Origin of the sequence: Hymenobacter negativus (assembly GCF_016056375.1) — a bacterium.
Classification (GTDB): Bacteria; Bacteroidota; Bacteroidia; order Cytophagales; family Hymenobacteraceae; genus Hymenobacter; species Hymenobacter negativus_A.
In genome coordinates this window covers 969734-1026465 of sequence record NZ_JAEDAE010000001.1, presented here as the reverse complement: position 1 = coordinate 1026465, position 56732 = coordinate 969734, and the positions used below count along the sequence as shown (strand labels likewise).

At 60.5% G+C, this 56732-nt stretch carries 52 protein-coding genes and 2 tRNA genes (1 of these 54 cut by a window edge); 27 read left to right on the top strand and 27 right to left on the bottom strand.

Annotated features, from left to right (window positions below; all coding sequences use genetic code 11):
• Window positions 1-671, top strand: partial view of a 3' terminal RNA ribose 2'-O-methyltransferase Hen1 gene (locus I7X13_RS04450; RefSeq protein WP_198074497.1) — the 3' portion only. The gene continues 826 nt to the left of window position 1, outside the view; only the last 671 of its 1497 coding nucleotides appear in the window; its start codon lies beyond the left edge, outside the window; its stop codon occupies window positions 669-671.
• Window positions 672-678: 7 nt separating this feature from the next.
• Here I7X13_RS04450 and I7X13_RS04445 read toward each other — a convergent pair whose 3' ends face one another.
• Window positions 679-1242, bottom strand: a complete 564-nt coding sequence (locus tag I7X13_RS04445) for a hypothetical protein (protein WP_198074496.1) — start codon at window positions 1240-1242, stop codon at window positions 679-681.
• Window positions 1243-1282: 40 nt separating this feature from the next.
• The gene (locus tag I7X13_RS04440; RefSeq protein ID WP_198074495.1) at window positions 1283-1837 is read right to left on the bottom strand and encodes a hypothetical protein; all 555 of its coding nucleotides are present in this window, start codon (window positions 1835-1837) and stop codon (window positions 1283-1285) included.
• A gap of 68 nt (window positions 1838-1905) precedes the next feature.
• On the opposite strand from I7X13_RS04440, the gene I7X13_RS04435 reads away from it, so the two are divergent.
• A complete protein-coding gene (locus tag I7X13_RS04435) occupies window positions 1906-4689 on the top strand; it encodes a polynucleotide kinase-phosphatase (protein ID WP_198074494.1) in 2784 nt (927 codons plus the stop codon).
• Window positions 4690-4724: 35 nt separating this feature from the next.
• Window positions 4725-5651 carry a hypothetical protein gene (locus tag I7X13_RS04430; protein WP_198074493.1) on the top strand — a complete coding sequence of 309 codons (927 nt, stop codon included), beginning with the start codon at window positions 4725-4727 and terminating at the stop codon, window positions 5649-5651.
• A gap of 3 nt (window positions 5652-5654) precedes the next feature.
• Here the strand turns inward: I7X13_RS04430 and I7X13_RS04425 are convergent, their stop codons facing one another.
• Together I7X13_RS04425 and I7X13_RS04420 are read right to left on the bottom strand one after the other, a co-directional pair.
• Window positions 5655-6248: a TMEM175 family protein gene (locus I7X13_RS04425; protein WP_198074492.1), complete on the bottom strand. Its 594-nt coding sequence runs from the start codon at window positions 6246-6248 to the stop codon at window positions 5655-5657.
• Between the two features lie 10 nt (window positions 6249-6258).
• Window positions 6259-6828 (bottom strand): hypothetical protein, encoded by a 570-nt coding sequence (locus tag I7X13_RS04420; RefSeq protein ID WP_198074491.1) that lies wholly within the window; start codon window positions 6826-6828, stop codon window positions 6259-6261.
• 30 nt (window positions 6829-6858) lie between these two features.
• Between I7X13_RS04420 and I7X13_RS04415 the strand changes: the two genes are divergently transcribed.
• From I7X13_RS04415 to I7X13_RS04400, 4 genes are all read left to right on the top strand, one after another.
• The gene (locus I7X13_RS04415) at window positions 6859-7629 is read left to right on the top strand and encodes a nucleotidyltransferase domain-containing protein (RefSeq protein WP_198074490.1); all 771 of its coding nucleotides are present in this window, start codon (window positions 6859-6861) and stop codon (window positions 7627-7629) included.
• Window positions 7630-7741: 112 nt separating this feature from the next.
• Window positions 7742-8815, top strand: coding sequence for a DNA polymerase beta superfamily protein (locus tag I7X13_RS04410; RefSeq protein WP_198074489.1), 1074 nt, complete (start codon window positions 7742-7744; stop codon window positions 8813-8815).
• Between the two features lie 77 nt (window positions 8816-8892).
• A complete protein-coding gene (locus I7X13_RS04405) occupies window positions 8893-9867 on the top strand; it encodes an ADP-ribosylglycohydrolase family protein (RefSeq protein WP_198074488.1) in 975 nt (324 codons plus the stop codon).
• A gap of 34 nt (window positions 9868-9901) precedes the next feature.
• The gene (locus I7X13_RS04400; protein WP_198074487.1) at window positions 9902-10462 is read left to right on the top strand and encodes a protein-tyrosine phosphatase family protein; all 561 of its coding nucleotides are present in this window, start codon (window positions 9902-9904) and stop codon (window positions 10460-10462) included.
• 93 nt (window positions 10463-10555) lie between these two features.
• On the opposite strand, the gene I7X13_RS04395 is transcribed toward I7X13_RS04400, so the two are convergent.
• Window positions 10556-11038 carry a hypothetical protein gene (locus I7X13_RS04395; RefSeq protein ID WP_198074486.1) on the bottom strand — a complete coding sequence of 161 codons (483 nt, stop codon included), beginning with the start codon at window positions 11036-11038 and terminating at the stop codon, window positions 10556-10558.
• A 262-nt stretch (window positions 11039-11300) separates the two neighbouring features.
• Here I7X13_RS04395 and I7X13_RS04390 point away from each other — a divergent pair, with 262 nt between their 5' ends.
• The 6 genes from I7X13_RS04390 to I7X13_RS04365 all read left to right on the top strand — a co-directional run bounded on the left by I7X13_RS04390 (window position 11301) and on the right by I7X13_RS04365 (window position 20583).
• Window positions 11301-11531 (top strand): hypothetical protein, encoded by a 231-nt coding sequence (locus I7X13_RS04390; protein WP_198074485.1) that lies wholly within the window; start codon window positions 11301-11303, stop codon window positions 11529-11531.
• A gap of 65 nt (window positions 11532-11596) precedes the next feature.
• Window positions 11597-13786 (top strand): ATP-binding protein, encoded by a 2190-nt coding sequence (locus I7X13_RS04385; RefSeq protein WP_198074484.1) that lies wholly within the window; start codon window positions 11597-11599, stop codon window positions 13784-13786.
• Window positions 13787-13974: 188 nt separating this feature from the next.
• Window positions 13975-14955, top strand: a complete 981-nt coding sequence (locus I7X13_RS04380) for a YitT family protein (RefSeq protein ID WP_211531985.1) — start codon at window positions 13975-13977, stop codon at window positions 14953-14955.
• Between the two features lie 56 nt (window positions 14956-15011).
• Window positions 15012-18215: a cyclic nucleotide-binding domain-containing protein gene (locus tag I7X13_RS04375; protein WP_198074483.1), complete on the top strand. Its 3204-nt coding sequence runs from the start codon at window positions 15012-15014 to the stop codon at window positions 18213-18215.
• A gap of 52 nt (window positions 18216-18267) precedes the next feature.
• Entirely contained in the window at window positions 18268-19611 is a 1344-nt protein-coding gene (locus tag I7X13_RS04370) for a gluconate:H+ symporter (protein ID WP_198074482.1), read from the top strand.
• Between the two features lie 78 nt (window positions 19612-19689).
• Complete coding sequence (locus I7X13_RS04365; RefSeq protein ID WP_198074481.1) at window positions 19690-20583, top strand: sugar phosphate isomerase/epimerase family protein; 894 nt, start codon at window positions 19690-19692, stop codon at window positions 20581-20583.
• A gap of 77 nt (window positions 20584-20660) precedes the next feature.
• Here I7X13_RS04365 and I7X13_RS04360 read toward each other — a convergent pair whose 3' ends face one another.
• The 8 genes from I7X13_RS04360 to I7X13_RS04325 all read right to left on the bottom strand — a co-directional run bounded on the left by I7X13_RS04360 (window position 20661) and on the right by I7X13_RS04325 (window position 28787).
• Window positions 20661-21455 carry a 3-keto-disaccharide hydrolase gene (locus tag I7X13_RS04360; RefSeq protein WP_198074480.1) on the bottom strand — a complete coding sequence of 265 codons (795 nt, stop codon included), beginning with the start codon at window positions 21453-21455 and terminating at the stop codon, window positions 20661-20663.
• Between the two features lie 49 nt (window positions 21456-21504).
• Complete coding sequence (locus tag I7X13_RS04355) at window positions 21505-22392, bottom strand: hydroxypyruvate isomerase family protein (protein ID WP_198074479.1); 888 nt, start codon at window positions 22390-22392, stop codon at window positions 21505-21507.
• A gap of 12 nt (window positions 22393-22404) precedes the next feature.
• Window positions 22405-22878: a c-type cytochrome gene (locus I7X13_RS04350; RefSeq protein ID WP_198074478.1), complete on the bottom strand. Its 474-nt coding sequence runs from the start codon at window positions 22876-22878 to the stop codon at window positions 22405-22407.
• A 12-nt stretch (window positions 22879-22890) separates the two neighbouring features.
• Window positions 22891-23943, bottom strand: coding sequence for a sugar phosphate isomerase/epimerase family protein (locus I7X13_RS04345; protein ID WP_198074477.1), 1053 nt, complete (start codon window positions 23941-23943; stop codon window positions 22891-22893).
• Between the two features lie 7 nt (window positions 23944-23950).
• Window positions 23951-25102, bottom strand: a complete 1152-nt coding sequence (locus I7X13_RS04340) for a Gfo/Idh/MocA family protein (RefSeq protein WP_198074476.1) — start codon at window positions 25100-25102, stop codon at window positions 23951-23953.
• A gap of 43 nt (window positions 25103-25145) precedes the next feature.
• Window positions 25146-26396, bottom strand: coding sequence for a nucleoside permease (locus I7X13_RS04335; RefSeq protein ID WP_198074475.1), 1251 nt, complete (start codon window positions 26394-26396; stop codon window positions 25146-25148).
• Between the two features lie 92 nt (window positions 26397-26488).
• A complete protein-coding gene (locus I7X13_RS04330) occupies window positions 26489-27100 on the bottom strand; it encodes a gluconate 2-dehydrogenase subunit 3 family protein (protein WP_198068679.1) in 612 nt (203 codons plus the stop codon).
• A 10-nt stretch (window positions 27101-27110) separates the two neighbouring features.
• Entirely contained in the window at window positions 27111-28787 is a 1677-nt protein-coding gene (locus I7X13_RS04325; protein ID WP_198068677.1) for a GMC oxidoreductase, read from the bottom strand.
• Window positions 28788-29112: 325 nt separating this feature from the next.
• Between I7X13_RS04325 and I7X13_RS04320 the strand changes: the two genes are divergently transcribed.
• Complete coding sequence (locus tag I7X13_RS04320; protein ID WP_198074474.1) at window positions 29113-30576, top strand: Gfo/Idh/MocA family protein; 1464 nt, start codon at window positions 29113-29115, stop codon at window positions 30574-30576.
• Between the two features lie 12 nt (window positions 30577-30588).
• Here the strand turns inward: I7X13_RS04320 and I7X13_RS04315 are convergent, their stop codons facing one another.
• Window positions 30589-31047, bottom strand: coding sequence for a VOC family protein (locus I7X13_RS04315; protein WP_198074473.1), 459 nt, complete (start codon window positions 31045-31047; stop codon window positions 30589-30591).
• A gap of 266 nt (window positions 31048-31313) precedes the next feature.
• Between I7X13_RS04315 and kduD the strand changes: the two genes are divergently transcribed.
• Genes kduD through xylA form a run of 3 tightly spaced genes read left to right on the top strand, consistent with a single transcriptional unit; the run spans window position 31314 to window position 34999 of the window.
• Window positions 31314-32084 carry a 2-dehydro-3-deoxy-D-gluconate 5-dehydrogenase KduD gene (gene kduD, locus I7X13_RS04310; RefSeq protein ID WP_198074472.1) on the top strand — a complete coding sequence of 257 codons (771 nt, stop codon included), beginning with the start codon at window positions 31314-31316 and terminating at the stop codon, window positions 32082-32084.
• Between the two features lie 36 nt (window positions 32085-32120).
• Entirely contained in the window at window positions 32121-33632 is a 1512-nt protein-coding gene (locus tag I7X13_RS04305; RefSeq protein ID WP_198074471.1) for a xylulokinase, read from the top strand.
• 44 nt (window positions 33633-33676) lie between these two features.
• Window positions 33677-34999 (top strand): xylose isomerase, encoded by a 1323-nt coding sequence (gene xylA, locus I7X13_RS04300; protein WP_198074470.1) that lies wholly within the window; start codon window positions 33677-33679, stop codon window positions 34997-34999.
• Window positions 35000-35085: 86 nt separating this feature from the next.
• Here the strand turns inward: xylA and I7X13_RS04295 are convergent, their stop codons facing one another.
• The 6 genes from I7X13_RS04295 to I7X13_RS04270 form a co-directional block, all read right to left on the bottom strand.
• The gene (locus tag I7X13_RS04295; RefSeq protein WP_198074469.1) at window positions 35086-35943 is read right to left on the bottom strand and encodes a fumarylacetoacetate hydrolase family protein; all 858 of its coding nucleotides are present in this window, start codon (window positions 35941-35943) and stop codon (window positions 35086-35088) included.
• 148 nt (window positions 35944-36091) lie between these two features.
• Complete coding sequence (locus I7X13_RS04290) at window positions 36092-37144, bottom strand: alpha/beta hydrolase (protein WP_198074468.1); 1053 nt, start codon at window positions 37142-37144, stop codon at window positions 36092-36094.
• A gap of 509 nt (window positions 37145-37653) precedes the next feature.
• A complete protein-coding gene (locus tag I7X13_RS04285; RefSeq protein ID WP_198074467.1) occupies window positions 37654-38634 on the bottom strand; it encodes an aldo/keto reductase in 981 nt (326 codons plus the stop codon).
• A 47-nt stretch (window positions 38635-38681) separates the two neighbouring features.
• Window positions 38682-38855 (bottom strand): hypothetical protein, encoded by a 174-nt coding sequence (locus I7X13_RS04280; RefSeq protein ID WP_198074466.1) that lies wholly within the window; start codon window positions 38853-38855, stop codon window positions 38682-38684.
• Window positions 38856-39287: 432 nt separating this feature from the next.
• Window positions 39288-39361 (bottom strand) — tRNA-Asp (locus I7X13_RS04275).
• Between the two features lie 135 nt (window positions 39362-39496).
• Window positions 39497-39570 (bottom strand) — tRNA-Asp (locus I7X13_RS04270).
• 302 nt (window positions 39571-39872) lie between these two features.
• Between I7X13_RS04270 and I7X13_RS04265 the strand changes: the two genes are divergently transcribed.
• From I7X13_RS04265 to I7X13_RS04250, 4 genes are all read left to right on the top strand, one after another.
• Window positions 39873-40820, top strand: coding sequence for an acetyl-CoA carboxylase carboxyltransferase subunit alpha (locus I7X13_RS04265; protein WP_198068657.1), 948 nt, complete (start codon window positions 39873-39875; stop codon window positions 40818-40820).
• A 102-nt stretch (window positions 40821-40922) separates the two neighbouring features.
• Complete coding sequence (locus I7X13_RS04260; RefSeq protein ID WP_198074465.1) at window positions 40923-41771, top strand: MBL fold metallo-hydrolase; 849 nt, start codon at window positions 40923-40925, stop codon at window positions 41769-41771.
• A gap of 63 nt (window positions 41772-41834) precedes the next feature.
• Entirely contained in the window at window positions 41835-42647 is an 813-nt protein-coding gene (locus I7X13_RS04255) for a patatin-like phospholipase family protein (RefSeq protein ID WP_317191520.1), read from the top strand.
• A 171-nt stretch (window positions 42648-42818) separates the two neighbouring features.
• A complete protein-coding gene (locus I7X13_RS04250) occupies window positions 42819-43355 on the top strand; it encodes a 1-acyl-sn-glycerol-3-phosphate acyltransferase (protein ID WP_211531983.1) in 537 nt (178 codons plus the stop codon).
• Between the two features lie 101 nt (window positions 43356-43456).
• Here the strand turns inward: I7X13_RS04250 and I7X13_RS04245 are convergent, their stop codons facing one another.
• The 5 genes from I7X13_RS04245 to I7X13_RS04225 are packed head-to-tail and all read right to left on the bottom strand — an operon-like array spanning window position 43457 to window position 48767.
• Window positions 43457-44704, bottom strand: a complete 1248-nt coding sequence (locus I7X13_RS04245; protein WP_198074464.1) for a sensor histidine kinase — start codon at window positions 44702-44704, stop codon at window positions 43457-43459.
• Window positions 44705-44714: 10 nt separating this feature from the next.
• Window positions 44715-45161, bottom strand: a complete 447-nt coding sequence (locus I7X13_RS04240; RefSeq protein ID WP_198068649.1) for a response regulator — start codon at window positions 45159-45161, stop codon at window positions 44715-44717.
• Between the two features lie 4 nt (window positions 45162-45165).
• The gene (locus I7X13_RS04235) at window positions 45166-47484 is read right to left on the bottom strand and encodes an ATP-binding protein (RefSeq protein WP_198074463.1); all 2319 of its coding nucleotides are present in this window, start codon (window positions 47482-47484) and stop codon (window positions 45166-45168) included.
• Window positions 47466-48050, bottom strand: coding sequence for a biliverdin-producing heme oxygenase (locus tag I7X13_RS04230; RefSeq protein WP_198074462.1), 585 nt, complete (start codon window positions 48048-48050; stop codon window positions 47466-47468). The genes I7X13_RS04235 and I7X13_RS04230 overlap by 19 nt, the downstream gene beginning before the upstream one ends.
• 60 nt (window positions 48051-48110) lie before the next feature.
• Entirely contained in the window at window positions 48111-48767 is a 657-nt protein-coding gene (locus I7X13_RS04225; protein ID WP_198074461.1) for a DUF4159 domain-containing protein, read from the bottom strand.
• A gap of 165 nt (window positions 48768-48932) precedes the next feature.
• Here I7X13_RS04225 and I7X13_RS04220 point away from each other — a divergent pair, with 165 nt between their 5' ends.
• The 4 genes from I7X13_RS04220 to I7X13_RS04205 all read left to right on the top strand — a co-directional run bounded on the left by I7X13_RS04220 (window position 48933) and on the right by I7X13_RS04205 (window position 51744).
• Window positions 48933-49514 (top strand): Crp/Fnr family transcriptional regulator, encoded by a 582-nt coding sequence (locus tag I7X13_RS04220; protein WP_198074460.1) that lies wholly within the window; start codon window positions 48933-48935, stop codon window positions 49512-49514.
• 90 nt (window positions 49515-49604) lie between these two features.
• Window positions 49605-50288 (top strand): hypothetical protein, encoded by a 684-nt coding sequence (locus tag I7X13_RS04215; protein WP_198074459.1) that lies wholly within the window; start codon window positions 49605-49607, stop codon window positions 50286-50288.
• A gap of 84 nt (window positions 50289-50372) precedes the next feature.
• Window positions 50373-50828 carry a hypothetical protein gene (locus I7X13_RS04210; protein WP_198074458.1) on the top strand — a complete coding sequence of 152 codons (456 nt, stop codon included), beginning with the start codon at window positions 50373-50375 and terminating at the stop codon, window positions 50826-50828.
• A gap of 49 nt (window positions 50829-50877) precedes the next feature.
• Window positions 50878-51744, top strand: coding sequence for a cation diffusion facilitator family transporter (locus tag I7X13_RS04205; protein ID WP_198074457.1), 867 nt, complete (start codon window positions 50878-50880; stop codon window positions 51742-51744).
• A 6-nt stretch (window positions 51745-51750) separates the two neighbouring features.
• Here I7X13_RS04205 and I7X13_RS04200 read toward each other — a convergent pair whose 3' ends face one another.
• Window positions 51751-52446: a 16S rRNA (uracil(1498)-N(3))-methyltransferase gene (locus tag I7X13_RS04200; protein ID WP_198074456.1), complete on the bottom strand. Its 696-nt coding sequence runs from the start codon at window positions 52444-52446 to the stop codon at window positions 51751-51753.
• A 356-nt stretch (window positions 52447-52802) separates the two neighbouring features.
• Between I7X13_RS04200 and I7X13_RS04195 the strand changes: the two genes are divergently transcribed.
• On the top strand, window positions 52803-53762 hold the full coding sequence (locus I7X13_RS04195) for an NmrA/HSCARG family protein (RefSeq protein ID WP_198074455.1): 960 nt from the start codon (window positions 52803-52805) through the stop codon (window positions 53760-53762).
• Window positions 53763-53856: 94 nt separating this feature from the next.
• Here the strand turns inward: I7X13_RS04195 and pckA are convergent, their stop codons facing one another.
• Window positions 53857-55482 (bottom strand): phosphoenolpyruvate carboxykinase (ATP), encoded by a 1626-nt coding sequence (pckA, locus tag I7X13_RS04190; RefSeq protein WP_198074454.1) that lies wholly within the window; start codon window positions 55480-55482, stop codon window positions 53857-53859.
• A gap of 240 nt (window positions 55483-55722) precedes the next feature.
• Here pckA and I7X13_RS04185 point away from each other — a divergent pair, with 240 nt between their 5' ends.
• Complete coding sequence (locus I7X13_RS04185; RefSeq protein ID WP_198074453.1) at window positions 55723-56643, top strand: AraC family transcriptional regulator; 921 nt, start codon at window positions 55723-55725, stop codon at window positions 56641-56643.
• Window positions 56644-56732: the final 89 nt, after the last annotated feature.

Here is a 56732-nt window from a genome sequence, read left to right as displayed (position 1 = left end):
CTGGCTCCCCCTCTCCGCGGGAGAGGGGGCCGGGGGGTGAGGTGAACGCGGAGGGTGACCCCAAACTGTCCCTCCACGACCAGCGCCTGCAGCAAGTAGCCCACGAAATCTACCAACTGGCCCCCAAGCGCGTGCTCGACCTGGGCTGCGGCGAAGGCAAGCTACTGCGCCTGCTCCTGCGCCAGCCCAAAATCGAGTACATCCTCGGCATGGACGTGTCGCACCAGGCGCTGGCACGCGCCGCCCAACGCCTGCACCTCGACGAGATGCCCCCGCGCCAGCGCACCCGCATCGACCTCATCCAAGGCTCGCTGCTCTACCGCGACGAGCGTCTCGCCGGCTTCGACGTTGCGGCCTTGGTCGAAGTTATCGAGCACCTGGACGAAAACCGCCTCGCCGCCCTCGAAGCCGTGGTGTTTGGCCAGGCCCGCCCGGCGCACGTCTTCGTCACCAGCCCCAACGCCGACTACAACCAACTCTTCGAGAAGCTCAACGCCGGCGAATTTCGCCACGACGACCACCGCTTCGAATGGTCCCGCGCCGAGTTTGCCGCCTGGGCCGCCGGCGTGGCCGAGCGGCACGGGTATCAGCTGCGGCTGGAGAGCATGGGGGAGGAGGTGGAAGGCGTCGGCGCGCCTTCGCAGATGGCGGTGTTTGGGATGATTGTTTAAAGATTCGCTAAGAGGCGTAAATTTTTATTTGCCACTTGTAATAAGCTTTCACAATTTCCTCGTCGAACCATCTTCCAGTGTCCGCAGGATTAAAATCAATCAGCATTCTATCCTCATCAATATCATTGTAAGAGAATTGTAAAAGAAAATTATAAGTCCGTATAAGATGGTTTTTTGCGATGTTTAACCTCTCTGAACTAGGATTGTAATGATTGATATAAGATAAGATAGTAGAAATTTCTGTTTCCTGCCAACTTGTAGGCAAGTCGGTAATTGGTTGGTCTAGTAATTCTAGTGCTATACCATTAAGGAGCGCCAAACAGCCTTCTTCTACCACTTTCTTATAGCGAATAGATTCAGCCCATTCCTGTTCGAAATCAATTGATAGAAATTTCCAGTAAGGTCTGTTGAACTGGCCCGTAGGCAGAAGGACCGATATATTCTCTCCTATGTTCTCATCAAAGTAGGGTAGGATATCCTTCCTAAGCTCATGAATTTCTTCAAAGCTTACAGGTATTTGCTTGCCATTTAGCTCGATTCTGTAGAAGCTAATAGTTTCGTCAATAGTCATTTGATTCTTAGCCTAACTCGGTAATCTACCGGATGGTTGGTTATTCTTCTAAAATTCTTTGAGTCACAATTTGCTGCTCGGATTTTCTGCCTTGTTTGAACCGCGCAGCTTTTTCTGACTTAAACCAGCTTCGAGTATCAGAACCAAAACCCATTCCTCCGCTACTATAATACGCTAGAGTAGAGCCCTGTTTAGTCATAAGTCCTTTCATGTAGCAAATTTCTTGGCCACACTCGTGCTTTGAGTAAGTGCCAAAATTTCGGTGTTTCAGCTTCTTGCTTTCCAATATTCGCTGCTGATTGTGCCGAATATCTTCCCAAGCCTGGTTCTCATCAGCAACGGTCAGACTTTGGCCCAGCGTGGTAACCGCTAGATAGGTTCGCGGGTCTTTCAATTGCAGAAACTCAAACGCCTTTGCAAACGCCGCAATAGCCACTTTCCGAAGCTCAAGTTTCTCTTCGAGGCTCAGCTTTGTGGTTTCTACGATGGAGCGAAATAGCCCCAGTGTATTGAAATCCGTGAACTTCTTGTGGTTCTCAATCAGGTGCAGGTACTCGCCGTAGGTGAGCGTGTTCAATTGCTTGCCGACTTTCATAATAATACTTCAGTTGTGGGTAGCCGTGCCTAACCTTGTATGCGGAACTCTACGCCTTATCCTTTCCAATGCCCCAAGATACCCTCAAGCTCCCCGAACTCTCCCTCATCCTCCTCATCGGCAGCACGGGCGCGGGCAAGTCCACGTTTGCGCGGCGCTTGTTCAAGCCCACGGAAATCGTGTCCTCCGATGCCTGCCGGGGCCTGGTGGCCGACGATGAAAACGACCAATCGGCCAGCAAAGACGCCTTTGAGCTGCTACACTACTTGGTGGCCAAGCGCCTGAAGCGCGGGCTGCTCACCGTGGTCGATGCCACCAACGTGCAGGCCGAGGGCCGTAAGCCCCTGGTGGCCCTGGCCCGCCAATACCATGTGCTGCCCGTGGCCATTGTGCTCGACGTGCCCGAATCCGTCGCTCAGGAGCGCAACGCCGAGCGCCCTGACCGCCGCCACTTGGGCCGGCACATCATTGCCCGCCACCGCCAGGACCTGCGCCGCAGCCTGCGCAGTCTGAAAGAAGAGGGCTTCCGGCACATCCACCACCTGCGCAACGTGGGCGAAATCGACGCCGTCCAGTCCATCACCCGCGACCGCCTCTACAACAACCGCCAGGAGGAAACCGGCCCCTTCGACATCATCGGCGACGTGCACGGCTGCTACGAGGAGCTGCGCGCGCTGCTGGAGCAGCTGGGATATCAGGTGTTGGAAGAGCCGATTAACGATGTGCGGGATTTGGGCGTGCGGGTAGCCCCACCCCCCGGCCCCCTCCCCGGTGGGGAGGGGGAGCCAAATGGCTCTACCACTGAAAGCACTGAATACCTGTCGGCTGGCACCCCTCCCCACCGGGGAGGGGCAGGGGGTGGGGCTCGCAAAGCCGTCTTCCTCGGCGACCTTGTGGACCGCGGCCCGGCCTCCCCACAAGTGTTGCGCTTGGTGATGAGTATGGTGCGCGACGGCATTGCCCTCTGCGTGCCCGGCAACCACGACATCAAGCTCCTACGCCACCTCAACGGCAAGAAGGTCACCGTCAACCACGGCCTGGCCGAAACCCTGGCCCAGCTCGAAACCGAGCCCGAAGCCTTCAAAAGCGAGGTGCGGCGCTTCCTCGACGGCCTAGTGAGCCACTACGTGCTCGACGGCGGCAAGCTGGTAGTCGCCCACGCCGGCCTGCCCGAAGAGATGCAGGGCCGCGGCTCGGGCGCCGTACGGGCCTTCGCGCTGTTTGGCGAAAGCACCGGCGAGATTGACGAATTCGGCCTGCACGTGCGCTACGAATGGGCCCGCGAGTACCGGGGCCGCGCCATCGTTGCCTTCGGCCACACGCCCGTGCCCGACGCCGAATGGCTCAACAACACCATCGACCTCGACACCGGCTGCGTGTTCGGCGGCCGCCTCACCGCCCTGCGCTACCCCGAGCGCGAGCTCGTGGCCGTGCCCGCCGCGCAGGTCTACTGCGAGCCCGTGCGCCCCCTCAACTACCGTCGCCCTGGCGCGGAAAGTAGCGCGGACTCTGTAGTCCGCGTCCCCGACGGAAACCCGAACGATTTTAACGGCGCGGAGACGCGGACTACAGAGTCCGCTCTACAGTCTGCCCAGCACGAACAAGACGACCTGCTCGACATCCGCGACGTCACCGGCAAGCAATTCATCGAAACCCGGCTGATGCGCGGCGTCGCCATCCGCGAGGAAAACGCCGTGGCCGCCCTGGAGGTGATGTCGCGCTTCGCCCTGCACCCCAAGTGGTTGCTGTACCTGCCGCCCACCATGTCGCCCACCGAAACCTCGGCCCTGCCCGACCTGCTCGAACACCCCGCCGAAGCCTTCGACTACTACAAGCGCCTCGGCGTGGAGCGCGTGGTGTGCGAAGAAAAGCACATGGGCAGCCGCGTGGTCGTGGTGCTGGGCCGCGACGAAGCCGCCATCCAGCGCCGCCTGGGGCTGGTGGGCGAGGGCATCGGCAAGTGCTACACCCGCACCGGCCGTAACTTCTTCACCGACGCGGCCCTCGAAACCGCCTTCCTCGCCCGCCTGCGCGACGCCCTGACTACCGCCAGCTTCTGGGAGAAATTCGACACCGACTGGGTCTGCCTCGATGCCGAGTTGCTGCCGTGGTCGGCCAAAGCCCAGGAGCTGGTGAAAAACCAGTACGCCGCCGTGGCCGCCGCCGCCAACGCCGCCCTGCCCCAGGTCGAAGCCGTGCTCGCCGAAGCCGCCGCCCGCCAGCTCGACGGTGCCGAAGCCCTGCTGGCCCGCACCACCGCCCGCCACCACGCCGCCACCCACTATGCCGACGCCTACCGCCGCTACTGCTGGCCCGTCCTCTCGCTCGACGACCTCAAGCTGGCGCCCTTCCACCTGCTCGCCACCGAAGGCCGCACCTACTTCGACCGCGACCACGCCTGGCACATGGAAACCCTGCGCTCCCTCGCCTTGGCCGACCCCGGCCTGCTCCGCGCCACGCCCTACCGCGTCGTCCCCCTCCAGGATTCTGCCGAAGTAGAAGCCGCCATCCAGTGGTGGACCGACCTCACCACCGCCGGGGGCGAAGGCATGGTGGTCAAGCCCTACGACTTCGTGCCCCAGGGCAAAGGCGGCCTGCTCCAGCCCGCCCTCAAGTGCCGCGGCCGCGAGTACCTGCGCATCATCTACGGCCCCGATTACCTGCTGCCCGGCAACCTCGACCGCCTCCGCCAGCGCAACGTGAAAGCCAAGCGCAACCTCGCCCTGCGCGAGTTCGCCCTCGGCGTGGAGGGCCTGGAACGCTTCGTGGCCCGGCAGCCCCTGCGCCGCGTGCATCAGTGCGTCTTCGGCGTGCTCGCGCTGGAAAGCGAGGCCGTCGACCCGCGGCTGTAGAATAATAATTGGCTGGTTTATAAGTTGATGAACCTATGAAACTACTATGCCTCTGGATAGCGCTATTTTTTGTTAATTGCACTTGCTATGCCCTAAAGGTCAGAGAAGTGCTTATTAAAGACTTGCCGGCTATTCAGACGAAATACGGTTCTGATTCGGTACGAGCATTAATACACGATACGCCTATATGGCGAGCAAATCAGCCGGTAGCATTACAACTCCTTAATGGGCTTCCTGACAAGTTCGCGCAAAGTAGTTGGGGCCGTCGCTATTTAGAAAGTATAGGTATTGCTATCAAGGCACCTGAATTAGCCCGGTTGCTTGAAAAAGTGATGGATGACGATGTTGCCGCCGCAGAACAAGTAAGTGCAGAGCACATGTTTGTGTTCGGTGCCGACGAAGACGTTATCCTAGCGTATTTGCATCAGGAAACCGCCAATGCGGAGGCTGTGTTTGAAAGCCAATTGGAACGCTACCTGTCAGTCAAACACAAATTAGTATCAATGCCCCGAGATAGTTTTTTCAAACGTTTTTTCGAGGGTGACCCGGTGTTGCTGACAAAGAAAACAGTTGATGAAACAATCTACAAGGTGCTTTTGGTACTTAATAAGCTGGACGCTGCTAAGTATCCTCAGCGGCGGCTTGACGAACAGCGCATCCAGTTAGACCCGTGGTATACAGTTAATAATTTAAAGTATTTCCCAGTTGGCAGGGAATGGAATTACAAATCAGAAATTGTCGCCTTTGAGAAGCTGTCAATTGGTGGGATAATAATTCCCAAATTAAGCGTAAGCGAGAATTACAATACTTGCGCAATAACTAAAATAGTTGAGTCCGAACAGCTTTACTTCGTAGAGGAAGCGTGCTACTGCGGGCCTCGATGTGGGAGAGGAAACACTTATATGGTGAAAGTGAATGGAGATTCTGTTGACCTCACTTATGTCAATGGGTGGGTAAGCTGATAGTCAGCGCTTCCCGTCACCCTTCTCCTCAAGCGTGCGCTCAATGCGCCGGTCGGGGATGAGCCACATCAGCGCGATACCCACGTACACGGCCCCTGCCACCCACGGATTCCAGAAGCTGGCGGCGATACCTAGGCAGTAGAGCGGGGGCGAGGACTTGCCCTTTAAGTCGCGCCCAATGGCGCGGGCTAGCGTAGAGTGCGGCCCTTCGATGGCGATAATGCAGTTCTGGAGCACAAAATAGGCCACGCCGGCCATCAGCAGCACCACGCCATACATGACCAAAGTGGCGGGGGCGAAGTGGTTTTCGCCCATCCAGCCCGTCACGAACGGCACCAGCGACAGCCAGAACAGCAGGTGCAGGTTGGCCCACAGCACCCCGCCCGACACCTTGCTCGTGCTGGCCAGCATCATGTGGTGATTGTTCCAGTAAATACCGATGTAGACGAAGCTCAGCACGTAGCTGAGCGTCACGGGCAGCAGCGGTTTCAGGGCTGCAAAATCGGCGCCGTGCGGCACCTTGACTTCCAGCACCATGATGGTGAGGATGATGGCTAGCACACCGTCACTAAAAGCTTCGAGTCGTCCTTTATGCATGAATTAATTATTAATCCGCTGAAACCTGAAAATTAAAATCCGTTTTAAAACTCAACGTCGTATCAACGATACTCTGGTCATCCATTTTAATATGCAGGGTTTTAAGACTAGGGGTTGCGTCAGTGATGGTAGCCGTAATTTTTTCGTTCCCTAAGCATTGACACTTCAATTCTATTTCTCCCAATTTTTTGTCAGTCCACCAACTGCGGTTCTGGTAAAAAATTAGATGATAATAATCTGCTGTTTGTGCTACGGAATAACCGGGCCTTTGAGCCATGCTATAACCGCCTGCTATGCTATAAATACTGGGTGGCGGAGAAACCACCCATAGGCATGCCCACAAAATTGTGCAGCAGATGACTATAAATGATGTAACTACCAGGGTGATTCGCAGAATATCATTGGTAATATTTTTAAGTGCTACTCGCTTTAAATAAAGTGTTAGGCTGACACTAAAAGTGAATACAACAGCTAAAATTGTCAGAATGAGCATAATATAGGTGGCTATTTTTAGTGAATGACAATAGGCAAACATGATTTGTAGGCCAATATGGCGACTGTGAGTCGGAAAGGACGGCATGGCGTACTATTGTCCGAATTAAGTTCTACTATGCAAACCCGCATTGCCACTGCTCTCACCGAGCTCGAAGCCACCCACGGCATCCGAATCCTCTACGCCTGCGAGTCGGGCAGCCGCGCCTGGGGCTTTCCGTCGCCCGATTCAGACTACGATGTGCGCTTCATCTATTGCCACCCCGCCGACTGGTACCTGGCCCTGGACGAAGGCCCCGACACACTCAACTTTCCCGTTGATGACGAACTGGACCTGGCCGGCTGGGAGCTGCGCAAGGCCCTGCGCCTGCTACGCGGCTCCAACGCCTCGGTGTTTGAGTGGCTGCAGTCGCCCATTGTGTACCACGAAGCTCTGGACTTCCGCGCCCGGCTGGCCCCGCTGCTACCGGCCAGTTTCAACCTGAAAGCTGGCCTGCACCACTACCTGGGCCAGTTGCGCCGCGGCGTGGAAGAGGATTTGGCCACCGAAGAGGTGCGCCTGAAACGCCTGTTCTACGCCTTGCGCTCAGCCCTGGCCGCCCGCTGGATTCGGGAGCGCCACACCGTGCCGCCCATGGAATTTGCCCCGTTACGGATGTTGCTCCCCGCTGTTCTGGAAGCCGATGTAACCGCGCTGCTGGCCGCCAAAGCTTCGGCCGATGAAAAAACGACCGCGCCACGTCCGACGGCCTTAGGCGAGTTTTTGCGGGAAGAGTTGGCTGCAGGGCAGGCCGCGCGTGATATTTTGCCCGTGTTGCGTAACACCGGCGCGGTGGGCGAACTGGATGGGTTATTCCGGAGGCTGCTGGCCGAAGTTGGTGCCGCATAGGGCACCGTAGTCCAGACTATTAGTCTGCGAGCGTAAACAGCCCATTTCTGCTGCTCCCACTCGTGTAATCGGCGCATCACGCGCGGACTAAAAGTCCGCGCTACTTTCGTGCATGACCATTGCCGACCTGCGCCGCCAAAACCTTATTCTTTTCGAAGCCATCAGCGGCAGCCGAGCCTACGGCACCAATCTGCCGCATTCCGATACGGATTTAAAAGGTGTATTCATCTTGCCCGAAGCGCATTTTTTTGGCCTCGATTACATCCCACAAATTGCTAACGAAACCAACGACGAAGTTTTTTACGAGCTGCGCCGTTTTGTGGAATTATTGCTGAAAAATAATCCCACCGTGCTCGAATTATTGGGCACGCCGGCCGATTGTGTTATTTATAAACATCCGCTATTTGAGCAGTTTCAAGCCGCTGATTTTTTATCGAAACTCTGCCGTCAAAGCTTCGCCGAATACGCGGTGGCGCAAATTCGCAAAGCCCGCGGTTTGAACAAGAAAATCAACCACCCCGAGCCCCCAGCCCGCAAATCAGTACTCGATTTCTGCTACGTGACGGCCGGCGCGGGTGCGCAGCCCGCCACCGACTGGCTGGCCCGCCAAGGCTATGAAACCGCGCAGTGTGGCTTGGCCAACGTGCCGCATCTCACCGATTTATTCGCCTTATTTATTGATGCCACGCCCGGGCGCACGCTCGGCTACCGCGGGCTGGTGCGCGATGCCGAAACCTCGCAGGATGTCCTGCTTTCGGCCGTGCCAAAAGGGGAGGAACCCGTGGCGTATTTGTCCTTCAATCGCAACGGGTACAGCACGTACTGCCGCGTGTTCCGCGAATATTGGGAGTGGGTGGAAAAGCGCAATGCCGAGCGGTATCAAAACACGGTGCAGCACGGAAAGAATTACGATGCTAAAAATATGCTGCACGTTTTCCGCCTTCTGCAAATGGCCGAGGAAATTGCCGAAACCGGCCAGCTACACGTCCGCCGCCCCAACCGCGAATTCTTGCTGCAAATCCGGCGCGGCGAATTTGAATACGAGCAACTCGTGGCCGATGCCGACCAGCAGGTGACCAAAGTAGAGGTCGCTTTCGCTAATTCGGCACTGCCCGATGCCCCAGATAGATTTGCCGCCGAGCAATTGCTGCGGCAGGTGCGTCGGTCTTTCTATGCGTTGGCTTAGCTTGGTGGTCCATGCTCATCCCGTAGGCCACTTTAGTGCTTTCTTGCTCCCCACAACCTAATTTCTCCCTTCCTACAATGCTTCAAGCTACCACTGAACAAGCCCGCGCCGCCCTCCTGGGCTTGGCCGTGGGCGACGCCCTCGGCGTACCCGTTGAATTCGCGCCCCGTGCGGCCCGCCAGCAAGACCCCGTGACCAGCATGCGCGCCTATGGCACCCACCACCAGCCCGCTGGCACCTGGTCCGATGATTCCTCGCTCACCTTCTGTCTGGCCGAAACCCTGGCCCGGCCCGGCGGCCGCAGCGGCGCGCCCGATTTGGCCGACTTTGCCCGGCGCAGCATTAACTGGCTCTATCAATCATACTGGACTGCTCACGGCGAAACTTTCGATGTGGGAAATGCCACCCGTACTGCCATCGACCGCCTGCAAAGAGGAATAGTGCCAACTAAAGCCGGTCCAAGTTCCGAATTTGACAACGGCAACGGCGCGCTCATGCGCATTCTGCCGCTGGTTTTTCACGATATCTGGCGGGCCGAAACATTGAATTTGAGCGCTGCCTGGTCGCTTACTGAAAACGTGGCCAGCGTAACCCACGGGCACCCGCGCTCTACGCTGGGCTGCTTTCTGTATCTGTTGGTGGCGAGGGGGCTGCTGGCTGGTATGGCTTCGGATAAGGCGTATGCGCAAATGTGCGAATTGGTCAATCCATGGTTGGCTAACGGCAGCATTCCCGCCGTAGTAGAAGACAAGTATTACCAAAAAGTCTTAAGCGGCAACCTGTCAAACCTAGATAAAAGACAAGTTTCCTCGTCCGGTTACGTCGTGCATACGCTCGAAGCAGCCCTGTGGTGCCTGCTGAAGCACGACACCTACGCTGCCACCGTGCTGACCGCCGTGAACCTCGGCGACGACACCGATACCACCGGAGCCGTGGCCGGCGGCCTTGCCGGCTTGGTCTATGGTGAGGCCGGCATCCCGGCCGAGTGGCTGGCCGTGCTGGCCCGTCGGGCCGATATTGAGGACCTGGCCGGGCGGCTGGCGGGCGCGTAGGCAAGGCGTTTCACAACTTTCCGTACCTTCTGCCATGAACACTATTCCCACCCCTCGTCCGCTGCCCAACTCGTATTGGGTCACCCCGTTATTGCTGGCCTCCGAATACCCCGGCGCTAAGCTGGAGGCCGATGCCGCGCACCGCCTCGACCTGCTGCTGGCCGCCGGTATCCGCGACTTTTACGACCTCACTGAAGCCACCGAGCTGCTCGAACCCTACGAGGACCTGCTGCGCGCCCGCGCCGCCCATCTGGGCCTGGCCGCCGAAAGCGTGCGTTTCCGCCGCTTTCCCATTACCGACGTGAGTGTGCCCACGCCCAAGCGCCTGGCCGAGGTACTGGCTGCCATCGAAGACAGTGCCGCCTCTGGCCGCCGGGCCGTGGTGCATTGTTGGGGCGGCGTGGGCCGCACGGGCACGGTAGTGGGCTGCTACCTGCGGCAGCACTTCGGCCTGAGCGGCGACGAGGCCCTGGCTCGCATCGCCGAGGAGTGGAAGGGCATGGAAAAGCGCTACCGCATGCCCCGCTCGCCCGAAACTGCCGAGCAGGCTGCCTTTGTGCGGGCGTTCGAGCCCGTGCCGGCTGCTGCCGAATAAGGGTTTCCTAAAAATGGTCATTCCGACGCAGGAGGAATCTGGAGAAAAATAGTTCTCAGATTCCTCCTGCGTCGGAATGACCATTTTTAGCGCTTAGTTCACAGGCGTGGTCGCCGTCGGCGTTAGCTTCACACCGGTGTACAGGTTCGGATTGCTCACCGAGGCAATTGGCTCGATGCTCAAGCGCTTGTCGTATTTGCTCACGTTGGCCAGCTTAAGCAGCGTGGTATAGTCGGAAGTCAGCCCGCTTTTGGTTTTGATAAAATAGCTGTTGACGTGCAGCGTGGTAGGGTCGTAGCTCACTTCCAGCGCGGTCGTATCGCGCCAGTAGGTGTACAGGGCTTCGGTAGCGCCCGCCGATGATTCGCGCGGCGTGCGGTCGTGGTCGGGGCGGATGGATTGACTAATCAGGGGCCGGGCAATCTGGTCGGCATTCATGCCCAGCAGGGCGGGCACGTCGAAGGCTCGCTGCACAGCGGGCACAGTGGAAACAGTTGGGGTTTCGACCACGGGACGGTCGGTGCTGGCGCAGCTCAGCAGCAATGCCAGCGGCAGGAGGGGGGCGTAGCGCTTCATAAATGAATGGTAATGTGAACAAAACTGCTACGTAAGCGGCTCATTCATGGATGAATCCGGCCGAGGTGTTTTTGGATTAGTAGTCTGATTTGCTGAGAAATTCATCCTGTTTGGGTGGCTTCCGAAAGCTGTTTTCCTCACCTCCTGAAATCAGGATTCAGCATTTTAGCAATAGCGGATTTCTGGATATGGTAGGAAAAATATAATTAATATATTATTTGTTATATTTACAATATTCTGTTCACTGTTAGCCCCTGCGGCCATGAAACCTCACCCCACCATCGAAGAAAAAGTTGTTTCCCAGGATAACTGGAACGAGGCCGTCGAGGCGCACACCCAGCGGCTGGGTACGGACCCCGACTATTCCCAGTACCCGCCGGTGGTCATTTTCCGGACCGTCGACCAGGATTACGAGCTGCATCTCGTCGAAACCAACACCCTCCGCGACAGCGGCGAAGTGGTGGCGGGCGTGATTCACAACCCGAACATCTGAGGAGTTGCCTGGCTGGCTTTCGCACGACTGCACCGGGCAATAATCTGATTTGTGCGCTCATCGGCATGAGATTCTTCGTGATTCTGCTGTGCATGAGCCTGACAGTGTACTTTCTACCGGTGGCTGGGCAGGTGCCCCATTCCCCAGGTCCGCCGCCGGCGCTACCCCGCCCGGCCCGGCCCGATACGGCCCGCGTGCGCCAGCTGCTGCAAGCCGCGCAGCAATGGAGCACCGCCGACATTCCGCAGGCTATCCGGCTAAGCCAACAAGCGTTGGGGCTGGCCCGGCAGCTTCGCGACTCCGTGGGCGTGGGCCAGGCCCTGTTGCGCCTGAGCACCCTGCACCGCCGCCACAACGATTTCGCGCTGGCCCGCCGCCTGGCCCGGCAGGCGCAGGCGCTATTTGTGCGACAACACGACACGGAGGGGCAGGGGCGTGCCTGGCTCCAGCTCAGCCTGATTGACATGCTCCAGGGCAACCCCGTGCCGGCCCTGGCCTCGGGTCTCAAAGGCCTGCGCCTGGCCGAGCAGGCTGGCGACGCGCAGACGAAAATCCGCCTGCAAGCCACGCTGGGCGATATCTACTACAAAATGGGTAGCTACGACGAGGCCCTGCCCGCGCTGCAAATAGCCCTGGCCGGCGGCCAGCGCACCCACGACCAGCAAGTGACTCTGCTGGCGCTGAACGGCTTGGGTAACTCGTTCCAGATGCTGAAAAAATGGCCTCAGGCCATCTATTACTACCAGCAGGCGCTGGCCCTGAGCCAGCAGCTCGGCGATGCCATCGGCGAAACCGGCAGCGAAACCAGCCTAGCCGAAGTGTATGGCCTGCAGGGCAACCAGGCGGCGGCCCTGGCCCACGGCTTGCGCGCCCAGCAGCTGGTGCGCGCCACCCACGACGACTATAACCTGCCTGCCGTGGAGCTGATGCTGGCCCGCGCCTACCTGCTGGCCCACCAGACCGATAGCGCCGTGGCCCTGGCCCGGCATGGCCTGCAGCTCAGCCAGCAGGCGCGCAGCAACGAGAACATCCGCAATGCCAGTGACATTCTGGCCCAGGCCTATGCCCAGCGCCACGATTTTGCGCAGGCTTACTATTTCCGCAACCTGCACCTGGCGTACAACGACACGCTCTCGGGCGAGGACACCCGCCGCCGCACCAGCCGCCTGCGCTACGACTACGAGCTGACCAGCAAGCAAGCCCAGATTGACCTACTCACCAAAACCCGGCAGCTGCAGGCCCAGAAGGCGGCCCGGCAACGCCTTCAGCTCAATGGGCTGCTGGTCGGGCTGGCCGGCGTGCTGCTGGTGGCGGGGCTGCTGTGGCGCAACATCTACCTCAAGCAGCGGGCCAACCGCCACCTGAACGAGATGAATACCCAGATTGCCGCCCACCGCGACCAGCTCAACCGCACCCTCACCGAGCTACAAGCTGCCCAGGCCCAGCTGGTGCAGCGCGAAAAAATGGCCTCGCTGGGCGAAATGACGGCCGGCGTGGCCCACGAAATCCAGAACCCCTTGAATTTCGTGACCAATTTCTCGGACCTGAACGTGGAGCTGCTGGCCGAGCTGCAGGAGGAGTTGGCTGGGGAGCACCTCTCCACCAGCGCCCGGGAAAATATCCAGCAATTGTTGGAAGACCTGACCCTGAACCAGGTCAAGATTCAGGAGCACGGGGCCCGCGCCGACCGCATCGTGAAGCGCATGCTGGAACACTCGCACCCGAGCAGCGGCGCCCGCCAGGCCACCGACCTCAATGCCCTGGCCGAGGACAGCCTGCGCCTAGCCTACCACGGCTGGTGCGCCCGCAATAAGGATTTCAGCGCCACCCTCACCACCGATTTGGACCCCCACCTCCAGCCCGTGCCGGCCGTGGCCCAGGACCTGAGCCGCGTACTCATGAACCTGCTGACCAACGCCTTCTACGCCGTGACCGAAAAAAGCAAGCACGCCCCGGCCACTTACCGCCCCGAAGTGCAGGTGCAAACCCGCCAAACCGACCACGCCGTCGAGATTCGGGTACGCGACAACGGGGCCGGCATCCCGCTGGCGGTGCGGGAGAAAATCTTCCAACCCTTTTTCACCACCAAACCCACCGGCGAAGGCACCGGCCTGGGCCTGTCGCTGAGCTACGACGTTATCACGAAGGGCCACGGCGGGGCTTTGAGCGTGGAAAGCCAAGAAGGTGAATATTGTCAATTCACTATCAGTCTGCCAGTTACCGTCGGGGAGATGGTGGAAAGGGCGGTTATTTGATTTTATATAGTATTTATTGAATATATTTAAATAATTGCTTGTTGTAAACTGAACATTAGCCAACCGCTTAGTGCACATGAAATAAATGCCGCCGAGGAAGCATCGCCGGCTTCGCTTCGCCGCTGAAGAAGCGAAGCCGGCAGGAACTCCGGGAAGCATTACGGTGCCAGAAGATTTTGACAATAGCCATGTTGCTCGAACAACTACCGCCTTCACGTTTCCGAAACCGGAAACTTGCCCGCCAGCCGGCCCCCGCGCCTCTCAAAGTGATGGTGCCGGAGGACACGGGTGGGTTCCGTTTTTTTGCGCAGCACCAGGTGGGGGTGGTGCTCATGCAAGGCTTGTTGCTGGCGGGTGGGGTTTTTTCGGCCGCCCTGGGGCTGAAGGGTTTCCTGCTCCCGAACGGCTTCATCGACGGCGGGGTGACGGGTATCTCGCTGCTGGTGAGCCAGCTGACCGGGGTTTCACTCTCGGCGCTCATTGTGCTCATCAACATTCCGTTTATCGTGCTGGGGTATTACCAAGTGGGACAGAAGTTTGCCCTCAAAACCCTGCTCACCATTCTGGCGCTGGCGGGGGCGCTGCTGGTGGTGTCGTTCCCGCCCCTCACGCAGGACCGGCTGCTGATTGCCGTGTTCGGCGGCTTCTTTTTGGGGGCCGGCGTGGGGCTAGCCATGCGCGGCGGCGGGGTGCTGGACGGTACCGAAATTCTGGCCCTCTACCTCACGCGCCGGCTACCTGCCTCCATTGGCGACATTGTGCTCATTATCAATGTGATTATCTTCTCGGTAGCCGCCTGGCTGCTGTCGATAGAAACGGCGCTGTATTCCATTCTGGCGTACCTAGCGGCGGCCCGCACCGTGGATTTTGTGCTGGTGGGTATTGAAGAATACACTGGCCTGACCATCATCTCGTTTCACAGCACCGAAATCCGGCGCATGATAACCGATAAGCTCCACCGTGGTGCCACCGTGTACGAATGTACCCAAGGCTTTGGCACGCACGGACACCAGCATTTGAAAGTGGAGGCCATTTTCACGGTCGTGACGCGTCTGGAAGTTGTCAGCCTGACGGATGAGATTCATAAAATTGACCCGAATGCTTTTGTGGTCTCGCAGAGCGTGAGCGACATGAAGGGCGGCCTGATTAAAAAACGGGCCTTGCACTGACCGTTTCGGGGTGAGGGCCCGCCGCCGGGCGGCCGGGCCCATTCAGCAGGAATATCATGGAAAGGTGGTACCGGTTTCTGGGAGTTCGGCCGCACGAAACCACGTCGGTATGGCTGCTCTTTGCCCATAATTCCCTGCTCAGCTTCGGTACCGTGCTGGTGTATTTGGCGGCCACGGCGTTGCTGCTGGCCCGGCACCCGGCCGCCAGCCTGCCCGTGGCCTACTGCATTGGAGCAGCGGCTATGGCCCTGACCGGCAGCCTGTATGCCTACCTGGAACGGCGCTGGCTGGGGCCAAGCCTGGCCGTGCGGGCGCTGCTGGCGGTGGTGGCCATTGCCGTGGTGCTGGCGCTGGCCTGGCAGCCCACGCCATCGGTGGCCACGGCCGTGGGCATTATGACGGGCTACCGCCTGCTCTACCTGCTCACCAACCTGGAGGCCTGGAGCATGGCGGCCACGCTGTTCAACGCGCGCCAGGGGCGGCGGCTGTTCGGGGTGGTGAGCTCGGGCGAACTGCCGGCCAAAGCCGTGGGGGCGGCGCTGGCCATTTTCGTGCCCGCGGCCCATGCCATTTCGATGCTGTTAATTATGGCGCTGAGTGCGTATGTGCTGGCGGCGCTGGTGCAGCAGGCGGCTTTTCGACGAAGAACCGGCTTGCTCCATTTGGGCCCCCTTGCACCGGCCGGGCGCACGTTGCCACTCATCCGGCAGCTACTGGGGCCGGGCGCGCTGGTGCGGGTAATGGGCCTGAGCGTGATGGCCGTGGCCGCCGTAGCGGTGGGCGTGGAGTATGCTTTTTTGCTCAGTGTGCGCAATTTTCTGCCCGGCCCGGTAGATGTGCTGCAGTACCTGGGCGCGGTGCTGGCGCTGGCGTATCTGCTGGCGGCGGCGGGGCGGCTGCTGTTTGCGCGGCGCGGCCTGGCCTGGGTGGGCGTGCGCCGCACCTTGCTGCTGCTGCCGCTCATGGTGCTGGGCAGTGTGCTGGTGTTCTGGGTATTGCGGGTGCTGCCGGTGGGGCCATGGGGGCAGCTGGTTTATTTCAGCGGGCTGTACCTGGGGCTGGAAATATGCCGTCGCGCATTGTTCGAGCCGGTTTTTCTGGTGCTGTTCCATCGGTTGCCGCCGCCCGAGCATTTGGCGGGGCGCAGTGTGGTCAAGGGGATTTATGAGCCGGCCGGCGTGGGGCTGGGCGGCCTGCTGCTGCTGGCGGCTCAGCCGTTCCCGGCGTTCCGCGCTTGGCTGCCCTTTGCGTGGATGGCTGCGCTGGTACTCGGGGTGGTGTATCTGCTGCGGTACATGCTCTGGCACTACCTGGAGGCTTTGAAAACCAGCCTGCATCTGCACGGCGTAGCAGATAATGAGCCGGTTAAGGTGGGTGATGGCCCGCCGGCCCTGCGCTCGGTCGAGTCCGACTCCAGCGTGGAGATGGTGTTGCAGGCCATCGAGCACCTACACAAAATAGAAGCCACGGCCCTGCTCGAACAGGCCGAGCACCTGCTTACGCACCCCAGCAACCGCATTCGCCACCGCGCGCTGCGGCTGTTGGGAACCCGGGTGGAGCTGCCCCGGCTGCGGCGCCTGGCCCTGGAAGACCCCGACCCCGCCCTGCGCGAAATGGCCAGCTGCCTGGCCGGCCCCCACCCGTCGGCCGATGACCTGCTGCTGCACTCCGATTGGGCTGTGCGCCAGGGTGCTATCCGGGGCCGGCTGGGCGCGCACCCCACCGATGGCGCGGCGCTGGCCAGCCTGGCCGCCGTGGCATCATCCACCGAAACAAATGCCCGGCACGCCGCTTTGGAGCTCATTGCGCTGCTCACGCCGGACCAGCAGCAACAGGCCATCACGACCTGCCTGCACAGCGCCGAGCCGGCCTTGGTGCAGGCCGCCGTGCGAGCCGTGGCCGAAGTGCCGGGCCCCGATATGATAAGCCTGATGATGAGCTTCCTGTGCATGAAGAAGGTGCAGAAACCGGCCCTGTCCGGCCTGGTACGCATCGGGGCGCCGGTACTGCCGCTGCTCAAACCCACATTGGCTCAGGAAACCGACCCGCGCCGCGCCCTGGCAATGGCCCAGGTATGCGCCCGCATGGCCACGCCGGCCGCCCGACAGGTGCTGCTGGAAATAGCTGGCAGCGCCAACCTGCAGGCGCGGGCGGCCGCGCTGCGGGCACTCGACAGCTTTGCCACCATGCCCAGCGATGCGCCTCTTTTTCAGCAGCTGATAGAGGAGGAGATGCGCCTGGCGCAACACTTTTTGCACGGCATGCACGCCGCCAATTCCGAGCTGCGCGCCGCCCTGCGCCAGGAGCTGCGCCGCTGCACCCAGCGCCTGTTTGGCCTGCTGATGCAGGTGTACGAGCGGCCGCCGCTGCAGGAAGCGCAGCACGGCGCCATTCATACCACCGGCGAAACCCAGGCCAGCGCCCTCGAAATCCTGGAAAATATTATTCCGCTTCCGCTGTTTGCCGGCTTGCAGGCCATGCTGGAAACGGGCCGCCTGAGCCAGCGGGCCGAGGTGATGGATGCCCTGCTCGGGCCCATCACCACCGCCGAAACTGTGCAAACCACCATTGTGCGCCGGGGAGCAGAAGCGTTTACCGCCTGGACGATTAGCGTGGCCCTGCGGCAGTGGCACCCCCAGCCCGCCACCGTGGCCTACCTCGTTCCTCATTTACAAGCCACCAGCCTGCTGGTTCAGGAAATTGCCCTCGCCGTGCTTCAGCAATTACCCGTGCTGCGCCCGGCGGCCTACGACCAACTCCTTCTCACGCATCCCGCCGTCGCCTTCCTTGCCATGAATCCGCCGACCACTACCCCCCGCACCACGGCCCGCGACCGGGTCCTCATCCTCAAGGGGACCTCCCTGTTTGCCAACACGCCCGAAAACATCCTCGGCAACATCGAGCCCATCATGCGGGAAGTGACGTTTGAAGCAGGCCAGGAAATCTTTAGCAAAGGCAGCCTGGGCACCTCACTTTTCATTGTGAATGAAGGCGAAATCGGCATCTTCGATGGCCCGCGCCAGCTGACGACCTTCCACAACGGCGACTTTTTTGGCGAGCTGGCCCTGCTCGATGCCGAAGCCCGCTCGGCCTCGGCCGTGTCGCTGGGGCCCGCCACCGCATTTCGCATCGACCAGGAAGACTTCTATGACGTGATGGAGGACTGCCCCGAGGTCACCCGCAACATCCTGAAGGTGCTCTGCCAGCGCCTGCGCCGCCAGAACGAGCGGATGCAGCCGCCGCAGCCGGTGGCGGGGTAGGGTGCCAGGCTGCGAGTGCAGTTAATGCCCACCCGGCGGGCTACCTTGCGGCATGACCATCCTCATCATTGTGCTGGCCGTGCTGGCGCTTATCGTCCTCAGCAGCTGGGGAAAAGTTAATGCGTTTCTGGCGTTTCTGCTGGTCACCATTCCGGCGGGGCTGGCGCTGGGGCTGCCGCCCGCGCGGGTGCTGGCCGCCGTGCAAAAAGGACTCGGCGATGCGCTGAGCTCCGTCGTGCTGGTGGTCGTATTGGGGGCTATGCTGGGCAAGCTGGTGGCCGAAAGCGGTGCCGCCCAGCGCATCGCCGCCGTGCTGATGCAGGCGTTTGGTGCGAAGAATATTCAGTGGACGATGATGGTCACCGGCTTCATCATCGGCATTCCGCTGTTCTACAACGTGGGCTTTCTGCTGGTTATCCCGCTGATATTCTCGGTGGTGTACCAATACCGGTTGCCAGCCGTGTACGTGGGCCTGCCCATGCTGGCCTCGCTCTCGGTGCTGCATGGCTTCCTGCCGCCGCACCCGGCCCCTACGGCGCTGGTGGCGTTGTTCCATGCCAATGTGGGCCTCACGTTTGGCTATGGGCTGCTGGTGGCGGTGCCGGCTGTGGTGGTGGCCGGGCCGCTGTATGCGCGCACGCTGCGGGGCATCGTGTCCGCGCCGCTGGCAGGGTTTGGGGGTGAAGCGCGGGCCGAAAGCGCCTTGCCGGGCCGGGCAAACAGCTTTCTGTCGTCGCTGCTGCCGGTGCTGGTGCTGGCGGCCGTGCTGGGCTTGCAGGCGGTGCTGCCGCCCGGCGGCCCGCTCGCCCCGGCCCTCGCGTTTCTGGCCGACCCGGGCGTGGTGATGCTGCTGTCGGTGGGCGTGGCCACGTTTAGCCTGGGCCGCAGCCAGGGCAAAACGATGGCCGCCGTGATGGAAACCTACGGCGAAGCCCTGCGCGACGTAGCGCTGCTGCTGCTCATCATCGGCGGGGCGGGTGCGCTGAAGGAAGTGCTGGTGGAAAGTGGCGCGGGCCAGGCCATTACGGCTGGCCTGCATGGCACCGGGCTGCCCCCGCTGGTGCTGGGCTGGCTGCTGGCGGGCCTCATTCGGGTGTGTCTGGGCTCGGCCACGGTGGCGGGCCTCACGGCGGCCGGCGTGATGCTGCCCACGATGGCCCATTCGGCCGTCAACCCCAACCTGATGGTTCTGGCCATTGGGGCGGGCAGCCTGTTGTTTTCGCATCTGAATGACAGCGGGTTCTGGCTGTTTAAGCAGTATTTCAACCTATCCATTCGCGACACGCTGCGCTCGTGGTCGGCCATGGAAACCATTGTGTCGGTGGTGGGGCTGCTGGGCGTGCTGGTGCTCGACTGGGTGCTGCCGGTGGTAGCGCACGTTCTGGCACGATTATGAAGTTTTGAATTAGCCGCAAGTAATTGTTAATCCCTATCTTGGCTTCGCATTAACCCATCCTTCAACCCACGCCGCTCCATGAATTCCCGCAGAAATTTCCTGACTTCGGCCGCGCTGCTATCGGCCGGTTTGCTGGTATCGCCGGCCCTGCTGGCCCGTGACAAGGGCTACAATAAAAAGTACATCGGCCTGCAGCTTTACACCGTGCGCGATGCCATGGCCAAGGACCCCGCCGGCACCCTGGCGCGGCTGGCCGAAATGGGCTACAACTCGCTTGAGGGCGCTACCTACACCGGCAGTCAGAAATTCTACGGCATGACGCCCCAGGCCTTCGCCGCTCTGCTCAAGCAAAACGGCCTGATAATGCCCAGCAGCCACTACCGCCTCGGCGAGGAGCAGATGAACGGCGCGCCGGCCATGGGCACCATGCTCCACGAGTGGGACCGCGCCGTGGACGATGCCGCCGCCGCTGGCGTGAAATACATGGTGTGCGCTTACCTCTCGGAAGCCGAGCGCGGCAACCTTGACCACTACAAATACGTCGCCGACCAGCTCCACAAAGCCGGCGAGCGCTGCCAGAAAGCCGGTATTCAGCTCTGCTACCACAACCACGACTTCGAATTCGTGGCCCAAAACGGCAAGCTGCCCTACGACCTGCTCCTCGCCACCGACCCCAAACTGGTGAAAATGGAGCTCGACCTCTACTGGGCCACCAAAGCCGGCCACGACCCGCTCACGCTCTTCAAGCAGCACCCCGGCCGCTTCCCGCTCTGGCACGTCAAGGACATGAACAAAGCCGCCCCGCACTCCTTCACCGAAGTGGGCAACGGCAGCATCGACTTCAAAAAGATATTCGCCCACGCCAACGAAGCCGGCCTGCAATACTTCTTCGTGGAGCAGGACATCACGCCTGGCTCGCCCTTCGATAGTGCTGCTAAAAGCCTGGCTTACATCAAGAAGAATTTAGTGTAGCCATAAGGCCGAAAAAAGGAAAACCTCCTGCTAAGCTTGGATTTAGCAGGAGGTTTTCCTTTTTTGAGAAGTCGATTTTACTTCGCCACCGCCGCCATCGGCAGCTCCCGAATCCAGATGTTGCGGAAACTGAGCGGCTCACTCTTGTCGCCATGGGCCTGGAGCTTGATGGGCGAGGGGCCGTGCGCGGCCTGGTACGAGGCCTTGCCGATGTACTGCGTGGGGCCGGTGAGAGCGGTATGGTCCTGCACCAGCACGCCGTTGAAAAACACGGTGGCGTAGGCCGGCGTCACCAGCGCGCCGCCTGCGCCAAACACGGGCGCCGTCCATACCACGTCGTAGGTTTGCCACTCGCCGGGCCTGCGGGCGGGGTTGGCCAGCGGGATTGATTGCTTGTAGAGGCTGCCGGCCATGCCGTTCACGTAGGTTTTATTCTGGTAGGCGTCCACGATTTGCAGCTCGTAGCCCAGGTCACCGCTGCCCGTCGAGGCCAGGAAGACGCCGCTGTTGCCCCGGGCCTGGCCGGTGCCGGTGATGTTGGCCGGAATGCGCCACTCCAGATGCAGTTGGTAATTGCCGAAGCTGCGCTTGGTTTCGATGTTGCCAACGTCCTTTTTTACCGTCATCACGCCTCCCGCCACCGTCCAGCTAGCGGGCGCCTTGTGGTCGCTGGTGAGCACCCACTGGTCCAGGTTTTTGCCATCGAAAAGCACTAGCGCATCCGAAGGGGCATCGCCGATGGCTTTGCCGGGCGTCACCACTTTGGGCACGGGCTCATACACTTCCGTATCCTCGGGTTTGGCGGTTTGCTGGGCGTGGGCGGCGCCCAGGCTGCCGGCCAGCAGGGCGGTGAGTAACAGGCGGGTTTTCATGACGGTGAATGGTTGGAGAGTGGAGTATTTGGCACGCGAGCAGGGCGCGCTACACGTCGCACAGCTGCACGGCTTTGCGCAGCGAGGCCAGCTTATCGGGCTGCTTCGGAATGAATTCCTGCGCCACGTATCCCTTAAAGCCCGTGGCCACAATAGCCCGCATGATGGCCGGGTAATATAGCTCCTGGGTTTCGTCGATTTCGTGGCGGCCGGGTACGCCACCGGTGTGGTAGTGCGCGATGTACTGGTGGTTGTCGGTGATGTTGCGGATGATGTCGCCCTCGTCAATCTGCATGTGGTAAATATCGAAAAGCAGTTTGAAATGCTCGGAGCCCAGCTTTTTGGCCAGCGCCACGCCCCAGGCCGTGCGGTCGCACTGGTAGTCTTTGTGGTCGATTTTGCTGTTCAGCAGCTCCATCACCAGCACCACTTTGTGCCTGGCGGCCAGCTCCAGCAGAGGCGTCAGGCCCTGCACGCAGTTGGCCCAGCCGGTGGCATCGTCCTTGCCCCGCCGGCTCCCGCTGAAGCAAATCAGGTTCTTGTAGCCTGCCGCGGCCACTTTCGGAATCATCTCGGCGTAATTCTTTTGCAGCGTGGCATGAAACTGCGGGTCGTTGAAGCCGTCGGTCAGGTTGATTTCAGCCCCGTTGCACATTGGCGAATCCAGGCCGTACTTCTTTAGTGTCGGCCATTCCTTCGGCCCGACTAGGTCAATGCCTTTGATGCCAATGCTTTTGGCCGCCGCGCATAGCTGGTCGAGCGTTAAATCGCCGTAGCACCAGCGGCACACCGAATGGTTGATGTTGTTTTTCAAGGCGGGCGTTTCCAGCGGGTGTTCAGCGGGTGCAAATGCGCCGAGTGCTCCCGCGGCCCCAGCCGCCGCTGTCCCCGCCAGAATGTTTTTGAGTGCCGTGCGGCGGGTGGAAGGCGTGGCCATGACGAATGGGGCTTATTTCAGGGTCAGGATGTATTTCACCATTTCCCGGGCGTCGGCCTCTGTCACGCCGGGGTGCGGCGTCATGGGCACTGCCCCCCAGTTGCCCGAGCCACCCTGAATGATTTTACCGGCCAACATGCTGATATTAGCCTCATTACTCGGGTATTTCTTGGCCACATCGGCGTATGCCGGGCCCACCAGCTTCTCCTTTTCCTTGTGGCAGCTGGCGCAGTCCGAGGCGGCTATCAGCTTGGCGCCGTTGGCGACCAAGCCGCCGCTGTGACCGGTGCCAATCTTCGAAGTGCTGGTGTCCACCTGCGGCTGCTCGGCTACGGCCGCCACGTTGGCGCCGGTGGTGCTGTCGCTTTTGAGCTCGGCCGATGAGGCGGCCTGTTGGCTCACTTCGTCGGGACCGTCTTTTTTGTAGCCCGAATCGCAAGCGGCCAATAAGGCGCAGAGGCTGAAGAATAAAGCAGGTTTTTTCATGGGAAAAGGCGGTTAGATTCCGAGCAGGGAATGGTTGAGGGTCGGGTTGGGGGCCGTGGCGGCAAAGTCGTCGAACGCCTTATCGGTGACGCGGATGATGTGGTCTTTGATGAATTGGGCGCCTTCGCGGGCCCCGTCCTCGGCATTTTTCAGGGCACATTCCCACTCCAGCACGGCCCAGCCGGGAAAGTCGTACTGCGTCAGCTTGCTGAAAATGGCCTTGAAATCAACCTGCCCGTCGCCCAGTGAGCGAAAGCGACCGGCCCGGTTCAGCCAGCTCTGGTAGCCGCCGTACACGCCCTGCCGGCCCGTAGGGTTGAATTCGGCATCCTTGACGTGGAACATCTTAATTCGCTCGTGGTAGATGTCGATGTATTCCAGATAATCAAGGCATTGCAGCACGAAATGCGAAGGGTCGTAGAGCAGGCAGGCGCGTGGGTGCTGCTGCACCTGGTTGAGAAACAGCTCGTAGGTCACGCCATCGTGCAGGTCCTCGCCGGGGTGGATTTCGTAGCACAAGTCCACGCCGCATCCATCAAAGGCGTTCAGGATGGGCAGCCAGCGGCGGCCCAGCTCCGCGAAACCATCCTCCACCAGGCCGGCTGGGCGCTGCGGCCACGGGTACAGCATGGGCCACAGCAACGCCCCGCTAAACGTAGCGTGCGCCTTCAAGCCCAGGTTTTGCGAAGCCTTGGCGGCGTATTTAAGCTGCTGCACGGCCCATTGCTGCCGGGCTTTGGGGTTGTTGCGGTAGGCCTCGGGTGCGAAGCCGTCGAACAATTGGTCATAAGCCGGGTTCACGGCGACCAGCTGGCCCTGCAAATGGGTTGATAATTCGGTGATTTCCAGCCCGGCGGCATTCACCACGCCCCGGATTTCGTCGGCGTAGGCCTGGCTTTCGGCAGCTTTTTGCAGGTCGATAAAGCGCGGGTCGTTGGTGGGCAGCTGCACGCCCTGAAAGCCCAGCCCTTTGGCCCAGGCACAAATGCCGGCCAGACTGTCGAAAGGCCCTTCATCACCAATGAATTGGGCCAAAAAAACGGCGGGTCCCTGGATGGTAGTCATGGGCGGGTCAGACGGTGAATTCGGTCCATTTTTTATCGGAATGGCCCGAGACAATGACGTTTTCGATGAAAGCCATGCCCCGGATTCCTTCGTCTAGCCCCGGATAATCGAGCGCTTCGGGCGGGGCGGTCTGGCCGGCCATTTCGGCCTGCAAGGTCAGGGCGAAGTTTCGGTAGATGTTGGCGAAGGCTTCGAGGTAGCCTTCGGGGTGGCCGGCCGGGGTGCGAGCATTGTGCTGGGCAAAGGAGCTAACGTAGCCCGTGCCCGTCCGGTGAATTTCGGTGGGCCGGTCCAGCCACTTCACTTGCAGCGTGTTGGCGTCCACTTGCTGCCATTCCAGCCCGCCCTTGTCGCCATAGGCCCGGATGCGGATGTTGTTTTCTTCGCCGGCCGCCACCTGAGTAGCCACCAGCGCGCCGCTTGCGCCGTTGGACAGCCGAAGTAGCACTGCGCCATCGTCATCGAGCCGCCGGCCCGGTACCACGGTATTGATGTCGGCGCAAAGCTTCTCGACTTGCAGGCCGGTCACGTACTCAAGCAGATTGAAGGCGTGGGTACCGATGTCGCCCATCGCCCCGGCGATGCCGCTGCGGGCGGGGTCGGTGCGCCAGGCTGCCTGCTTGTTATCCGTGCCTTCCTCAAAGGCGCTGAGCCAACCCTGCGGGTATTCCACGTAGGCCTTGCGGATGGGGCCAAAGATGTTATTAGTAATGAGTTGCCGGGCTTCCTTCACCATCGGGTAGCCGGTGTAGGTGTGAGTCAGGCAGAGCTTCCGGCCGCTGGCGCTGGCAATTTCCTTTAGCTGCCTGGCCTCTGCCAGCGAGAAAGTCATCGGCTTGTCGAGGATGACGTGGAAGCCGTTTTCCAGCGCCAGCCTGGCGGGCTCGAAGTGCAGGTGGTTGGGCGTAACGATGGCTACAACCTGAATGCGCTCCGCTTCGGGCCGCTGCTTCTCCTGCGTAATCAGGTCCTCAAAGGAGCCATACACGCGGTCAGGGGCCAGATTCAGCAGTACGCCCGTGGCCCGCGACTTCTCCGCATCGCTGCTGAATGCGCCAGCGGTGAGCTCATACAGGCCATCGAGGGCGGCGGCAATGCGGTGTATGCCGCCGATGAAAGCGCCCTGCCCACCGCCAATCATGCCCAGTCGTAGTTTCATAGGGGAAGTGTAATGCTAGAAGTGGAGACGCAAATATGCGTCTCTACACCTCCAAACGGGCATTGGCTTCTGCGTAGCTTATTTCCTCAGCCGGCGCGGGTGCGTTCTGGTCTTTAAACAGCAGCACGAACACGGCCAGTACCACGGCCGCAATGCCGGCCGGAATCAGCCAGATAGTGTGCCAGTCGTGGAGGTCGCCGGTGGTTTTGTGGGCGTCCACAATCTGGCCCGAGAGCAGGGAGCCGATGAGCATGCCCACCCCATAAGTAGCCAGCGTAATGAAGCCCTGGGCCGCGCTTTTCGACTGTTCGCCGGCCAGGTTGTCGGTATAAATCTGGCCGGTTACGAAGAAAAAGTCGTAGCAAATGCCGTGCATCACGATGCCTGCAATCAGCATCCAGTAGTTCGAATCGCCGTTGCCGTAGGCGAAGAAAATGTACCGCACCACCCAGGCCAACATGCCGATGGCCAGCATTTTCTTCACGCCCAGCCGCGCGAAAAACACCGGAATCAGCAGCATAAACAGCACTTCCGACACCTGCCCTAAACTCTGGATGCCGGCGGCCGATTTCATGCCCGTCTCGTTCAAAAACGGATTGGTGAAGCCGTAGTAAAATGACAGCGGCACGCAAATGGCCACTGAAGCCAGAAAGAAAATCAGGTACGAGCGGTTCTTCAATAATCCGATGGCTTCGAGGCCCAACAACTCACCCATGGTGGCGGGACCAGCTTTCTTGACAGGCGGGGTGGGCGGCAGCGTGAAGCTGAACACCCCCAGCAGGGCCGAAGCCCCGGCCGCCATCTGAAACGTGAGGCCGAGGTTGCCACTCTGCTCCCAGTTCAGCCATCCGATGGTGATGCCGGCGATAATCCAGCCCAGCGTGCCGAGTACCCGAATCGAGGCAAATTCTTTCTGCGGATTCTGCATCTGGCGAAAGGAAATGGAGTTCACCAGTGCCAGCGTGGGCATGTACACTATCATGTACGTCAGTACATAAGGATAGAAAGCCGAGAAATCGCCCGCCCGGGAAGCCAGCCACAGCAGCACCGCGCCCAGCAGGTGCAGCACACCCAGAATTTTCTGGGCCGAGAAGAACCGGTCGGCAATGAGCCCGATAATGAACGGAGCCACGATGGCCCCCACCGACTGCGTGAGAAAGGCACTGCCTACCTGCGTGCCGGTAGTGTGCAGGTTGTGCAGCAGGTAAGTGCCCAATGTCACAAACCACGCTCCCCAGATGAAGAACTCCAGGAACATCATCAGGGACAACTTAAAGCGGATGGCAGGCGTCATGGGCAGGTGGTTGGTATTGGAATGAATGCAGAGGCCAACAGAGAACGGTCATGCTGCGCTCAGTATGACCGTTCTCTGTTGGCCTACAAAAATCAGGTCGTTGCCCAGGCCCGGTCGCCTTTTTTGTAGGGCACGTTGCCGTCGTAGCGGCCGGGCACGGGCAGGTAGCGCAGGGCCTTCGTCGCGCCTACTTCGGAGGTGAAAAAGCCCAGCAGCGTGAGCTCCTTCATCATGCGGAAGTAATGGGCCGGGTCGTCCTTCTGCTTGTTTTGGGTGAAGGCTTTCTGCTCGGCATCGAGGGCGGTGAGGAAGGCGGTGCGCTGGGCTGCGTCGCAGGCCATAAAGCCTTTGCCGTTTTTCTTCTGGCAGTCCTGGTCGAGCTTGGCGAGGCCGTCGAGAAAAATTTTCTGGTCGGCGGGCGTGTAGCAGTCGCGCACCATCACGCTCATGAAGCTGCCCACCTGAGCAGCTTTGGCTCCCGGCGTTTTGGTGGCCGGCAAGATGGTTTCTCCCACCTCATCGAGCAAACTCACCTGCTTGGCGTCGAGAAACGGCTTGGTTTCTTTGGCCGTTGGTGTCTCACCGGCGGCGGCTTTGTCCTCCTTCTTAGCGGGCGAGGAGCAGCCGCTCAGAAAAAATTCGGCGCCGATAACGGTGCCACCCATGATGATGGCCACGCGGGCCAGGGCGTCTCTTCTGTTCATGATGGGGCGGTTAGAGGTTTTGCTTTTTGAGCTCGCTCACGGCGTGGTCCACGGCGCGAGCGGTGAGGGCCATATAGGTCAGCGAGGGATTCTGGCAGGCGGCCGAGGTCATGGCCGCACCATCGGTCACGAATACGTTGGGGGCATCCCAAACCTGGTTGTGGGCGTTGAGCACCGACGTTTTGGGGTCGCGGCCCATGCGGGCAGTGCCCATTTCGTGAATGCCGCCGCCCAGGTTGTAGCCGTTGTTGTAGGTCTTTACGTTCTTCAGGCCCGCTTTTTCCAGCATTTCCTGGGCGTCGGCCATCATGTCGATGCGCATTTTCTGCTCGTTGTCGCGGATACTGGCATCAATGGCCAGCACGGGCAGGCCCCACTTATCCTTCTTGGTTTTGTCGAGGGAAATCTGGTTGTCGTGGTAGGGCAGGGTTTCGCCGAAGCCGGTGATGCCCATGGTCCACTTGCCGGGCTCGGTGAGGGCGTCCTTGAAGTCGCCGCCGATGCTCATTTCCGGAATCTCGCGGCCCCAGCCTTCGCGGCCAGCCCCGCCCTGGTAGCCAAAGCCGCGGATGTAGTCGCGCTTGTCGCCGAACAGGTTACGGTAGCGGGGGATGTAGATGCCGTTGGCGCGGCGGCCGTACACGTACTTGTCCTCGAAGCCTTCCACGTCGCCGTGCGCGCCGGCCCGGAAGTGGTGGTCCATCAGGTTGTGGCCCAGCTCGCCGCTGCTGCTGCCCAGTCCGCCGGGCCAGATGTCGGTGGCCGAGTTCATCAGCACCCAGGCCGAATTCAGGGCCGAGGCGTTGAGGAAAATGACTTTGGCGTAGTATTCAACGGTCTGGTTGGTTTCGGCGTCGAGCACTTCCACGCCCTTGGCCCGCTTGGTGTCCTTGTCGTAGAGGATTTTGGTGACGATGGAAAACGGCCGCAGCGTGAGGTTTCCCGTAGCCACAGCGGCCGGTAGCGTGGCCGACTGCGTGCTGAAATACGACCCGAACGGGCAGCCCAGCCAGCACTTGTTGCGGTACTGGCAGTTCACGCGGTTGTGGTGCGGCACCGTAATGTTGGCCGTGCGCCCGATGACCATGCGCCGGTGCGCGTAGTGCTTTTTGAGGCGGGCGGCCACGTCCTTTTCCACCACATTCATTTCCATGGGCGGCATAAAATCACCGTCGGGCAGTTGCGGCAGGCCTTCTTTGGAGCCGCTGATGCCGGCAAACTTCTCCACGTAGCTGTACCACGGGGCCATGTCCTTGTAGCGCACGGGCCAGTCCACGGCAATGCCGTCCTTTAAGTTAGCCTCAAAGTCGAAGTCGCTCAGGCGGTACGACTGTCGGCCCCACATCAGCGAGCGGCCGCCCACCTGGTAGCCCCGGAACCAGTCGAAGGGCTTAATTTCCACGTAAGGGCTGTCCTTGTCGCTGGCCCAGTAGCTGAGGTTGGTTTCGTTGAGGGTGTAGTCGCGCTTCAGCACCGGGTAGTCGGCAATCATCTGCTGGGTTTTGCCGCCCCGGTGCTCAAATTCCCACGGAGCCTTGTTGGCATTCACGTAGTCTTTGATGTGCTCCACGTTGCGGCCTCGCTCCAACATGATGGTTTTTAGCCCTTTCTCTGTCAATTCCTTTGCGGCCCAGCCACCCGAGATACCCGACCCGATGACAATGGCATCGTACGTATTTTTTTCCATGTTACGCTAGCAAATGATGTGGGATTTGAGAAAGGAACCAATCGGAGTGCCATCAACTGGTATCAGGCTGGCGAGCAACACCGGCCATGCAGTGCGAGCAAATATAAAATAATTTGCTGCCGGCCAATCACAACGGGACCAATTATTTACATAATATTGCTGAGCATGAGTGTCCACCCACTTACTAAGTGGCGAGGCCATAATCCAACAGATTCGCAGATTGAATTTCAGGGTAATGCAACGGGCTTATTGTTAATATTTTAGCCGGCCTTATCAGCTAGCTTTCCGGCTTCCTTTCCAAACGGCAATTTTCCAGTCTTTCGCAATGAATAACCTTCCCGAAACGTCGCCGAATAACCTGCCCGAAGCACCCTCGCGACGCGAATTCTTGAAGCAGGGCGCTGCTGCCGCGGCCGTGTTTATGATTGTGCCGCGCTTCGTGCTGGGCGGCCGGGGCTTCACCGCGCCCAGCGACCAGCTGGTGGTGGCCGGCGTGGGTGTGGGCGGCAAGGGCGAAAGCGACCTGGCCGCCTTCGCCAAAACCGGCAAAGTCCGCATCGGCTACCTCTGCGATGTGGACGACCGGCGCGCTGCCCGCTCGGTGCAGGCGTTTCCGCAGGCCAGGTATTATAAGGACTGGCGGCAGCTGCTCGAAAAAGAAGGCAAGAATTTCGATGCCGTTTCGGTGGCCACGCCCGACCACAACCACGCCGTTATAACGCTGGCGGCCATGCAGCTGGGCAAGCACGTCTACGTGCAAAAGCCGCTTACCCACGACATTTACGAAGCCCGCGCCCTCACCGAGGCCGCCAAACGCTACAAAGTGGTGACCCAGATGGGCAACCAAGGCGCATCCGGCGACGGCGTGCGCCAGCTGCAGGAATGGTACGACGCCCACCTCATCGGCGAGGTGCACACTGTGTATTGCTGGACCGACCGGCCCGTGTGGCCCCAGGGAATTGCCTGGCCCCCGCCCGCTACCAGCGTACCCAAGGAGCTGGACTGGGACCTGTGGCTGGGCACCGCCCCGCAGCGGCCCTACGTCGATAAGCTGGTGCCCTTCAACTGGCGCGGGTGGTGGGAATATGGCACCGGCGCGCTCGGCGACATGGGTTGCCACTTGATGGAAGCGCCGTTTCGGGTGCTGAATCTGGGCTACGCCACGGCGGTGCAGGCCAGTGTAGGCAGCGTGTATGTGGATGAGTTTAAGCGCGGCTATTTCCCGGACAGCTGCCCGCCGTCAAGTCACGTTACGCTCACCTTTCCGAAAACCAATAAGACTAAAAACGAAGTCACGATGCACTGGATGGACGGCGGTATTCAGCCCGAGCGGCCCGAAGAATTAGGCCCGAATGAGAAGTTCGGCGACGGCGGCAACGGCATCCTGTTCATCGGTAAAAAGGGCAAGATGATGGCCAGCACCTACTCAGCCGACCCGCGCCTGCTACCCACCGCCCGCACCAACGAGGTGCACGTAAAACCCACCCTGGCCCGCGTGCCCGACGGTGCCAACGGCCACTACGCCCAATGGGTGGAGGCCTGCTTGGCCGGCTACGGCAACAAGGCCGTCAGCTCGCCTTTCGAGCTGGCCGGCCCGCTCACCGAAGCCCTGCTCATGGCCAACCTCGCCATTCGCGGCTACGACATCCGGCAACCGAAAACCACCAGCACGGGATTTGACTACCCCGGCCGCGGCATCGAGCTGCTCTGGGACCCGCAGCAGCTGCGCGTTACCAACTTCGAGGCGGCCAACCAGTTTGTGAAGCGCACCTACCGGCCGGGCTGGTAGGAGGGAGGCAGGCTAAAACGGGTCGTCGTTCACTTCGACCCAATAGTTGTCCGGGTCCTGCAGATACACCTGCCTCACGCCATCGGGCCGGGCCGTCGATTCCCGGGCCAAGCCGGCCCAACTGCCGTAGGTGGTGGCAAGTTGGTCGAGGTGCGCAGTGAATTTTTTCAGGTCTTTCACGCTGAAAGCTAGGTGCAGATTCTTGTCGTGCGGCTCTATTTTGGCCGCGCCCTGAATGATGTGCAGCTGGCTGTGCGGCCCCATCCGGAACCAGACGTGGCGGCCGTCCTTAAATGGCTCCGGAATCTGCTGCAATTCCAGCACCTTGCCGTAGAAATCCACGCTTTTCTGCAGGTCGAAGACGTAGAGCGCGACATGGCTGACAGTCGGTGTGTTCTGGGCGCAAGCAGGTCCCGCGCTGCCCAGGGCTACAACTAGCCCCATTAACCCACCAAAAAGCGTTTTTTTCATGATGCAGGAGGCGTTTTAGTTGCGCAAGCAGTTCGGTTAACACTGCTGCAAGGTGCAATTATTTTTCGAGCTGTATGGCTGCATTTTTCTGGTTTGCAGATGCTTGGCATGTTGTGAGTACGTTGGTCAAGCTATTCAATCGGCCTGGGTTGCACAGCATGCATGGCCCAGATGCCAATAAAATTCAGTAGAGTGCGGAAGAGTGCGCCGGGCGGGCGGCGCTACTTTTGGGCAGTCGCATTTTTCAGCAAGCCCTTTCTTCCTGCATGAGTAGTAATTCCGCTTTCAGCCTGACCGGCAAAATTGCGCTGGTAACCGGTTGCAACAAGGGCATTGGCCAGGCCATGGCGCTGGGGCTGGCCGAAGCCGGCGCCGACATCATCGGCGTATCGGCCACGCTGGCGGCCGATGGCGGCGACACCGCCCGCCAGGTGCGGGCGCTGGGCCGCGAATTCCACGCCTACCAGGCCGATTTCAGCCAGCGCGCCACCACCGATGCATTTATCGCGCAGGTGCAACAGGCTTTTCCGCGCATCGACATCCTGATTAACAACGCCGGCACCATCCGTCGCGCGCCCGCTGCCGAGCATTCCGACCAGGACTGGGACGACGTGCTGGCCATCAACCTCGACGCGCCGTTCCGGCTGGCTCGTGCCATTGGCGGCCAGATGCTGCGCCAGGGCAGCGGCAAAATTATTTTCACGGCCTCGCTGCTCACCTTTCAGGGCGGCATCAACGTGCCGGGCTACGCGGCCAGCAAAGGTGCCTTGGGCTCGCTGGTGAAGGCGCTGGCCAACGAATGGGCCGGCCGGGGCGTGCACGTGAATGCCATTGCGCCCGGCTACATCGCCACCGACAACACCACCGCCCTGCGCGAGGATGAGGAGCGCAGCCAGACCATTCTGGGCCGCATTCCGGCCGGCCGCTGGGGCACCCCCGAGGATTTCAAAGGCCCCACCGTATTCCTGGCCTCGGCCGCCTCGGACTACGTGCACGGCACTATTCTCACCGTGGATGGTGGCTGGATGGGCCGGTAGTGAAAGGGTATTCGTCAATGGCTTAGCGTAGATTTTATGTTGCTTCTTGGCATTGATTTAGGTACGTCTTCCATCAAAGTTTCGGTGGTGGATGCCGCGACGCGGCGCGTGCTGGCTGCCGCCAGCTACCCCGACACGGAGCGCGAAATCATCGTGCGCCAGCCTGGCTGGGCCGAGCAGGACCCGCGCCAGTGGTGGGCCGATGCCCAACACGCCATCAGGAAAGCCCACGCCACGGGCGCTTATAATCCGGTCGAAATCGGGGCCATTGGCATTGCCTACCAGATGCATGGGCTGGTAGTGGTCGATGAAACCCGCCAGCCCTTGCGCGATGCCATTATCTGGTGCGACAGCCGCGCCGTGCCCTACGGCGAAGCCGCGCAGCAGGCCCTGGGCGACGAATACTGCCAGACGCACCTGCTGAATTCGCCGGGCAATTTCACCGCCGCAAAGCTGGCCTGGGTGCGCGAAAACGAGCCCGCGCTCTACGCACAAATCGACCACATCATGCTGCCCGGCGACTACCTGGCCTTGCAGCTCACCGGCGTGGCCACCACCAGCCCATCGGCGCTGTCGGAGGGGATATTCTGGGATTTTGCCCGTCACGAGCTATCTGGTGAGGTGCTGGACTATTTTGGGTTCGACAAAAAGCTGATTCCGCTGGTGCAGGACGTGTTTTCAACACACGGCCAGCTTCGGCCCGAGGTGGCGGCCGAGCTGGGCCTTACGCCCGGCATCCCCGTCGCGTACAAGGCCGGTGACCAGCCCAACAATGCCCTGGCCCTAAACGCGCTGGAGCCCGGCGAAGTAGCCGCTACGGCCGGCACCTCGGGCGTGATTTACGCCGTGACCGACCAGCTATTTGTGGATGCACAGTCGCGGGTAAACCCGTTTGCACACGTCAACCACACCCGGGCGCAGCCCCGGCTGGGCGTACTGCTCTGCATCAACGGCGCGGGCAGCATGAACCGCTGGGCCAAACAAACCTTTGCCGCGCACCTGAGCTACCCCGGGGCCAATGCGCTGGCGGCCAAGGCCCCGGCGGGCAGCGATGGGCTGCTTTGCCTGCCCTTCGGCAACGGCGTGGAGCGTATGCTGGCCAACCATCCCGTAGGGGCTCATTTCCATGGCCTCGACCTGAATGTGCACACGCCCGCTCACTTGCTGCGGGCCGCGCAGGAGGGCGTGGCCTTCGCCTTCCGCTACGGCCTCGATGTGATGCGCGCCGGTGGCCTGCACCCTGCCGTGGTGCGCGCTGCCTATACCAATATGTTTCTGAGTGAGCTGTTTACGCGTGCTTTTGTGAATGCCACCGGACTAGCCGTGGAACTCTACGAAACCGACGGCAGCGTGGGTGCGGCCCTGGGCGCGGGCATCGGGGTGGGCTACTACGCCACGCCGGCTGTGGCTTTCCGCGCCGTACCGCCACTGCGCACCGTGTATCCCGACGCCGACGCGCCAGCTTATGAGGCTGCCTATCAGCGGTGGCGGCAGGTGTTGCTGTCGCTGCTGCCAGCGTTGATGCCGGCGGCGTTGCCTGTGGCATAATTCTACTAATCAGTATTCAACATCTGCCTTATTTCCCTCATCGCATGAGCTTAACCGCCAAAACGCTGTTCGCTGATATTCCTCAAATTAAGTTTGAGGGACTGGAATCTGATAATCCCTTCGCTTTCCGCTGGTATGATGCCGGGCGGGTGGTGGCCGGCAAGCCAATGAAGGATTGGCTGCGCTTTGCCGGGGCCTACTGGCACTCGTTCAACGGCTCCGGCGCCGACCCGTTTGGCGAGCCCACGCACCTGTTTCCCTGGGATTCGGAGAAAGACCCCATCGCCCGGGCCAAGGCGAAAATGGACGCCGCGTTTGAGTTTCTCTCCAAACTCAACCTGCCCTACTATTGCTTTCACGATGTGGACGTGGTAGACTATACCAACGACGTGGCCGACAACGAGCGCCGCCTCCACACCCTGACCGAGTACGCCCGGCAAAAGCAGCAGGAAACCGGCCTGAAGCTGCTCTGGGGCACGGCTAATCTGTTTTCGCACCGCCGCTACATGAACGGCGCGGCTACCAACCCCGATTTCCACGTGCTGGCCCACGGTGCGGCCCAGGTGAAGGCCGCCATCGACGCGACCATCGCGCTGGGCGGCGAAAACTACGTGTTCTGGGGCGGCCGCGAGGGGTATATGTCATTGCTGAACACTAACATGCAGCGTGAGCAGGAGCATTTTGCCCGCTTCCTGCACACGGCCCGCGACTACGCTCGCCAGCAGGGCTTCAAGGGCAATTTCTTCATCGAGCCCAAGCCGATGGAACCCACCAAGCACCAGTATGACTACGATGCGGCCACCGTCATCGGCTTCCTGCGGCAGTACGATTTGCTCGACGATTTCAAGCTGAACCTGGAGGTGAACCACGCCACCCTGGCCGGCCATACCTTCCAGCACGAGTTGCAGGTAGCGGCCGATGCCGGGATGCTGGGCAGCATGGACGCCAACCGCGGCGACTACCAGAATGGCTGGGATACCGACCAGTTCCCGAACGACATCTACGAGCTGACCGAGGCCATGCTAGTGCTGCTCGAAGCGGGCGGCCTGCAAGGCGGTGGCATCAATTTCGACGCCAAAATCCGCCGCAACTCCACCGATGTGCAGGACCTGTTCCACGCTCATATCGGTGGGATGGACTTGTTTGCCCGGGCGCTGATTACAGCTGATAACGTGCTGCAAAAATCTGATTATAAGCAAATCCGCCAGCAGCGCTACGCCTCGTTCGACGCGGGCGTGGGCCAGCAGTTTGCCCAGGGCCAGCTTACGCTGGAACAGTTGCGCAACTACGCCGCCGCCAACGGCGAACCGGCTGTGACCAGCGGCCGCCAGGAGTATCTGGAGAACCTGATTAACCGATATATTTAGGCGGAATCAGGCTGAAAAAGCGGGCTTCCTCACCAGCAAACCAAGGGTGGGGGAGCCCGCTTTTCTGCGCTTTCGAGGGCTGTCCGCTACGCTGGCGCATAGGCTTTTACCTCCTGGCGCGAGGCGCCGAGGCCGTCGATTCCCAACTCCACTATGTCGCCGGGCTTCAGGTATACGGGCGGTTTCATGCCCAGGCCCACGCCAGCGGGCGTACCGGTCGAGATGATGTCGCCGGGCAGCAGCGTCATGAATTGGCTGAGGTAAGAAATCAAGAAGGGAATCTTGAAAATGAGGTTGGCAGTGGTGCCGTCCTGCATCATCTGGCCGTTCACCGAGAGCCAGAGGCGCAGGTTGTTGACATCGCCGATTTCATCGGGCGTGGCCAGGAACGGGCCGACGGGCGCAAATGTGTCGCAGCCCTTTCCCTTGTCCCAGGTGCCGCTGCGTTCCAGCTGAAACTCGCGTTCCGATACGTCGTTATGCAGCGCGTAGCCGGCAATGCAGGCGGGCGCATCAGCCTCCGAGATGTAAGAGGCGCGCTTGCCGATGACCACGGCCAGCTCCACTTCCCAGTCGGTTTTCGTCGAGTTTTTGGGAATAATGAGGTCGTCATTCGGCCCCACGTAGGCCGTGGTCGATTTCATAAACAGCACCGGCTCGGGGGGCGGCGTGGCCCCGGTTTCGCGGGCGTGGTCGGCGTAGTTCAGGCCGATGCACAGGATTTTGGAGGGCCGCGCCACGGGCGGGCCGAGGCGCTCGCCGGCGGCAATGGGCGCCAGCCGGCCTTCGTGCGCTTGCAGGAATTCGGCGAGCCGTTGCAGGCCATTGGTGGTGAAAAATGTTTCGTTGTAATCTTCGCCAAAGGCCGAAACGTCGAACATTTGGTCTTGGATGATGACGCCCGGCTTCTCGTGGCCGGGCTGGCCGTAGCGGATGAGTTTCATTGGAGAAATTGTGGAAGGATGGCTTCGGATAGATGGCTTCGGCTAATAGAAGCACGTCATGCTTCGACTCCGCTTAGCATGAGTTCTCGGGTTGGGCAAAAGCCACAGATGCCCAAAACTATTTCAACAAAGCAGGGATTTTGCAAGGCTAAAAATCCAGGTGCTTATCGAAAAACGGCAGTACGTGCCGGAATATGCGCCCCTCGTGGCCCATGATGCGGCTGCCGTGGGTGCCCTCGTATTCTTCGGCCGTGTGGCGGATGCCATAGGAGCTGAGCCACTGGCTGAACGTGCGGCAGGTGGGCGGGATGTGGAGCACCTCGTCCTGCGCGCCCCAATCGAAGGCCAGCGCCCGCAGCTGCCGCAGGCTGGCGGTGTGCGTGGGCAGCAAGTAGGTAGGGGTGGCCGCCACCCAGCGCGTGAGCGCGGCATCGCGCCGGGCCAAGCTGTCGGCCCCCAGCGAGCCGGGCAAATCGGCCCCGAACGGCAACGCCTTCGGATTGGCCGAGAAGGCCCGGGCCACTGCCACCGTCGACTGCGCCGGATGGCTGCCTTGCAGGCCTGCCGGGCCGGCGGCGCGCAGGGCCACGGGCAGGCCCGGGCCGGGCAGGTAGCTGGGGTGCGGCCCCACCAGAGCCGGGCTCAGGGCGTAGGCCGCTGCCCAGGGACCGGGGTATTGCAGGGCAAGCCGCAGCGTGCCGCCGCCGCCCATGGAGTGCCCGGCCAGGCCCCGGCTGCCGGGCCGGGCCAGCGTCCGAAACTGCTGGTCGATGAAACTCACCAGTTCCCTGGCCGTGAAATCGGCCCACGGGCCGTTGGTGGCGGAGTTCACGTACCAACTGCCGCCAAAGCGCGTCTGCTCATTGGGCACCACCACGATGATGGGACGGATTTGCTTCTCGGCAATGGCTTGGTCGAGCAGGTCCTTCATGCCGTCTTTGTTGAAAATCAGGCTGTCGTTCCAGGTGAAGCCGTGCAGGTAGTAAAGCACAGGGTAGCGCTGCTGCGGGCTGGCATCGTAGCCGGCGGGCAGGTACACGCTCACGCGGCGGCGTGCGTTTTCGCCGCCAGGGTTATTGCGCAGCAGCTTCGAGTCGAGGTAGGTGACGACTACGCGCCCGGCCGGCACGGGCCCGGGCTGGGCGCTGAGCCGGTGGTGGCTGAACAAAGGCAGCAACAGGAATAGCATCAGGTTTTTCATGCTCGGATTTCAAGGTTCGCTCCGCGAAATACGCAAACGACAAGGCTATCCCACGTTCGCCCCGAATGGCAAAGTCGGCTGCGGGCAGAACCACCCACGTGAAAAAGATGTCCCTATGCCATGATGTAAGTGGGCCCATGTCCGGGCTTTCAACCAGATGGCACCAGTTTCTTTTAGACAATCAGCCGCTTCAGCACCTTCAGTAACTTGCCCGGCGTGATGAGAAGTGAACAGGCAAGGTTGCAGATGGATAGCAGTAACGGCCGGCCACGCGGGTGCTTCCAGCGCATTCAAATGCTTTTACTTATCAAACAGCCTTGCGAAAAGCCAGCGGCGTGCTGCCGGTATGCTTCTTGAAAAAGATGTTGATACAGGAAGCATACCCGAAGCCCAAGCCGTAGCCGACGGCGGTCACGTCTCAGTCGGGGTGGTGCAGCAGCGCCTTGGCTTCGCTGATAACCCGCTCGGCAATGAGGACCGAAAATTAATATCTCCGACCACCGGCATTCTTAGCGGCCCACGTGCTGCTGCAAGTGCGCGGGGTACCGGTCGCCCTGCACTGTGATGCTGGCCGCCGCGGCTTCAATTTGCGCCAGGTCGTCGGCCGATAATTCCAGCTTGGCGGCGCCGAGGTTTTCTTCGAGGCGGTGCAGCTTGGTGGTGCCGGGAATTGGAGCAATCCAGGGCTTCTGCGCCAATAGCCAGGCCAGCGCAATCTGCGCCGGGGTGGCATTTTTGCTTTGGGCAATGCTGCTCAGCAAGGCTACCAACGCTTGGTTGGCCTTGCGGGCCTCGGGCGTGAAGCGCGGCACAATATTGCGGAAGTCCGACTTGTCAAACTGCGTATTCTCATCAATCTTGCCCGTCAGAAAACCCCTGCCCAGCGGGCTGAACGGCACAAACCCAATGCCTAATTCCGCCAGCAGTGGCATAATTTCCTGCTCCGGCTGTCGCCACCATAGTGAGTATTCACTCTGCAAGGCCGTGACCGGCTGCACGGCGTGCGCCCGGCGGATGGTGTCGGCCCCCGCCTCCGAGAGGCCAAAATGCTTCACCTTGCCTTCCGCAATCAAATCGCGGACCGTGCCGGCCACGTCTTCGATGGGTACATTCGGGTCGGGGCGGTGCTGGTAAAACAGGTCAATCCGGTCGGTGCCCATGCGCTTCAACGACTGCTCGGCCACCAGCCGGATGCGTGCCGGGCTGCTATCCAAGCCTTTCGTGGAACTGCCCTCCTGAAAACCGAATTTGGTGGCAATCATCACTTGGTGACGCACCGGGGCCAGGGCACGGCCCACCAGTGTTTCGTTGGCCTCGCCGTAGGCTTCGGCGCTGTCGAAGAAGGTCACGCCCAGGTCTACCGCCGCCCGGATGAGTCTGGTTGCTTCGGTGGCATCAGTGGCAGGGCCGTAGCCAAAAGTCAGGCCCATGCAGCCCAGGCCCAGAGCCGATACTTCAAGTCCATCAGGGCCCAATTTGCGCTTTTCCATAAATAGAATGAGGGTTAGATAATGTAATAAGGGAAAACAGTCTGCCGCTACTTGCGGGCCAGTTCCCCCAGCCGCTTCACAATTTTGGAGTCGCGGTGGTCAAAAAACGCACAGGTTCCGGAGTCTAGCGTCCCAATCGCCACACCCCCGGTGCTCAGCTCAAAGTCGAAGACGTTGAATTTCTCCCCAATCCGCGCTTTGCGCACCGATTTGGGAATCACGAATCAAACCAATAATTATAAACTTCAATCAGATTGTTGAAGTGTTTTCAGTTAAAAAACGGTCTACCACCAGAGCAGGTAAGGGAAGCTTATTACATGCCCGGAACGCGTTGGTTGTTGAAGCGTTATATTTTTCTGGCATGCACCGCTACACATAAACGTCTTGTGCAGCGCAAGTATACTGCTGCAAAGGTTGGCCACCCCAACTATCGCGGAAGGTAAGAATCACCCGATTGTTACGGTTTTCGACCCGTTGATGAGTAAACCAGGGCTTGGCTAACCCTAATTGTTGCATTCAGAGCTAGAATAGGTAATTGCATGGCGCGCCCGCCCTCTTCGGCCGAGGGACTTTTATTATCCAATAAAATTTATCGTTTGGGTAATAAAAAAGGCCATTTCCGATAAGGAAATGGCCTTTTCTACAAACGGTAGCGGTCTGGACGGGACTCGAACCCGCGACCTCCGCCGTGACAGGGCGGCATTCTAACCAACTGAACTACCAAACCGTTTGTCTTGTGGAAAAGCCGAATGCTCTTCCATAACTGAGGCGACAAAACAAGCTGACAAAATCTTGCCTTGTCGTAATAGAGAAATAAAAAGGCCGTTTCCGTATTGGAAACGGCCTTTTCTACAAACGGTAGCGGTCTGGACGGGACTCGAACCCGCGACCTCCGCCGTGACAGGGCGGCATTCTAACCAACTGAACTACCAAACCGTTTGTCTCAAGTGGAGAAGCCGTGTGCTTTTCCGCTTTGGTGACACAAAGGTAGGGGAAAGAAATTGCCAACCGCAAGGATGAGGCCAATATTTTTCTCGAATCTGCCTCATTTTGGAGCTTGGGAGTTGTTTATCAGCCTGATTATTTTTCTGGCACTGCCGCAACGGCAGATGTTTTACCTTTGCCAACCGCCGCGCCCACTGTATTTAGGAGCGGTGGTGGCGGGCGCAAGCCCTGTTTAGACCGCTGCTACCCGCTATTTTCGCCTTCCTACTCACTTGCCAAGCCATTCGCCGCTCATGCTCCTCGATTTTGAACAACCCATCGCCGCCCTCGAAGGTAAACTTCTTGAAATGCAGAAACTCGCTGCCGACAGCGACGTGGAAGTAGGCGAAGCCGTCGCGGCGCTGGAAAAACGCATTAAAGACCTCAAAAAGGAAACCTACGCCAACCTCACGCGCTGGCAGCGGGTGCAGCTTTCGCGCCACCCGGAGCGGCCTTATACCTTAGATTACATAGAAGGCATGGCCGAAAAGTTCGTGGAGTTGCACGGCGACCGCACCGTGAGCGACGACAAGGCCATGGTAGGCGGTTTCGGCGAGATTGACGGGCAGACCGTCATGTTCATCGGTCAGCAGAAGGGCCATAACACCAAGCAGCGGCAGTATCGCAACTTTGGGATGCCCAACCCCGAAGGTTACCGCAAGGCCCTGCGCCTGATGAAGCTGGCCGAGAAGTTCAACGTGCCGGTGGTGACGCTGATTGACACGCCCGGCGCATTTCCCGGCCTGGAGGCCGAGGAGCGGGGGCAGGGCGAAGCCATTGCCCGTAACCTCAAGGAGATGTTTATGCTGAAGGTGCCGGTTATCTGCGTCATTATCGGCGAGGGGGCGAGCGGTGGGGCGTTAGGTATTGCCATTGGCGACCGGGTACTAATGCTGGAAAACACCTGGTACTCCGTTATTTCGCCGGAGTCGTGCAGCAGCATTCTGTGGCGCTCCTGGGACTATAAGGAGCAGGCGGCCGAGGCGCTCAAGCTCACGGCCACCGACATGAAATCGGCGGGCCTGGTCGATGGCATTGTGAAAGAGCCGCTGGGCGGAGCCCACACCGACCCCGAGCGCATGATTGAAACCCTGAAAGGCACGCTGCTCAAGACGCTGAAGGAACTGAGCGCGATTTCGGTGGAAGACCGGATTTCGCAGCGCATTGACAAGTTCTCGGCGATGGGCGTGGTGGTAGAGTAGGGTAAGAAGCTGTGGGGGTAGGAGGGTAGGAGTTGAAGTACTATTGCATCATTATCCCTCAAACCTCCTGCCCCCTACCTTCCCACCCTCATACCCTTCAAAATGAAAGTTCACACCCTCGATACCGGCCTTTTCAAGCTTGATGGCGGCGCCATGTTTGGCGTGGTGCCCAAAAGCATGTGGCAGAAGCTGAACCCGCCCGATGCCAACAACATGTGCACTTGGGCCATGCGCTGCCTGCTGATTGAGGACGGCGGCCGGCTGCTGCTCATCGACAACGGCATTGGTGATAAGCAGGACGAGAAATTCCGGGGACATTTTTACCTGCATGGCGACGACACGCTGGAAAAGTCGCTGCGCAAGCTGGGCTTCACCAGCGCCGACATTACCGATGTTTTTCTGACGCATCTGCACTTTGACCACTGCGGTGGCTCGGTGCAGCGCCGGCCCGATGGTGCGCTGCAACTGGCTTTTCCCAATGCCATCTACTGGAGCAACGAGGCGCACTGGGACTGGGCCGTGACGCCTAACCCGCGCGAAAAGGCCAGCTTTCTGAAGGATAATATTCTGCCGATTCAGGAAAGCGGGCATTTGAAATTCATCGACCTGCAAAAAGGGGTGCCCGATGCGCTGCCACAGTTACGCGAAATCATTGTGGCCGACGGGCATACTGAGAAAATGATGGTGCCCGTGCTGGATTATAAAGGCCGCACGCTGGCTTTCATGGCCGATTTGTTGCCCAGCGCCGCCCACATTCCGCTACCCTACGTGATGAGCTACGACGTACGCCCGCTCCTCACGATGCCCGAAAAAGAAGCCGTGCTGCGCCGCGCCGCCGAAGAAAACTGGGTACTGCTGCTGGAACACGACCCCACCAACGAAGCCTGCACCGTGGCCCTGACCGACAAAGGCGTGCGCCTGGACCAGACCCTGCGGGTGGCAGATTTGTGAGTTGGTAAGTTGGCGTAGGGGGAGCGTAATTACGTATCAGGACAAAACCCGACAGCAAAGCGCGTGCATCCTCCTTACGATTCTCCCAACCCGCCAATCCACCAACCCGCCAATCCGCAGCTAGGATTGGCACTATCGGGCGGCGGGGCGCGGGGTATTGCGCACTTGGGCGTGTTGGCCGCGCTTGATGAACTGCAACTGCCGGTGGCGCAGCTGGCGGGCGTGAGTTCGGGGGCCATTGCCAGCGTGTTTTACGCGGCGGGCTTTGCGCCGCGCGAGATTCTGCGGTTGCTGCTGGGCACCAATGTGTTTCGGCTCACGCGGCCGGCGTTCAGCCGGTTTGGGCTGCTGCACTTAGATGCGGTGGAGCAGCTGCTGGCCCGGCACTTGGGCAGCACGGTCAACTTCGAAGATTTGAGCCGGCCGCTGACGCTGGTGGCCACCGATTTGATGGTGGGCGAGTCGGTGTATTTCAACTCGGGGGCGTTGCTGCCGCCGCTGTTGGCCTCGTCGGCGGTGCCGATAATTTACCGGCCGGTAGAGTACCAGGGCCGGCAGCTGGTGGACGGCGGCCTGCTCAACAACCTGCCCGTGGAGCCGCTGCTGGGCCAAACCAACCTGCGCGTGGTGGGCGTGCACTGCAACCCCATCAACCCTGAAGCCCGCATTCCCACCTTCCGCCGCCTCATCGAGCGCACCCTGCACCTGGCCATCAACGCCAATACAGCGGCCCGCAAAAGCCAGTGCGACTTACTGCTGGAGCCGCCCGAGCTACGCCATTACCGCCCCCTGAGTTACAAGCGCGGCCCTGAGCTGTTCGACATCGGCTACCGCTATGCCATGGGGCAGGCCGAGGCCTTGCAGGCGCTGCTGTAGGCGCGGGCGGCTCCTGAATGCTATTCTGGACCAATTGCCCATCTTTGCACTCCCATTGATGGGGAACCTAACAGCTGCGTCGCTGTTTTGGCCGTTTTATTCATCTATCCTTGCGCTACTACACTGATGTCTCCTGAGTCTGCTCGTTCGAAATCCCCTTTCTGGTATGCCATGGCCAAGCTCGTGTTCGGCGTGGCCGGCTGGCACCTGGGCGAGATTCATAACCCCGACATTAAGAAAAGCATGATGATTGCGGCCCCGCATACCAGCAACTGGGACATCATCCTGGCCCGGGCCGCTTTTTATTTGATGGGCGTGCCCGTGCGCTTCACCGTGAAAAAGGAGTGGACCGAAAACTGGGCGCTGGGCTGGCTGGTGAAGGCCATCGGCGGCCTGGCCGTGGACCGCAGCCGTAACAATAGCCTCGTGGATGGCATGGTGAAGCTATTTGATGAGCACGACGAGCTGGTGATTCTCATTACGCCGGAGGGCACCCGCGCCTACCAGCCGCGCTGGCGCAAGGGCTACTATTTTGCCGCGCTGGGCGCGCACGTGCCCATTCGGCTGGGCTACCTGGACTATGCCAAAAAGGAAGCCGGTATTGGCGAAGCCGTGTGGCCCACGGGCGACTATGAGGCCGATGAAGCCAAAATCAAGGCATTTTACCGCACTAAGTCGGGGCGCTTTCCCGCGCAGGGCGTGCGCTGAGTCGATTGCAGTCATTCCGAGCGGAGCGAGGAATCTTGGTAGAACCGTTCAACCGGCATACCTCAGATTCCTCGCTCCGCTCGGAATAACTGCAGTCGATTTTAACAGTTTCCACGTTTTCCGTGCAGGAACACGCGGAACACCGTGCCCTGTCCCTCTTCGCTTTCGACGGCAATGTGGCCGCTTTCGGACTGCACCAGCCGATTGACGAGGAACAGGCCCACGCCGGTGCCTTCGCCCACCTGGGGGTGGAAGCGCCGGAACAGTTGGAACAGCTCGTTGCCATGGCGGTCCATGTTCATGCCCAGACCATTGTCGCTCACTTCGAGCACCGGGCAGCCATCGGCCTGATAAGTACGTACTTGAATGTGGGGCGCACGGTCGGGGTGCCGGTACTTGAGGGCGTTGCCCAGCAGGTTGATGAGGATGGTGCGCAGGCTGCTGCGCACGTAGCGAAGGGCCGGCAGCGCGGAAAAATCGGTATCGACGTGGGCGTCGGTGGCCTCCAGCTGCGGACGCAGGGCTTTCAGCACATCGGCCACTAGGCTGGCGAAAGTAACCTGCTCGGCGGACTGTTCGCCGGGGCTGCGCTGCTCCTGCACCACGGCCGCCAGGTCGGTGATGGTGGTGGACAGGCTGTGCAGCGAATCTTCGAGTAGGCGCATCACCACGGCTTCCTCGGGGTCCTGGAAGGTGGCGGTGCGGCGCAACTCGTCGAAGAGGCCGCGCAGGTTGTCGAGGGGTTGGCGCAGGTCGTGGCTGGCCGCGTACACGAAGTTGTCGAGGTCCTGATTGGTGCGGGCCAGCAGGCGGTTGCGCGCCCCGATTTCCTGATTGGCGGCGCTAAGCTGGGCGTTTTTCTCGTTCAGCTCCTGCCGGATTTCGGTGAGCTCGGCCAGCGAATCGCGCAGCTCGCGGTTCACGCCCTGCAGCTCGCCGTGGTAGCGGGCCACGTACTGCCGCCACTCGTTTTTTTCGATGGCGTGCAGCACGGTTTTGTTTAGCAGCTCGCGGTCAAATTGCTGCTTCACCAGGTAGTCGAGAGCGCCGGAGTTAAGGGCGCGCACGGCCAAGGCCTCGTTGCCGCCGCCGGTTATCATCACCACGCACAACGTCTCGGGCGGGGCCAGCTCACGCAGGGCCACAAGCAGGTCCAGGCCATCAGTGTCGGGCAGGTTGTAGTCAAGGAGTACGCAGTCGGGCTGCTGCAGGCGGAATTGCTCCAGGCCTTCGGCCCCCGAGGAGGCTTCCACTATTTCCAGCCGCTGAAAACCAGACTGCTGGCCCAGAAAGCGCCGGTACAGCATCCGGTCCTCCGGGTTGTCGTCAATCAGTAGAATTCGCTTCACAAATTTCGGTCTAGCCAGCCAGCGGCAGCTCGGAAGCCTCCAGCCAATAACGAATAATCAGCCGCACTTTTTCTTCCAGCTCGGAATAGCCAATGGGCTTCGTGAGGTAGCTGTTGGCTCCCAAGCGGTAGCATTCGGCAATATCGATGCTGTTGGACGAAGTGGTGAACACAATGACCGGGATGGTGTGTAAGGTCGGGTCGTTCTTGAGCACGTCGAGCACGGCACGGCCGTCGGTGCCGGGCATGTTGAGGTCGAGCAAGATGATGACGGGCAGTTGGCTGGGGTAGTCCGGGTGCTTGCCGTGGCCCTTGAGGTACTCGAGGGCCTGGTCGCCGTCTTCGCAGCGCAGCAGGGGGTTGGGCACCGCGTTTTTACGGAAGGCCCGGCTCAGGGCCGTGAAGTCTTCGACGCTGTCTTCCACCACGAGGATGGGGATGAGGGCGGTGGGATTCATTGGTTTACAGGCTGATGGGAATCGAAAAATAGAAGGTGGCGCCGTGGCCGAGCGTGGAATCGACCCACAGCTCGCCGCCGTTTTTCTCCGCCATTTTGCGGGCAATGGCCAGGCCGGCCCCGGTGCCTCCGCCGTACTTGTCCTGCGCGTGCAGGCGCTTGAAGATTTTAAAGATATTCTCGTGGTGCTTCGGGTCGATGCCGATGCCGTTGTCCTGTACGTAAATTACCACAAAATCGGCTGGATTTCCGGTGCCTTTCGGGCCGCGAATTTCGGGTGAGGCCACGCCGATGGTAACACGCTTTTCGGCGTGATTGTTATATCGTAGAGAGTTGGTCAGCAGATTGTTGAAAACTTCCTGGATGGACGTGCGGCTGCCGCGCACGGTGGGCAGGGGGCCGGCCACGGTAACGGTGGTGCGGGTTTGCTCGAAGCGGGGATGCAGCAGGTCGAGAATGTCGGTCAGGGCATCGTTCAAGTTCACGGCTTCTACCACCAGCTCGACCCGGCCCACGCGCGAGAGCTGGAGCAGCGACTCAATCAGGGCTTCCATGCGCTGGCTGAGGCGCACCAGGGTCCGCAGCTTGCTCACGCCCTCGTCGTCGAGCTTGTCGGCGTAGTCTTCCAGCAAAAACAGCGAGTAGTTGTGGATGCCGCGCAGGGGCTCTTTAAGGTCGTGCGAGGCCACGTAGGCAAACGAGTCCAACTCGTCGTTGCTGCGCTCCAGCTCGGCGTTGAGGCGGGTCAGGCTGAGGGCTTTGGCCTGTAGCTCGTTGAAAACCTTGAGGCGGATGTCGGAAATGTGCAGGCGGATTTCCTTGGCGGCCTCCACTTCGAGGGGCAGCCAGGGGGCCGAGGTTTCTTCCACGGTCTGCTTCCAAGCCTCAAACGACTGGCGGGGCGAGAGGAAAATCTGGCCGTCGGCGGTGGTCTGGTTTTTCTCGTGGCGGCCGGCCCAGGTCACGGTCTGCAACTGCTCGGGCCGGAACCAGAGGATGTAGTCGCCGGCCTCGCGGGCCAGGGCCACGGCCAAAATGCCGCTGGCCGTGGTGCGAATGGCCTTGCCGTCCGGGTTGAGCTGCGCGTAGGAATCGGTCACGAAAACATCGTGCGGATTATTGGCGCGCAGCCATTCCACAATTTCCTCAATCTGGCGGGGCTTGGGCGTATGGCCGAGGGTGATGACTTCGCCGTCGAAAACAATGGCCGCGCCGCCGCAGTCCAGCACATCCAGCAGGCTGGGGGTGAAGCGGTGCAGGCCGTCCATGAAATTGGCCTGGGTGCTCACCAAATCAAACAACCCCACCTGGGCTTCTCGGATGCGCAGGCGGTAGGCCTGCTCGTCCTGCAGTTCCTTGGTTTTGAGCAGGGCCGACACCGTTTTGCCCAGGAACTGGCACAGGTCGCGCAGCTCGTAGCTCACCAAGCGCGGGCTTTGGTGGTGGCAGGTCACCATGCCCCACAGCCGCCCTTCCTGAATGAGAGAGATGGTCATGGTGGCCTCCGAACCCAGGTTGTGCAGGTATTCGAGGTGAATGGGCGACACGCTGCGCAGCACCGAATACGTCATATCGGGCGGGCGGCTGGCCCCGGGCGCCACCGTGGGCACCAGCGGTACCGGCGCGTAGTGGGCATTGGGAATGAAACGCAGCCAGTTTTTTAGGTACATGGCCCGGGCCTGCTTTGGAATGTCGGTGGCCGGGTAGTGCATGCCCAGCCAGGGGGGCAGGTCTTCGCGCACGTCTTCGGCAATGACTTCGCCGCTGTCGTCGGGCGCGAAGCGGTAGATGGCTACCCGGTCGAACCCAGTGATGGTTCGCACCTGCTCGGCCGTCACCTGGCAGCATTCCAGCACGCTTTCGGCCGTGAGCAGGCGGCCCAGGCTCACGTTGAGGGCCGGCAGGTCGAGCGCGCTCACGCTGGTTTCGCTTAGCGGCTCGCCCTCCACCCACAGCAGGCCGTCGTAGCGGTGCAGGATGAGCTTATAGGCCGGCTGGCCCGTCACCCGGCCGAGGTGAATGCCCAGCAGCCGGGCGTCGGTCCCCAACTTGGCCCACACGCGCTCCACTTCCAGCAGCTGCTCGGGCTCCAGCAAGGTGCCCAGGCCAGCCCCGATGAGGGTTTCGGCCGCCATGCCCAGCAGTGTCAGCGTGTTGGCGCTGGCCTGCACCACGCGGCGGCTCTGCTCGTCGAGGCACAGCAAAAAGCCGTAGGGCTGAATCAGTCCCGGGATGTGAATGGGCTCCCGGTCGCAGTTATTGAGCGTGATGGGCTGGCCGAGCAGGCTTTCGTCGGTAAAGTTTTTTAGGGCTGATTGAGCCATTTAGCAAGGGCTTGAAAAGTGTGAACGGCCGAAGCCACAATGGCCGCTGGGTCGTCGTGGCCGGCTTCGGCCGCCTCGGTCAGCTGCTCGCCAAAGGCCTTCCAGAGCGGCCCGGTGCGCTCGGCCCGGCCCGTGAAAAAGGCGTGCGCGGCAATGCCCGCCTTATCGAGCTGCCGCGCAATCACCTGCCCGCCTAGCGTGGAGCCTTCGAACACGTACATGGCCCCCAGCAGCTGGGCGCGGGTGCTCAGCGGTGGCAGCGCGGGGCAGCGCGGTGGCGGGGCAGGGTGGCCCAGTCGGGCCAGGTCCTCCAGAATCAGGGGGGCGCGGTAGCGCTGGTCGAGCAGCCAGGCCGGCCCGAAGGCGGCGGCGTGGGCGTGCAGCTGCGCCTCATAAGGCTGCAAAAAACCGTACATCCTGGCCAGGAATTGAGCGGTATCGGCCGCCGTCACCGTGCCCGCGCCCAGGGCCAGGTTAAAGTGGTTTTGCTCCACGGCATCGTGGAACGGTCTGGTTTCGTGGCGAAGGCGCGGCAGAATAGCCGGGCTTTCCTGTGGGTGAGACATAGTGAAGAACAACGTTGGCAGGACGAAAATAGGCCCGCGGACGCGGTGCTACGGTTTTGCTTAGTCCTGGGTCAGGGCATAGCTCACCAGGTTGGCCCCCATGCGCAGGGCCGCGTCGTGCACGGCGGGCGAGTCTTCGGGGTAGGTGCCCACGTCTTCCCAGCCGTTGCCCAAGTCGCATTCATAGGAATAAAAGCACACCAGCCGGCCTTTGTATACCAGCCCGAACCCCTGGGCGCGCTTGCCGTCGTGCTCGTGCACCTTGGGCAAGCCGCGGGGAAACTGATATTTCTGATGGTAAATCGGGTGGGAGTAGGGCAGCTCCACGAACTCCAGCTCAGGAAACACCTTTTTCATCTCGGGCCGGATGAATTTATCGAGCCCGTAATTATCATCAATGTGCAGGAAGCCCCCACCCGTGAGGTACTGGCGCAGGTTTTTGGCCTCGGCGGCGGTGAAGCTCACGTTGCCGTGCCCGGTCATGTGAATGAACGGGTAGGAGAGCAGCTCCGGCGAGTCGAGCTCCACGGTGGCTTCGTCGGGCGCGATGTTGGTTTTCAGCGCCTGATTGCAAAAGGTGATGAGGTTGGGCAGCGATGTTTTGTTGGCGTACCAGTCGCCCCCACCGCCGTAGTGCAGCTTGGCAATGCGGAAGCTGGGCGCAGGAGCGGCAGCCGATAGCAGCAGCGAAGCGGATAAAAGCAGGTATTTCAGCATAAAATAAGTGGGCAGGCCAGACCCGCCCGCTTTATAATGGCAGACGGAATCGTAAAGTTCGGGCCCGGGGCCGGTGCGACTTGCACCGGAGACGCAATGTAGCCACCCTGGCGGCTTCGCGCCTATATTCGCTGCCCCAGCCGGCCGCGATTTTGGACAGGATTCATGACTAACGAGAAGCTCACCCAATTTTTCCAGAGCATGGGTCCCATCAGCGCCGGGCAGGCCGCCGACATTGCCAGCGTTTTCGTCCCGAAGGCCATCGGCAAGCACGAATTCCTGCTGCAAGCCGGCAGAGTTAGCGACGAGTACTTGTTTCTGGACAGCGGCTTCGTGCGCGCCTTTGCCTATGATACCAACGGCCACGACGTGACCACCGGCTTCTATGCCAGCGGCCAGGTAGTGTTCGAGGTGGCGTCGTTTTTCAACCGCACGCCCTCGCAGGAATACATTCAGGCGCTCACCGACTGTACCGGCTGGGCCATCACGCACCAGCAGCTAAACGCGCTGTTTCACGCCCGGCCCGAGTTTCGGGAGTTTGGCCGGGCGGTGCTCGTGCGCGGCTACGCGGCCCTCAAAAGCCGCATGCTGGCCCTGATAACCGAGCCCGCCGCCGCCCGCTACGCCAGCCTGCTGCGCGCCAGCCCCGAAATCCTGCAGCACGCGCCCCTCAAAACCATCGCCTCCTACCTCGGCGTCACCGACACCTCGCTAAGTCGGATTCGGAAGGGAAACCCGCCGAAATAGCTGGCGGGCCGCATTTCTTGCCATTTGGCAAGCCGGGACGGCCGGGCCGCCAGTTCCTTTGTGGCGTACTAAAAACCAACCCGCCCGGCCATGCACACGCTCCCCGATACCGCGCTTCTCAGCCTCGTTTTTGGCCTGACTACGGGCCTCGCCGTTTGGCTGTTTTACCTGGCCGCGCACCGCTCCGGGCGCGTGCTGCTGGTGCTGCTGGCATGGCTGCTGGGGCAGGGCGCGGTGGGCCTGAGCGGCTTTTACACCATCAGCCGCTCGCTGCCGCCGCGGCTGGCGCTGCTGCTGGGGCCGCCGCTGCTTCTGATAGTGGCGCTGTTTGCCACGGCTTCCGGCCGCCGTTGGCTGGCGGGGCTGCGCCTCGACATGCTGACCGCGCTGCACGTCGTCCGCATTCCGGTGGAACTGGTTTTGTTCGGCCTGTATATGCAGAAAGCCGTGCCGCAGCTCATGACCTTCGAAGGCCGCAACTGGGATATTCTGGCGGGTCTGACCGCACCCGTGGTCTATTATTTTGCCTTCCGTAGCCAGCAATTAGGTCGAGGCGGGCTGCTGTTTTGGAATATCCTCGGGCTGGCTTCCCTGCTCAACATCGTGGTCAATGCGCTGCTGTCGGCCCCCACGCCCTTGCAGCGCTTCGCCTTCGAGCAGCCCAACGTGGCCATCCTGCATTTTCCGTTTGTGTGGTTGCCGGGTTGTGTAGTGCCCCTTGTGCTGCTGGCGCATCTGGCCGCCATTCGCCGGCTGCTAACCGACAACATTTAAACGCTTGTGTTAGTAAATGCCACCGCAGGACCATCCGCCTCGGTGGTGCCACCGCCGAACTTTCCGAACTTTAGCCGTTTGACTATGCAGGCCCCGCTTTTTGCCATCACCGCCACGCTGCTGTTGTTCGGGGCCTCGGCCCGCGCCCAAACTAGGAGCGCGCCAACCAAAGTCGCGTCGTATTCCTATGGTACCCCGGGCACGGTCAGCTACGAGCACCTGAGCTTCTGGGCGAAAGCCGGCAAGCGCACGGATATTTTTTATTCCTATGGGCCTGACCGCAAGGAAGTCACGGTAAAATACCTTGGTAAAACGCAGTTGAATGGTGAGCCAGGCTTTAAGGTGCGGTTTGCCAATGGCAACGTGCTGTCTGTGATTCCGAAAGGTACCCTGCTGGCGGTAAGCGCTGCCGGCCAGACGCCCAACAACTTTGCCTGGGAGTACGAAGGGCCAGTCAACGGCGTCGGAACGTTCTGCGATGTCTGCGTGGCCGACGAAAAAGAAGCCGTGCAGTTTATGCAGACGTATTACCTGAAATAACGCGTACCTGCCGCTTTTCTTCGCTTCCGTACTGCCTTTTGCCTGCTTTATGACCAACGAGGAAACAGCCGTTAAAGCCACCTATTTCAGCATCATTGGCAACACGAGCTTAGCGCTAATCAAAGGCGTGGCCGGCTATTTCGGCAATTCCTACGCGCTGGTGGCCGATGCCATCGAATCCACGACCGATATTTTTGCATCGTTGCTGGTGCTTTTGGGGCTCCGGTACGCCAGCCGGCCGGCCGATAAAAACCATCCCTACGGCCACGGCCGCATCGAGCCACTGGTGACGTTTCTGGTGGTGGGCTTTCTGATAACCTCGGCCACGATTATCGCCTACGAAAGCATTCAGAACATTGGCACGCCGCACGCCCTGCCCAAAGCCTGGACGCTGGCCATTCTGGGCGGCATCATTATCTGGAAGGAAATTTCCTTTCGCACGGTAATGAAAAAGGCGGAGGAAACCAACAGCTCCTCGCTCAAAGCCGATGCCTGGCACCACCGCAGCGACGCCATCACTTCGGTGGCCGCGTTCGTCGGCATTTCCATCGCGCTGGTGCTCGGCAAAGGGTACGAGTCGGCCGACGACTGGGCCGCCCTGTTCGCCGCCGGCTTCATCCTCTACAACAGCTACCAGATTTTCCGGCCCGCCTTGGGCGAAATCCTCGACGAGCACGTGTACGATGATTTGGTGCTCGAAATCAGGCAGGTGGCCGCTACGGTGGAGGGCGTGCGGGGCACCGAAAAGTGCTTCATTCGCAAAGCTGGGATGCAATACCATGTCGACCTGCACGCCAAAGTCAGCGGGGATATTACCGTGCGGCAAGGCCACGAAATCGCGCATCACCTCAAGGACACGCTGCGCAGTCGGCTCCCGCAGCTCGGCCACGTCCTGATTCACGTAGAGCCGCAGTAGCAGATTTCAGCGACCGATGTGGGCCGTGAAAACCGCCGCCAGCGCGGCCGTCTCCGTGCGCAGCCGCGAATTGCCCAGCGTGACCGGCCGAATGCCCTTGGCCAGCGCCAGCGCAATTTCCTGCGGCGTAAAATCGCCTTCCGGACCAATGAGCACGCAGCAGCCCGGCCCCGCGCCGGTCACCTGCGCCAGCGCGGTGCGCTCGCCTTCTTCCAGATGCGCGATGAACGTGGTTTCGGGCGTAACCCCGGCCACGAAATCCCCAAAATCCTGCATCTCATCCAGTTGTGGCAGCCAGGCCTGGCCTGACTGTTTCAGCGCGCTGATGGCAATTTTTTCCATCCGCTCCAGCTTCAGCTCGCGGCGCTCGGAGCGGGCGCAACGCAGGAAGCTGATGCGCTCGACGCCAATTTCCACGGCCTTTTCCACGAACCACTCCATGCGGTCGAGGTTTTTAGTGGGGGCCACGGCTACGTGGGTGAAATAGGAGCGGGGCGCCACCGTTTCGTGGTGCGTGATGCGGAGCTGGCAGCGCTTGAGGTTGGCATCGGCCACAGCCGCTTTGTAAAGGCCGCCCCGGCCATCGAGTAGTTCCACTTCGTCGCCCACGCTCAGGCGCAGTACGCGCACGGCGTGCTTGCTTTCGTCTTCGGGCAGGGTATAGGTAGGGCCGGCGAGGTCGGGCGCGAAGAAGGTATGCATGGCGCAAAGAACGGCAGGCTGGTGCAAAAACCGTATTATCGGGTGCCGCACGCCAGGCTAACCACTTGCCGCCCTACGCTTGCTAACGGTCCCAGCGTTGCCATTCAGAAAAACCACCATTCGGCTGCGAAAAGGTGTTTTCAGGTTCAGGAATAGTCCGAAATTGCTGATTCTGTACTGTAGGTAAGCTGCTGAATGGCAGTAAAATCAACTCCTATAAAAGTGCTGGGTGGAGTTGCTGTCGGGTGGCAAGTAGCCGTTAACGGAAACAATTGACATTGCGATTTAAATTAATATATTATATATTAATTATTATAGTAACGTTTTCAGTTTTATGTCTATCAAACACCTGAGCTATGCAAAAGAAAATCATCACCGTCTTCGGGGCCACCGGGGCTCAGGGCGGCGGCCTGGTCCGCGCAATTTTGAAGGATGCAACGGGAGAATTTGCCGTGCGCGCCGTCACCCGCGATATTCAGTCGACCAAGGCGCAGCATTTGGCGCGGCACGGGGCTGAGGTGGTGGCCGGCGACCTCGACGACCCGGCGAGCATCCGCCGGGCAATGGCCGGCGCTTACGGCGCGTATTGCGTCACTTTTTTCTGGGAGCATTTTTCGCCCGAGAAAGAAGATGCCCAGGCCCGCAACATGGCCGAAGCGGCTAAATACGCTGGCATTGAGCATGTCATCTGGTCGACCTTGGAAGACTCGCGGAAGTGGATTCCGCTGTCCGACAACCGAATGCCGACGCTGATGGGCAACTACAAAGTGCCCCACCTCGACGCCAAAGGGGCCGCCAACCATTATTTCTCCGACCTCAAAGTGCCTACCACTTTCCTCCTCACCTCGTTCTATTGGGAGAACTTTATCTACTTCGGCATGGGGCCGAAACCGGGACCGGACGGCAAGCTGGCCATCAGCCTGCCGCTGGGCCAAAGCAAGCTATCGGGCATGGCCGCCGAGGACATCGGGAAGTGCGCGCTGGGCATCTTCAAAAAGGGCAAGGCGCTGATTGGCAAAACCGTTGGCATTGCCGGGGAGCAGCTCACGGGGCAGCAAATGGCTCATATTATGACCAAAGTTTTCGGCCTGCCCATTGCCTACAATGAGCTAACGCCCGAGCAATACCGCAGCCTGGGCTTTCCCGGAGCCGATGACCTCGGGAACATGTTCCAGTTTCAGCGGGATTTTGCCGAAGATTCCCTCAAGGCCCGCAACCTGGCCTTCTCGCGGGAGTTGAACCCCGAGCTGCAAACCTTCAGCGAATGGCTGATTAAGAACGGCCAGCGCATTCCCGTCGAGCAGCTGGTGGGTTAGCCGTTCAGTTGCCCAACTTGCCAGCCATTATACAGCAAAAGCCCCGTCGGCTGCAACCGACGGGGCTTTCTGGTGAGTGAACTACTGCGAAACCCTAGGCTTCTACAGCCACGCGGGGCGCGCCAGCCAGGATTTCCTCGTTGGCAAAGTCTGCGTATTTCTTAAAGTTCTCCACGAACTTCTCGGCCAGGTCCGCGGCCGTTTTGTCGTAAGCTTCCTTGTCGGCCCAGGTGTTGCGAGGGTCCAGAATTTCGGAAGGCACGCCGGGCACGGCGCCGGGCACCATCATGCCAAACACGGGGTGCTTGGTGAATTTCACGTCGTCGAGTTGGCCGTTCAGCGCGGCCGTAATCATGGCGCGGGTGTAGGGCAGCTTCATGCGGTGGCCGGTGCCGTAGCTGCCGCCCGTCCAGCCCGTGTTGATGAGCCACACGTTGATATCCGGGTTTTCGTCCATTTTCTGGCCCAGCATCTCAGCGTATTTAGTGGGGTGCAGCGGCAGGAATACTGCGCCGAAGCAGGCCGAGAACGTGGTTTGTGGCTCGGTCACGCCCATTTCCGTGCCGGCCACCTTGGCCGTGTAGCCGCTCATGAACAGGTACATGGCATGCGACTTATCAAGCTTGCTGATGGGCGGAATCACGCCGAAAGCGTCGGCCGTGAGGAAGAAAATGTTCTTCGGCGCGTCGGCCACGCCGGGCTCGATGGCGTTTGGGATGAAATTGATGGGGTAGGCGGTGCGGGTGTTCTCCGTCACCGACTTGTTGGCGTAGTCCACGGTGTGGGTGCCGGGGATGAAGCGCGTGTTCTCCACGATGGAGCCGAAGCGGATGGCATCGTAAATCTCGGGCTCCTTCTCCTTGCTCAGGTCGATGACTTTGGCGTAGCAGCCGCCTTCGAAGTTGAAGATGCCGGCGTCGGGCGTCCAGCCGTGCTCGTCGTCGCCGATGAGGCCGCGGTTGGGGTCGGCCGAAAGGGTGGTTTTGCCGGTGCCCGAGAGGCCGAAGAAGATGGCCGTGTCGCCCTGTTTGCCCACGTTGGCCGAGCAGTGCATGCTCAGCGTGTTGTGCTCGTGGGGCAGCAGGTAGTTCAGCACGCCGAAAATGCCTTTCTTCATTTCGCCGGCGTAGCCCGTGCCGCCAATCAGAATCATCTTCTTAGTGAAGTTGATGATGGCGAAATTGTTCTGCCGGGTGCCGTCCACGGCCGGGTCGGCCTCGAAGCCAGGGGCGCAGATGATGCTGAAGTCGGGCGTCCAGCTGGTGTCGGCGCCTTCTTCGGGGCGCAGGAACATGTTGTAGCAAAACAGGTTGTGCCAGGCCTGCTCGTTCACGATGCGCAGCTTGAGCTGGTAGTCGGGATTGGCGCCGGCGTAAGCTTCGCGCACGTACAGCTCCTTATCGGCCAGGTAGGCCACCATTTTCTGGTGCAGCTGGTCGAACTTGTCGGCGTCGAAAGGGATGTTAATATCGCCCCACCACACGCTGTTTTCGGTGTTGGCGTCCTTCACCACAAACCGGTCTTTGGGCGAGCGGCCCGTGAATTTGCCGGTGTCGGCCATCAGCGCGCCGGTGTCGGTGAGCTGGCCTTCGCCGTTGCGCAGGGCGTGCTCGATGAGCTCGGCCGGCGTCGGGTTGAGGTGGACGGTGGCGGTTTCGCGGAAGCCGAGCGGCTGCAAACGATTGCGGGCGTCGACGGCAGAGGTGGGAGCTTCTTGCATGGCTATGAAAGTGTTGGGTGGGAATTCTCGTGACTGAGGATACAAAGGTAGAATCGGCGGGCGGACCGGTAGTGAAACAATTCGTTTCTTTACCGGGACAAATCAAACCTGATATGGCCCAAGCTGCGCCGTGTGCTGCAAAAGGTGGCACCCTAAGCCCATTCGGGCCAGAATAATTCAATCATCCTCCGGTTTTGCCCTTTCGGCAGGTTCCCTTTGTCCCTATAAAATTTGTTCGTTATGGCCACCGACATTGCGCGCTACAACGGAATCTACGGCGACCACAAGGCCCGGATTTCGCACGACTACCTCCAGAGCCAGCTCATCGTGCCCCGGCAGCGCGTCACCGACTGGGGCCTGAAGCCGCACCTGCACGAAAACCTGTTCCAGCTGTTTTTTCTCGAAGCCGGCCGCGCCGCCTTCGAGGCCACCGAGCTGGTGGAGCTGCGCACGCCCTGCCTGGTCATCATTCCTGCCAACACCGTGCACGGCTTCACCTTTAGCCCGCAGGTGAAGGGCCGCACCCTCACACTATCAGAGGCGCTGCTCGACACCATACTGCAGGCCACGCCCGGCGTGCTGGTCGAAATCAACGCGCTGCACATTCTGTCCGAATTCACTTCCGAAGTCAGCTTTACCGATTTATCGGCCCTGGAACAGCAGATTCACGAGGAAATCAACTCGGAATTGCCCGGCAAGCAGCTCGCGCTCAATGGCTATTTTAAGCTGCTGTTCGTGAAGATTTTTCGGCTGCTGCACCACCACCGGGGCCAGGGGGAAAGCCCCAACCGTGCCCTGCACTACTTCCGCGAGTTCCAGAAAGCCATTGAACGCACCGCGCCATTCGAGAAGAAAATTTCGGATTTTGCGCAGGAACTCAAGATTACACCGGTGCACCTCAACCGCATCTGCCAGGCGGTGAAGGGCAAAACGGCCCAGCAGATAGTGCAGGCCCACACCATTCGGCGGGCGCACAACTACCTGCTGTACACCTCGCTTTCGGTGGCCGAAATTGCCTACGAGCTACAATTCGTGGACCCGGGGTATTTCACGCGGTTTTTCCGCAAGCAAACCGGGCTGGCACCGGGGGCTTACCGGGCAAAAGCGTACCGGAGCGATTCGGCGGGCAAAGTGGTTAAAGCTGGCCAGACTGAATCGTAGCAAGCCGGAGAAAGACCGTCATGCTGAGCGCAGCGAAGCATCTTGCTTGCCACCACTATGCAAATCGAATGGATTACTTATTGCGGGCA

Coding starts and splice junctions, on each gene's coding strand:
- I7X13_RS04445 (WP_198074496.1), bottom strand. CDS start 1,242: ATGACTATTGACGAAACTATTAGCTTCTACAGAATCGAGCTAAATGGC.
- I7X13_RS04440 (WP_198074495.1), bottom strand. CDS start 1,837: ATGAAAGTCGGCAAGCAATTGAACACGCTCACCTACGGCGAGTACCTG.
- I7X13_RS04435 (WP_198074494.1), top strand. CDS start 1,906: ATGCCCCAAGATACCCTCAAGCTCCCCGAACTCTCCCTCATCCTCCTC.
- I7X13_RS04430 (WP_198074493.1), top strand. CDS start 4,725: ATGAAACTACTATGCCTCTGGATAGCGCTATTTTTTGTTAATTGCACT.
- I7X13_RS04425 (WP_198074492.1), bottom strand. CDS start 6,248: ATGCATAAAGGACGACTCGAAGCTTTTAGTGACGGTGTGCTAGCCATC.
- I7X13_RS04420 (WP_198074491.1), bottom strand. CDS start 6,828: ATGCCGTCCTTTCCGACTCACAGTCGCCATATTGGCCTACAAATCATG.
- I7X13_RS04415 (WP_198074490.1), top strand. CDS start 6,859: ATGCAAACCCGCATTGCCACTGCTCTCACCGAGCTCGAAGCCACCCAC.
- I7X13_RS04410 (WP_198074489.1), top strand. CDS start 7,742: ATGACCATTGCCGACCTGCGCCGCCAAAACCTTATTCTTTTCGAAGCC.
- I7X13_RS04405 (WP_198074488.1), top strand. CDS start 8,893: ATGCTTCAAGCTACCACTGAACAAGCCCGCGCCGCCCTCCTGGGCTTG.
- I7X13_RS04400 (WP_198074487.1), top strand. CDS start 9,902: ATGAACACTATTCCCACCCCTCGTCCGCTGCCCAACTCGTATTGGGTC.
- I7X13_RS04395 (WP_198074486.1), bottom strand. CDS start 11,038: ATGAAGCGCTACGCCCCCCTCCTGCCGCTGGCATTGCTGCTGAGCTGC.
- I7X13_RS04390 (WP_198074485.1), top strand. CDS start 11,301: ATGAAACCTCACCCCACCATCGAAGAAAAAGTTGTTTCCCAGGATAAC.
- I7X13_RS04385 (WP_198074484.1), top strand. CDS start 11,597: ATGAGATTCTTCGTGATTCTGCTGTGCATGAGCCTGACAGTGTACTTT.
- I7X13_RS04380 (WP_211531985.1), top strand. CDS start 13,975: ATGTTGCTCGAACAACTACCGCCTTCACGTTTCCGAAACCGGAAACTT.
- I7X13_RS04375 (WP_198074483.1), top strand. CDS start 15,012: ATGGAAAGGTGGTACCGGTTTCTGGGAGTTCGGCCGCACGAAACCACG.
- I7X13_RS04370 (WP_198074482.1), top strand. CDS start 18,268: ATGACCATCCTCATCATTGTGCTGGCCGTGCTGGCGCTTATCGTCCTC.
- I7X13_RS04365 (WP_198074481.1), top strand. CDS start 19,690: ATGAATTCCCGCAGAAATTTCCTGACTTCGGCCGCGCTGCTATCGGCC.
- I7X13_RS04360 (WP_198074480.1), bottom strand. CDS start 21,455: ATGAAAACCCGCCTGTTACTCACCGCCCTGCTGGCCGGCAGCCTGGGC.
- I7X13_RS04355 (WP_198074479.1), bottom strand. CDS start 22,392: ATGGCCACGCCTTCCACCCGCCGCACGGCACTCAAAAACATTCTGGCG.
- I7X13_RS04350 (WP_198074478.1), bottom strand. CDS start 22,878: ATGAAAAAACCTGCTTTATTCTTCAGCCTCTGCGCCTTATTGGCCGCT.
- I7X13_RS04345 (WP_198074477.1), bottom strand. CDS start 23,943: ATGACTACCATCCAGGGACCCGCCGTTTTTTTGGCCCAATTCATTGGT.
- I7X13_RS04340 (WP_198074476.1), bottom strand. CDS start 25,102: ATGAAACTACGACTGGGCATGATTGGCGGTGGGCAGGGCGCTTTCATC.
- I7X13_RS04335 (WP_198074475.1), bottom strand. CDS start 26,396: ATGACGCCTGCCATCCGCTTTAAGTTGTCCCTGATGATGTTCCTGGAG.
- I7X13_RS04330 (WP_198068679.1), bottom strand. CDS start 27,100: ATGAACAGAAGAGACGCCCTGGCCCGCGTGGCCATCATCATGGGTGGC.
- I7X13_RS04325 (WP_198068677.1), bottom strand. CDS start 28,787: ATGGAAAAAAATACGTACGATGCCATTGTCATCGGGTCGGGTATCTCG.
- I7X13_RS04320 (WP_198074474.1), top strand. CDS start 29,113: ATGAATAACCTTCCCGAAACGTCGCCGAATAACCTGCCCGAAGCACCC.
- I7X13_RS04315 (WP_198074473.1), bottom strand. CDS start 31,047: ATGAAAAAAACGCTTTTTGGTGGGTTAATGGGGCTAGTTGTAGCCCTG.
- kduD (WP_198074472.1), top strand. CDS start 31,314: ATGAGTAGTAATTCCGCTTTCAGCCTGACCGGCAAAATTGCGCTGGTA.
- I7X13_RS04305 (WP_198074471.1), top strand. CDS start 32,121: ATGTTGCTTCTTGGCATTGATTTAGGTACGTCTTCCATCAAAGTTTCG.
- xylA (WP_198074470.1), top strand. CDS start 33,677: ATGAGCTTAACCGCCAAAACGCTGTTCGCTGATATTCCTCAAATTAAG.
- I7X13_RS04295 (WP_198074469.1), bottom strand. CDS start 35,943: ATGAAACTCATCCGCTACGGCCAGCCCGGCCACGAGAAGCCGGGCGTC.
- I7X13_RS04290 (WP_198074468.1), bottom strand. CDS start 37,144: ATGAAAAACCTGATGCTATTCCTGTTGCTGCCTTTGTTCAGCCACCAC.
- I7X13_RS04285 (WP_198074467.1), bottom strand. CDS start 38,634: ATGGAAAAGCGCAAATTGGGCCCTGATGGACTTGAAGTATCGGCTCTG.
- I7X13_RS04265 (WP_198068657.1), top strand. CDS start 39,873: ATGCTCCTCGATTTTGAACAACCCATCGCCGCCCTCGAAGGTAAACTT.
- I7X13_RS04260 (WP_198074465.1), top strand. CDS start 40,923: ATGAAAGTTCACACCCTCGATACCGGCCTTTTCAAGCTTGATGGCGGC.
- I7X13_RS04250 (WP_211531983.1), top strand. CDS start 42,819: ATGGCCAAGCTCGTGTTCGGCGTGGCCGGCTGGCACCTGGGCGAGATT.
- I7X13_RS04240 (WP_198068649.1), bottom strand. CDS start 45,161: ATGAATCCCACCGCCCTCATCCCCATCCTCGTGGTGGAAGACAGCGTC.
- I7X13_RS04235 (WP_198074463.1), bottom strand. CDS start 47,484: ATGGCTCAATCAGCCCTAAAAAACTTTACCGACGAAAGCCTGCTCGGC.
- I7X13_RS04230 (WP_198074462.1), bottom strand. CDS start 48,050: ATGTCTCACCCACAGGAAAGCCCGGCTATTCTGCCGCGCCTTCGCCAC.
- I7X13_RS04225 (WP_198074461.1), bottom strand. CDS start 48,767: ATGCTGAAATACCTGCTTTTATCCGCTTCGCTGCTGCTATCGGCTGCC.
- I7X13_RS04220 (WP_198074460.1), top strand. CDS start 48,933: ATGACTAACGAGAAGCTCACCCAATTTTTCCAGAGCATGGGTCCCATC.
- I7X13_RS04215 (WP_198074459.1), top strand. CDS start 49,605: ATGCACACGCTCCCCGATACCGCGCTTCTCAGCCTCGTTTTTGGCCTG.
- I7X13_RS04210 (WP_198074458.1), top strand. CDS start 50,373: ATGCAGGCCCCGCTTTTTGCCATCACCGCCACGCTGCTGTTGTTCGGG.
- I7X13_RS04205 (WP_198074457.1), top strand. CDS start 50,878: ATGACCAACGAGGAAACAGCCGTTAAAGCCACCTATTTCAGCATCATT.
- I7X13_RS04200 (WP_198074456.1), bottom strand. CDS start 52,446: ATGCATACCTTCTTCGCGCCCGACCTCGCCGGCCCTACCTATACCCTG.
- I7X13_RS04195 (WP_198074455.1), top strand. CDS start 52,803: ATGCAAAAGAAAATCATCACCGTCTTCGGGGCCACCGGGGCTCAGGGC.
- pckA (WP_198074454.1), bottom strand. CDS start 55,482: ATGCAAGAAGCTCCCACCTCTGCCGTCGACGCCCGCAATCGTTTGCAG.
- I7X13_RS04185 (WP_198074453.1), top strand. CDS start 55,723: ATGGCCACCGACATTGCGCGCTACAACGGAATCTACGGCGACCACAAG.